The organism is Ruminococcus flavefaciens (genome assembly GCF_900119075.1).
Taxonomy (GTDB): Bacteria; Bacillota; Clostridia; order Oscillospirales; family Ruminococcaceae; genus Ruminococcus; species Ruminococcus flavefaciens_Q.
Genome location: NZ_FPIP01000008.1, coordinates 1 through 56,186, shown reverse-complemented (window position 1 = coordinate 56,186; position 56,186 = coordinate 1). Strand labels below are relative to the sequence as shown.

Annotated in this window: 62 protein-coding genes (1 of these 62 running past the window's edge); 29 read left to right on the top strand and 33 right to left on the bottom strand. The window is 45.1% G+C overall.

Features of this window, described 5'->3' with window-relative positions; all coding sequences use genetic code 11:
• Positions 1–707, bottom strand: part of the annotated coding region (locus tag BT105_RS11460) for a glycoside hydrolase family 11 protein (protein ID WP_177243971.1) (this coding region is incomplete at its 3' end). The annotated region extends 156 nt beyond the left edge of the window; 707 of its 863 annotated nt are in view.
• A gap of 597 nt (positions 708–1,304) precedes the next feature.
• Between BT105_RS11460 and BT105_RS11455 the strand changes: the two genes are divergently transcribed.
• The 4 genes from BT105_RS11455 (at position 1,305) to coaBC (ending at position 5,099) form a co-directional block, all read left to right on the top strand.
• Complete coding sequence (locus BT105_RS11455; protein ID WP_072300865.1) at positions 1,305–1,586, top strand: hypothetical protein; 282 nt, start codon at positions 1,305–1,307, stop codon at positions 1,584–1,586.
• A gap of 759 nt (positions 1,587–2,345) precedes the next feature.
• The gene (locus BT105_RS11450) at positions 2,346–2,864 is read left to right on the top strand and encodes a cysteine hydrolase family protein (protein WP_072300864.1); all 519 of its coding nucleotides are present in this window, start codon (positions 2,346–2,348) and stop codon (positions 2,862–2,864) included.
• A gap of 50 nt (positions 2,865–2,914) precedes the next feature.
• Positions 2,915–3,895: a 2-hydroxyacid dehydrogenase gene (locus BT105_RS11445; protein ID WP_177243970.1), complete on the top strand. Its 981-nt coding sequence runs from the start codon at positions 2,915–2,917 to the stop codon at positions 3,893–3,895.
• A 10-nt stretch (positions 3,896–3,905) separates the two neighbouring features.
• Complete coding sequence (gene coaBC / locus BT105_RS11440) at positions 3,906–5,099, top strand: bifunctional phosphopantothenoylcysteine decarboxylase/phosphopantothenate--cysteine ligase CoaBC (RefSeq protein ID WP_072300862.1); 1,194 nt, start codon at positions 3,906–3,908, stop codon at positions 5,097–5,099.
• A gap of 90 nt (positions 5,100–5,189) precedes the next feature.
• Here the strand turns inward: coaBC and BT105_RS11435 are convergent, their stop codons facing one another.
• Entirely contained in the window at positions 5,190–7,226 is a 2,037-nt protein-coding gene (locus BT105_RS11435) for a DUF6583 family protein (protein ID WP_072300861.1), read from the bottom strand.
• Between the two features lie 202 nt (positions 7,227–7,428).
• Between BT105_RS11435 and BT105_RS11430 the strand changes: the two genes are divergently transcribed.
• Positions 7,429–7,611 carry a DUF1540 domain-containing protein gene (locus BT105_RS11430; protein ID WP_028515346.1) on the top strand — a complete coding sequence of 61 codons (183 nt, stop codon included), beginning with the start codon at positions 7,429–7,431 and terminating at the stop codon, positions 7,609–7,611.
• A gap of 57 nt (positions 7,612–7,668) precedes the next feature.
• Here the strand turns inward: BT105_RS11430 and BT105_RS11425 are convergent, their stop codons facing one another.
• The 10 genes from BT105_RS11425 to BT105_RS11380 form a co-directional block, all read right to left on the bottom strand.
• Positions 7,669–7,839, bottom strand: coding sequence for a DUF362 domain-containing protein (locus BT105_RS11425; RefSeq protein WP_028515345.1), 171 nt, complete (start codon positions 7,837–7,839; stop codon positions 7,669–7,671).
• Between the two features lie 169 nt (positions 7,840–8,008).
• Complete coding sequence (locus tag BT105_RS11420) at positions 8,009–9,469, bottom strand: O-antigen ligase family protein (protein WP_072300860.1); 1,461 nt, start codon at positions 9,467–9,469, stop codon at positions 8,009–8,011.
• Between the two features lie 32 nt (positions 9,470–9,501).
• On the bottom strand, positions 9,502–11,226 hold the full coding sequence (locus BT105_RS11415; protein WP_072300859.1) for a dockerin type I domain-containing protein: 1,725 nt from the start codon (positions 11,224–11,226) through the stop codon (positions 9,502–9,504).
• 173 nt (positions 11,227–11,399) lie between these two features.
• Complete coding sequence (rny, locus tag BT105_RS11410; protein WP_028515342.1) at positions 11,400–12,977, bottom strand: ribonuclease Y; 1,578 nt, start codon at positions 12,975–12,977, stop codon at positions 11,400–11,402.
• A gap of 448 nt (positions 12,978–13,425) precedes the next feature.
• Positions 13,426–13,812, bottom strand: a complete 387-nt coding sequence (locus BT105_RS11405) for a YegP family protein (protein WP_028515341.1) — start codon at positions 13,810–13,812, stop codon at positions 13,426–13,428.
• A gap of 309 nt (positions 13,813–14,121) precedes the next feature.
• Entirely contained in the window at positions 14,122–14,982 is an 861-nt protein-coding gene (ispE, locus tag BT105_RS11400) for a 4-(cytidine 5'-diphospho)-2-C-methyl-D-erythritol kinase (protein ID WP_072300858.1), read from the bottom strand.
• Positions 14,960–16,159, bottom strand: coding sequence for an aminotransferase class I/II-fold pyridoxal phosphate-dependent enzyme (locus BT105_RS11395; RefSeq protein WP_177243969.1), 1,200 nt, complete (start codon positions 16,157–16,159; stop codon positions 14,960–14,962). The genes ispE and BT105_RS11395 overlap by 23 nt, the downstream gene beginning before the upstream one ends.
• A gap of 2 nt (positions 16,160–16,161) precedes the next feature.
• Positions 16,162–16,638, bottom strand: coding sequence for an Lrp/AsnC family transcriptional regulator (locus BT105_RS11390; RefSeq protein ID WP_072300857.1), 477 nt, complete (start codon positions 16,636–16,638; stop codon positions 16,162–16,164).
• 24 nt (positions 16,639–16,662) lie between these two features.
• On the bottom strand, positions 16,663–17,661 hold the full coding sequence (locus BT105_RS11385) for a hypothetical protein (RefSeq protein ID WP_072300856.1): 999 nt from the start codon (positions 17,659–17,661) through the stop codon (positions 16,663–16,665).
• A gap of 14 nt (positions 17,662–17,675) precedes the next feature.
• Positions 17,676–18,530: a histidinol-phosphatase HisJ family protein gene (locus BT105_RS11380; RefSeq protein ID WP_072300855.1), complete on the bottom strand. Its 855-nt coding sequence runs from the start codon at positions 18,528–18,530 to the stop codon at positions 17,676–17,678.
• Positions 18,531–18,856: 326 nt separating this feature from the next.
• On the opposite strand from BT105_RS11380, the gene BT105_RS11375 reads away from it, so the two are divergent.
• From BT105_RS11375 to BT105_RS11345, 7 genes are all read left to right on the top strand, one after another.
• Positions 18,857–19,126, top strand: a complete 270-nt coding sequence (locus BT105_RS11375; protein ID WP_028515335.1) for an ACT domain-containing protein — start codon at positions 18,857–18,859, stop codon at positions 19,124–19,126.
• An 18-nt stretch (positions 19,127–19,144) separates the two neighbouring features.
• On the top strand, positions 19,145–20,503 hold the full coding sequence (locus BT105_RS11370) for a PFL family protein (protein WP_072300854.1): 1,359 nt from the start codon (positions 19,145–19,147) through the stop codon (positions 20,501–20,503).
• Positions 20,504–20,556: 53 nt separating this feature from the next.
• Positions 20,557–21,036, top strand: a complete 480-nt coding sequence (locus BT105_RS11365) for a hypothetical protein (protein WP_072300853.1) — start codon at positions 20,557–20,559, stop codon at positions 21,034–21,036.
• Positions 21,037–21,109: 73 nt separating this feature from the next.
• Positions 21,110–22,066, top strand: coding sequence for a phosphotransferase enzyme family protein (locus BT105_RS11360; RefSeq protein ID WP_072300852.1), 957 nt, complete (start codon positions 21,110–21,112; stop codon positions 22,064–22,066).
• A gap of 77 nt (positions 22,067–22,143) precedes the next feature.
• A complete protein-coding gene (locus tag BT105_RS11355; RefSeq protein ID WP_072300851.1) occupies positions 22,144–22,575 on the top strand; it encodes a hypothetical protein in 432 nt (143 codons plus the stop codon).
• 10 nt (positions 22,576–22,585) lie between these two features.
• The gene (locus BT105_RS11350) at positions 22,586–22,936 is read left to right on the top strand and encodes an ArsR/SmtB family transcription factor (RefSeq protein ID WP_028515330.1); all 351 of its coding nucleotides are present in this window, start codon (positions 22,586–22,588) and stop codon (positions 22,934–22,936) included.
• A gap of 6 nt (positions 22,937–22,942) precedes the next feature.
• Entirely contained in the window at positions 22,943–23,740 is a 798-nt protein-coding gene (locus BT105_RS11345; RefSeq protein WP_072300850.1) for an amidohydrolase family protein, read from the top strand.
• 410 nt (positions 23,741–24,150) lie between these two features.
• Here the strand turns inward: BT105_RS11345 and BT105_RS11340 are convergent, their stop codons facing one another.
• The 3 genes from BT105_RS11340 to BT105_RS11330 are packed head-to-tail and all read right to left on the bottom strand — an operon-like array spanning position 24,151 to position 25,895.
• Positions 24,151–25,047 (bottom strand): prohibitin family protein, encoded by an 897-nt coding sequence (locus tag BT105_RS11340; RefSeq protein ID WP_081367876.1) that lies wholly within the window; start codon positions 25,045–25,047, stop codon positions 24,151–24,153.
• A gap of 34 nt (positions 25,048–25,081) precedes the next feature.
• Complete coding sequence (locus BT105_RS11335) at positions 25,082–25,279, bottom strand: hypothetical protein (RefSeq protein WP_072300849.1); 198 nt, start codon at positions 25,277–25,279, stop codon at positions 25,082–25,084.
• Positions 25,280–25,328: 49 nt separating this feature from the next.
• Positions 25,329–25,895 (bottom strand): DUF1836 domain-containing protein, encoded by a 567-nt coding sequence (locus BT105_RS11330; protein WP_028515326.1) that lies wholly within the window; start codon positions 25,893–25,895, stop codon positions 25,329–25,331.
• A 454-nt stretch (positions 25,896–26,349) separates the two neighbouring features.
• On the opposite strand from BT105_RS11330, the gene BT105_RS11325 reads away from it, so the two are divergent.
• From BT105_RS11325 to ruvX, 3 genes are all read left to right on the top strand, one after another.
• Positions 26,350–27,120, top strand: coding sequence for a dihydroorotate dehydrogenase electron transfer subunit (locus BT105_RS11325; RefSeq protein ID WP_072300848.1), 771 nt, complete (start codon positions 26,350–26,352; stop codon positions 27,118–27,120).
• On the top strand, positions 27,120–28,034 hold the full coding sequence (locus tag BT105_RS11320; RefSeq protein ID WP_072300847.1) for a dihydroorotate dehydrogenase: 915 nt from the start codon (positions 27,120–27,122) through the stop codon (positions 28,032–28,034). The genes BT105_RS11325 and BT105_RS11320 overlap by 1 nt, the downstream gene beginning before the upstream one ends.
• 130 nt (positions 28,035–28,164) lie before the next feature.
• A complete protein-coding gene (gene ruvX / locus BT105_RS11315) occupies positions 28,165–28,593 on the top strand; it encodes a Holliday junction resolvase RuvX (protein WP_028515323.1) in 429 nt (142 codons plus the stop codon).
• On the opposite strand, the gene BT105_RS15070 is transcribed toward ruvX, so the two are convergent.
• On the bottom strand, positions 28,586–28,759 hold the full coding sequence (locus BT105_RS15070; RefSeq protein ID WP_177243968.1) for a hypothetical protein: 174 nt from the start codon (positions 28,757–28,759) through the stop codon (positions 28,586–28,588). The genes ruvX and BT105_RS15070 overlap by 8 nt on opposite strands.
• A gap of 97 nt (positions 28,760–28,856) precedes the next feature.
• On the opposite strand from BT105_RS15070, the gene BT105_RS11310 reads away from it, so the two are divergent.
• From BT105_RS11310 to BT105_RS11300, 3 genes are read left to right on the top strand one after another with little or no spacing between them, the layout of a single operon-like run.
• The gene (locus BT105_RS11310; RefSeq protein ID WP_072300846.1) at positions 28,857–30,125 is read left to right on the top strand and encodes a lectin like domain-containing protein; all 1,269 of its coding nucleotides are present in this window, start codon (positions 28,857–28,859) and stop codon (positions 30,123–30,125) included.
• A gap of 56 nt (positions 30,126–30,181) precedes the next feature.
• Positions 30,182–30,679: a tRNA (uridine(34)/cytosine(34)/5-carboxymethylaminomethyluridine(34)-2'-O)-methyltransferase TrmL gene (gene trmL, locus BT105_RS11305; RefSeq protein WP_072300845.1), complete on the top strand. Its 498-nt coding sequence runs from the start codon at positions 30,182–30,184 to the stop codon at positions 30,677–30,679.
• 13 nt (positions 30,680–30,692) lie between these two features.
• Positions 30,693–31,565 carry a DegV family protein gene (locus BT105_RS11300; RefSeq protein ID WP_072300844.1) on the top strand — a complete coding sequence of 291 codons (873 nt, stop codon included), beginning with the start codon at positions 30,693–30,695 and terminating at the stop codon, positions 31,563–31,565.
• A 153-nt stretch (positions 31,566–31,718) separates the two neighbouring features.
• On the opposite strand, the gene BT105_RS11295 is transcribed toward BT105_RS11300, so the two are convergent.
• The 3 genes from BT105_RS11295 to BT105_RS11285 all read right to left on the bottom strand — a co-directional run bounded on the left by BT105_RS11295 (position 31,719) and on the right by BT105_RS11285 (position 36,730).
• Positions 31,719–33,410 carry a recombinase family protein gene (locus BT105_RS11295; RefSeq protein WP_072300843.1) on the bottom strand — a complete coding sequence of 564 codons (1,692 nt, stop codon included), beginning with the start codon at positions 33,408–33,410 and terminating at the stop codon, positions 31,719–31,721.
• 117 nt (positions 33,411–33,527) lie between these two features.
• The gene (locus BT105_RS15065; RefSeq protein WP_177243967.1) at positions 33,528–33,686 is read right to left on the bottom strand and encodes a hypothetical protein; all 159 of its coding nucleotides are present in this window, start codon (positions 33,684–33,686) and stop codon (positions 33,528–33,530) included.
• A 140-nt stretch (positions 33,687–33,826) separates the two neighbouring features.
• Positions 33,827–36,730, bottom strand: a complete 2,904-nt coding sequence (locus BT105_RS11285; RefSeq protein ID WP_072300841.1) for an ATP-binding protein — start codon at positions 36,728–36,730, stop codon at positions 33,827–33,829.
• Positions 36,731–36,808: 78 nt separating this feature from the next.
• Here BT105_RS11285 and BT105_RS11280 point away from each other — a divergent pair, with 78 nt between their 5' ends.
• The 4 genes from BT105_RS11280 to BT105_RS11260 all read left to right on the top strand — a co-directional run bounded on the left by BT105_RS11280 (position 36,809) and on the right by BT105_RS11260 (position 39,544).
• Positions 36,809–37,648 carry a hypothetical protein gene (locus BT105_RS11280; protein WP_072300840.1) on the top strand — a complete coding sequence of 280 codons (840 nt, stop codon included), beginning with the start codon at positions 36,809–36,811 and terminating at the stop codon, positions 37,646–37,648.
• Entirely contained in the window at positions 37,645–38,493 is an 849-nt protein-coding gene (locus BT105_RS11275) for a hypothetical protein (RefSeq protein WP_072300839.1), read from the top strand. Before BT105_RS11280 ends, BT105_RS11275 begins: the two co-directional genes overlap by 4 nt.
• A gap of 461 nt (positions 38,494–38,954) precedes the next feature.
• Positions 38,955–39,218, top strand: a complete 264-nt coding sequence (locus BT105_RS11265) for a type II toxin-antitoxin system prevent-host-death family antitoxin (protein ID WP_072300837.1) — start codon at positions 38,955–38,957, stop codon at positions 39,216–39,218.
• Positions 39,215–39,544 (top strand): type II toxin-antitoxin system RelE/ParE family toxin, encoded by a 330-nt coding sequence (locus BT105_RS11260; RefSeq protein ID WP_072300836.1) that lies wholly within the window; start codon positions 39,215–39,217, stop codon positions 39,542–39,544. The genes BT105_RS11265 and BT105_RS11260 overlap by 4 nt, the downstream gene beginning before the upstream one ends.
• Positions 39,545–39,582: 38 nt before the next feature.
• Here BT105_RS11260 and BT105_RS11255 read toward each other — a convergent pair whose 3' ends face one another.
• From BT105_RS11255 to BT105_RS11245, 3 genes are all read right to left on the bottom strand, one after another.
• Positions 39,583–40,203 carry a recombinase family protein gene (locus BT105_RS11255; RefSeq protein ID WP_242940127.1) on the bottom strand — a complete coding sequence of 207 codons (621 nt, stop codon included), beginning with the start codon at positions 40,201–40,203 and terminating at the stop codon, positions 39,583–39,585.
• A 6-nt stretch (positions 40,204–40,209) separates the two neighbouring features.
• Positions 40,210–41,298, bottom strand: a complete 1,089-nt coding sequence (locus BT105_RS11250) for a tyrosine-type recombinase/integrase (RefSeq protein WP_072300835.1) — start codon at positions 41,296–41,298, stop codon at positions 40,210–40,212.
• Positions 41,299–41,514: 216 nt separating this feature from the next.
• Positions 41,515–41,991 carry an SLOG family protein gene (locus tag BT105_RS11245; protein ID WP_072300834.1) on the bottom strand — a complete coding sequence of 159 codons (477 nt, stop codon included), beginning with the start codon at positions 41,989–41,991 and terminating at the stop codon, positions 41,515–41,517.
• A gap of 91 nt (positions 41,992–42,082) precedes the next feature.
• Between BT105_RS11245 and BT105_RS11240 the strand changes: the two genes are divergently transcribed.
• The gene (locus tag BT105_RS11240) at positions 42,083–42,292 is read left to right on the top strand and encodes a helix-turn-helix domain-containing protein (protein WP_072300833.1); all 210 of its coding nucleotides are present in this window, start codon (positions 42,083–42,085) and stop codon (positions 42,290–42,292) included.
• Between the two features lie 151 nt (positions 42,293–42,443).
• Here BT105_RS11240 and BT105_RS11235 read toward each other — a convergent pair whose 3' ends face one another.
• The 7 genes from BT105_RS11235 to BT105_RS11205 all read right to left on the bottom strand — a co-directional run bounded on the left by BT105_RS11235 (position 42,444) and on the right by BT105_RS11205 (position 47,192).
• Positions 42,444–43,481: a hypothetical protein gene (locus tag BT105_RS11235; RefSeq protein ID WP_072300832.1), complete on the bottom strand. Its 1,038-nt coding sequence runs from the start codon at positions 43,479–43,481 to the stop codon at positions 42,444–42,446.
• Between the two features lie 714 nt (positions 43,482–44,195).
• Positions 44,196–44,546, bottom strand: coding sequence for a thioredoxin family protein (locus BT105_RS11230; protein ID WP_072300831.1), 351 nt, complete (start codon positions 44,544–44,546; stop codon positions 44,196–44,198).
• 12 nt (positions 44,547–44,558) lie between these two features.
• On the bottom strand, positions 44,559–45,521 hold the full coding sequence (locus BT105_RS11225) for a permease (protein ID WP_072300940.1): 963 nt from the start codon (positions 45,519–45,521) through the stop codon (positions 44,559–44,561).
• Positions 45,522–45,553: 32 nt separating this feature from the next.
• Positions 45,554–46,000 (bottom strand): C-GCAxxG-C-C family protein, encoded by a 447-nt coding sequence (locus BT105_RS11220; protein ID WP_072300830.1) that lies wholly within the window; start codon positions 45,998–46,000, stop codon positions 45,554–45,556.
• 74 nt (positions 46,001–46,074) lie between these two features.
• The gene (locus tag BT105_RS11215; RefSeq protein WP_072300829.1) at positions 46,075–46,383 is read right to left on the bottom strand and encodes an ArsR/SmtB family transcription factor; all 309 of its coding nucleotides are present in this window, start codon (positions 46,381–46,383) and stop codon (positions 46,075–46,077) included.
• A gap of 143 nt (positions 46,384–46,526) precedes the next feature.
• Complete coding sequence (locus BT105_RS11210; RefSeq protein WP_081367875.1) at positions 46,527–46,664, bottom strand: DUF4298 domain-containing protein; 138 nt, start codon at positions 46,662–46,664, stop codon at positions 46,527–46,529.
• Between the two features lie 27 nt (positions 46,665–46,691).
• The gene (locus tag BT105_RS11205) at positions 46,692–47,192 is read right to left on the bottom strand and encodes a GNAT family N-acetyltransferase (protein ID WP_072300828.1); all 501 of its coding nucleotides are present in this window, start codon (positions 47,190–47,192) and stop codon (positions 46,692–46,694) included.
• A 439-nt stretch (positions 47,193–47,631) separates the two neighbouring features.
• Between BT105_RS11205 and BT105_RS11195 the strand changes: the two genes are divergently transcribed.
• The 5 genes from BT105_RS11195 (at position 47,632) to BT105_RS11175 (ending at position 51,240) form a co-directional block, all read left to right on the top strand.
• Positions 47,632–48,657 (top strand): GGDEF domain-containing protein, encoded by a 1,026-nt coding sequence (locus BT105_RS11195; protein ID WP_072300826.1) that lies wholly within the window; start codon positions 47,632–47,634, stop codon positions 48,655–48,657.
• 637 nt (positions 48,658–49,294) lie between these two features.
• On the top strand, positions 49,295–49,543 hold the full coding sequence (locus BT105_RS11190; RefSeq protein WP_028516912.1) for a hypothetical protein: 249 nt from the start codon (positions 49,295–49,297) through the stop codon (positions 49,541–49,543).
• Positions 49,544–49,606: 63 nt separating this feature from the next.
• Positions 49,607–49,843 carry a hypothetical protein gene (locus tag BT105_RS11185; protein ID WP_028516913.1) on the top strand — a complete coding sequence of 79 codons (237 nt, stop codon included), beginning with the start codon at positions 49,607–49,609 and terminating at the stop codon, positions 49,841–49,843.
• Between the two features lie 160 nt (positions 49,844–50,003).
• Positions 50,004–50,447: an SOS response-associated peptidase family protein gene (locus BT105_RS11180; protein WP_242940126.1), complete on the top strand. Its 444-nt coding sequence runs from the start codon at positions 50,004–50,006 to the stop codon at positions 50,445–50,447.
• A gap of 109 nt (positions 50,448–50,556) precedes the next feature.
• Complete coding sequence (locus tag BT105_RS11175) at positions 50,557–51,240, top strand: PH domain-containing protein (RefSeq protein WP_072300823.1); 684 nt, start codon at positions 50,557–50,559, stop codon at positions 51,238–51,240.
• An 835-nt stretch (positions 51,241–52,075) separates the two neighbouring features.
• Here BT105_RS11175 and BT105_RS11165 read toward each other — a convergent pair.
• The 4 genes from BT105_RS11165 to BT105_RS15370 all read right to left on the bottom strand — a co-directional run bounded on the left by BT105_RS11165 (position 52,076) and on the right by BT105_RS15370 (position 55,560).
• Positions 52,076–54,727 carry a DUF6055 domain-containing protein gene (locus BT105_RS11165; protein WP_072300821.1) on the bottom strand — a complete coding sequence of 884 codons (2,652 nt, stop codon included), beginning with the start codon at positions 54,725–54,727 and terminating at the stop codon, positions 52,076–52,078.
• 179 nt (positions 54,728–54,906) lie between these two features.
• Positions 54,907–55,092, bottom strand: a complete 186-nt coding sequence (locus tag BT105_RS11160; protein ID WP_177243966.1) for a hypothetical protein — start codon at positions 55,090–55,092, stop codon at positions 54,907–54,909.
• A gap of 98 nt (positions 55,093–55,190) precedes the next feature.
• Positions 55,191–55,379, bottom strand: coding sequence for a hypothetical protein (locus tag BT105_RS11155; protein WP_072300820.1), 189 nt, complete (start codon positions 55,377–55,379; stop codon positions 55,191–55,193).
• Positions 55,380–55,437: 58 nt separating this feature from the next.
• Positions 55,438–55,560, bottom strand: coding sequence for a hypothetical protein (locus tag BT105_RS15370; protein WP_278289653.1), 123 nt, complete (start codon positions 55,558–55,560; stop codon positions 55,438–55,440).
• A gap of 294 nt (positions 55,561–55,854) precedes the next feature.
• Between BT105_RS15370 and BT105_RS11150 the strand changes: the two genes are divergently transcribed.
• Positions 55,855–56,186: sigma factor (locus tag BT105_RS11150; protein ID WP_278289651.1), on the top strand; the 332-nt coding region annotated here is incomplete at its 3' end.

Below are 56,186 nucleotides of genomic sequence, written 5' to 3'. Positions count from 1 at the left end.
ACGCTCTTAACGTTAGCCGAACCGTTTGAACGGTAGCCTTCTATGTTAAGGGATACCTCATAAAGAGTACCTGACATATCAAGACCTGCCTTTGACCATGCGTCAAAGTGACCGCTTACGTCGATAGTGCCCTTCATGTAGTTTGTGGTGTTGTTCTTTGAACCGCTGGTCTGGCGAACGCTCCAGTACTGTGGGAATGTAGCAGTACCGTCAAGAGAAGGCTGATTGTAACGCATTGACTTACGGATATCATATGTGTTTCCGTTAAGTGTTACAGTGCCCTTGTTCTCTCCGTCATTTCCGGGTGGTCTCCAGTCGCCCCAGCCTTCCACGATGTAGTATTCCATCAGTGGATTTCTTGTCCAGCCATATACACACATATAGGAATTGCCCTTAGGTGTGTACTCAACATCATAAGTAAGTGTGATGCCGTTGAGCTTTGAGTAGTTGATCTTCTGGCTGTCGTAGTTTTTGCCCATACGTGCAAGGAAGTTCTCAATGTTGCTCCATGAGCAGGTGAAAGAGCCTGCTGACGGATTCATCGAAGCCTGTCCCTGACCGTTCTGGTTCCACATCTCGTAGTCGTAACCGCCGATGTTGCCTCTTGTCTGCTGGTCGGCAGCAGATGCGACTGTCGGGATGCTGGTTGCGATCATCAGCGCTGAAACTGTGCCGCTGAGGATCTTCTTCATTCTTGAAAGTTTCACTTCAATCACTCCTTTGTTTTTTTGAAAAGCAAATTTATGATTTCAGTAATCCCCATGAGTTTTTAGAAACTCTGTTTTTTTCTATCTCCAAGTATATCTCTTAACTTTTTCAAAAACAAGTCATTTGTTGCTGACATTATTCATTATGACCAAAATTTGCTCACAAACGCCGTAATGTTTGTCTAATGAATTGAGCTTATATGGCTATATTACTTAAATCGACCAAGTTTTGCGAATATTTGGGGCTATAAATGAATTTATTTGTATTAATTCATATTTCGTTCAATACAAGCTTAAAATAGTCTTAAACGCGATAGGCGTTTTGCACAGCAATACAATCGGTATTATATATAATATCTACAAATTGTTTCCACATCAACTGTTGAAACCTGCGTTTTTTACACTTTTTTATGTAAATTGTGGGTTGTTTTGTGGCCAAAATATGGATATAATAAAGATGGAATATAAATATCTGTTTTCGGACGCGCCTCGATGATATATGTGCATATCGGAAAGGACTCTGCCGCGTCCGGCTCAGTAAATATTCCAAGATAAATATAAAAAAGGGGAATTAATAAAGGTCAAGGAGGGATCACTATGTTGAACGCCAGAATGAGTACGATGAATATGCTCAGGTACTGCGACGAAGCGCTTGCCTGGGACGAATTCTCGGACATCGACAAGTTGTTTTTTGAGTCTGTAAGAAAAATCCTTCTCGGACAGTGTGCTCCCATTGATATTTCCGAGGGCGCAAGAAGAGACCTTATGGGCATCGAAAGACCTGTCGACGAAAACGAGCTCGAATTGGAATACGAAAAGTATGACGACATCTTCTGCGATATGTCAGACGATGAAATCCCCGATTTCAGCTGCTATTGATGTTGTTCATTCCATAGGATAAGGCGGAGTCGTCGGCGCAATGCCGGCGGCTCCGCCATTTTTGCGGCTGTATGACAGCACGAAACCTGCCCTTGCAAGAAATAGCGCAATTGTCATCATAGTGCATGATTTTCTGCGCTTTTCTCTTGTAAAGGCAGGTTTCGCGTCTCTGATAAAGGGGTGAAGCTCTCAATAACTTCTTTTGAACACTTACAATCATGGCTCCGAATCCGCCGCTTCTGTTACTGTAAGTCTTCACTCGGTATTAAAAATACCATATTAGGGGGCTTTTATCTTTCTGTTTTCTATAATCATATTTTACTACAAAACGTATTAAAAGTCAATAGTTAAATTTGCTATAATTATTATACCCGCTTTATGCACTTTAACAAGTTTCTCTATTTTGCGTTATTTCAAGCTTGTAAGCCTACAAAATTCGGCAAAGCTCTATATTTACAGGCAGTATATTTTCTGTATATTAGACCGCTTGTTACACTCCCCTGTTTTACGCCTTTTCCGAACTGCTCCCCGACAGCATTATCGCATAAATTTGCCATAAGGCTTTGCAGACCATTTCTCTCACATTTTTTGTGCTCAAATGGCGTGATATTTCGTTATAATGACCATAGCACGGACAATTGACACAGCCGCCCCAATATGTTATACTATCTTTAAAGTTATTTTACGGGTTTTGTCAAAAAATATAGCCCGTAAGCGCCATTTCATCGGCATTTACCACAGCATTAGGGAGATATGAATATGAAAGAAGCTTTACTCATCATCGACGTCCAGAACGACTATTTCGAGGGCGGAGCCTGCCAGCTCCACGAGCCGCAGAAGGCAGAGGCGAAAATAATCAAGCTCATCGAAGAGAGCCGCTCCATAGGCCGTCCCGTAATATACGTCAAGCACATCAACCCCGACAGCGAGGACTTCTTCAACGAGGGCACCTACGGCTGCGAGATATCCGAGCGCATCAAGCCGCTCCCAAGCGATATCGTCATCAACAAGTACTGCCCAAACAGCTTTCTCGGAACAGAGCTCAATGACTGTCTCCGCAGTCTCGGCGTTGAGAAGCTCATCGTCTGCGGCATGATGACTCATATGTGCGTTGACACTACCGTCCGCGCAGCTATGGACCACGGCTATGAGGTCACTTTAGTTGCCGACGCCTGCGCTACCAAGGATATCGAGATAAACGGCGAGGTCATTCCTGCCGAGACAGTCCAGAAGACTTATATCGCTTCACTGGCAGGCGTTTTCGCAGAAATAGTATAAATCAGGTATAAATATCATATACTACATCTTATTATGAAGGGTGGATCGCCATGAAAGTTGCATTTTTCGATACCAAGCAGTACGATATGCCGTCCTTTGAGAAGCTGGGCAAGGAGAACAATATCAAGTTCAAGTTCTATGAGACCAAGCTCAACGAGGACACAGCCGCTCTTGCAAAGGGCTGTGAAGCAGTCTGCGTTTTCGTAAACGACACCGTCAATGCGGCAGTCATCGACAGGCTCTGCGAGCTGGGCGTAAAAGTTCTTGCGCTCCGATGCGCAGGCTACAACAACGTCGATATCAAGTACGCCAAGGATAAGCTAAAGGTAGTCAGCGTTCCCGCTTACTCCCCTTACGCAGTCGCCGAACACGCAATGGCGCTCCTGCTCACATCTATCCGCCGCGTCCACAAGGCGTTTATCCGTACAAGAGACCACAACTTCTCACTGAACGGTCTCACAGGCTTCGACCTCCACGGCAAGACCGTGGGCGTTGTGGGTACAGGTAAGATAGGACGTATCTTCATCAATATCTGCCACGGCTTTGGCATGAACGTCATCGCCTATGACAAGTTCCCTGCAAAGGACAGCGATATAGACTATGTGGAGCTTGACGAGCTTTTCAGCCGCAGCGACATAATCTCGTTCCACTGCCCTCTCACTGAGGAGACCTACCATATGATAGACAGCAAGTCCATTGACAAGCTGAAAAAAGGCGTGGTCATCGTCAATACTTCAAGAGGAGCTCTCATCGACGCAGAGGCTCTCCTTGAGGGCATAAAGGCACGTAAGATAGGAGCTGCCTGCCTTGACGTATACGAGGAGGAGGCTGACGTGTTCTTCCAGGATTTCTCGGGACACATCATCGCCGACGATACCCTTGCAAGACTCATTTCCATGCCTAATGTCATCGTTACTTCACATCAGGCTTTCCTTACCGAGGAGGCTCTCCACAACATCGCAGAGACCACGGTCAGCAACATTCTCGCCTGCGTAAAAGGCGAAGAGTGCCCCAACGAGCTCCATATATGAGGTGAAAAGAATGCTTACAGGAAAAACAGTTTTACTGGGAGTCACAGGCTCTATCGCAGTATACAAGATATGCAACTTAGCACGTATGCTCACAAAGCTGGGCGCTGACGTACACGTTGCAATGACTCCGAATTCGCTGAACTTCGTTCACCCTCTCACCTTTGAGACCTTAACTCAGCACAAGTGCCTTATCGACACCTTTGACCGCAATTTCGAGTACAGTGTGGAGCACGTTTCCATTGCGAAAAAGGCTGATGTAGTTATGATAGCTCCTGCCTCCGCAAACGTTATCGGCAAGATAGCAAACGGAATAGCAGACGATATGCTGACAACTACCGTCATGGCTTGTACCTGCAAGAAGATAATCGCACCTGCCATGAACCACAATATGTTCCATAATCCTATAGTTCAGGACAATATAGAAAAACTGAAAAAGTTCGGCTACGAAATAGTCGAGCCCGTCCGCGGAATGCTCGCAAACCGCGATATCGGCGACGGAAAGCTCCCCGACGAGGAAACTCTGCTGGAGTACATAGTCCGCGAGGCTGCATTTGAGAAAGACCTTGCAGGCAAAAAGGTACTCGTTACCGCAGGCGCTACCCGTGAGAGCATTGATCCTGTACGTTTCATCTCCAACCATTCCAGCGGCAAAATGGGCTTTGCCATTGCAAGAGCAGCAATGCTCCGCGGAGCCGATGTTACCGTTGTTGCGGCGCATACAGACGTTGAGCCGCCTATGTTCGTCAATGTAGTTCCTGTAAAGTCCGCCGAGGATATGTTCAATGCCGTAAAGGAGCGCCTTGACAGCACAGATATCGTAATAAAGGCGGCTGCCGTTGCGGATTATACTCCCGTTACCACCGCCGACAGCAAGATAAAGAAGTCCGACGGCGATATGAGCATACCGCTGAAGCGCACAACCGATATCCTCAAATATATCGGTGAGCACCGCCGCGAGGGACAGGTCGTCTGCGGCTTCTCCATGGAGACTGACAACGTTATCGAGAACTCCCGTGCAAAGCTCACCAAGAAAAACTGCGACATGATATGTGCAAACTCACTGAGAACAGCAGGCTCGGGCTTCGGTACGGATACCAATATCATCACCATGATAACCAAGGACGACACCGAGGAAATGGAGCTTATGAGCAAATTTGACGCCGCAAACGTCATACTCACAAAGCTGAAAGTACTCTCAAAATAAACACGTAAGGGCGGATTTATCCGCCCTTATATAGTATACAAAAAGACCTCCGATAAACGGAGGTCTTAATTTTGGCATTTACAGACTCAATTATGAAGCCTTCTTTGTAGTTGTGGCACTGCTGCCCGCTGTTGAAGAATACTCGTCGTAGTACTTCTTCATTTCTTCAACGAACTCGTTGAACTCCTCTTCTGTCATGAAGTCCTTGTAGTCCTCGTACTTGAACTGGCTTGGATCAAACTCGAAGTTGAAGCTGTAATCATCGTCATCGTCATCGAAAGCAGATGATGTTGTCTTCTTCTCCTCTCTATCCTCGTCATCAAAGTCGAAATCATCATCGTCCCAGTCGAAATCGTCATCATTGATATCGAGACCGCTGTCTGCTGCGTCAAAGATCTCCTCTGTAGCATACTTAGCAAGCTCATCGGCTGTCTTGTCGTCGATGCCTACCTGAGTCATAATGCCCTTTGCGAACTTGTTGAACTCGTCCTGTGTAGCATATTCCTCAAGCTTGAAGTTGTCAGCGTCCTTAACGTCTACCATGAAAGCGCTGTCCTTGCTTGGAACGTCAACGCTTGTGCCGTAGTCCACAGAATAAGCGAACTTGAGCTTGCCGTAGTCTGTGCCGTCAAAACGAATCTCATAGCTTACTTCCTGCTGCTTGCCGTCAGAGCTGAACGAAAGATCGATAGGATCAACATCAGGGATATTTATAACGAAATCGCCGTTGAAGTAGCCTTTTTCCTTGTCAACTACCTCAAACTCGTCGAACTTGATAACAGCCTTCTGTGTTTCAGTATTTGAACGCATTTTTCCTTCGTCCTCATCGTAGTCATATGAGGTTTTAGGATATTCGATAGTAAGATCGCCCGAATACTTGTCCTTGCCCTCTTCCTCAGCTGAGAGCTTTACAGAGAACTCCTCTTCGCCGTCAGAAACGAACTTCATCTCACCTCTTACGTCCTTGCCGTCCTTGCCAAGTACCATTGTGAGCTTTTCCTCCTCAGCCTCAAAGCCGAAACCGCGGATAGTACCTGTAGGATCAATATATGTATTGACAGTGAATACAGTATCCTCATCGAAATCGTCCTCTTCGAGCTGTTCCTTAAGCTCGTCGAGAGCGTCGTTGATAGAGTCCTTGTACTCGCTCTTATCGTCAACAGCCTTTATCTTGTCAACAACGATATCCCTGATGATATCGTCGTCCTTGAGCTCCTTAAGGAACTCAACGCCAAGCTTTACGGTGTCCTTTTCTGTGAGCTTGACAGAAGCTACCGTATAGTTGACTGTGATATCGCAGATATCAACGGACTCTTTCTTTTCAAGCTTAACCTCTTCTGCGAAATTACCCCATACGCCTGCGTATCTGTTGACCTCTGTCTCCAGCTCCTCAGGTGAGAGGAATGAAGCAGGATCGTTCATGATATCCTTATATGTCTGAAGAACAGCGTTAGCCTCCTCGTCGCTCATGAGCTCGTCCATAGTCTCGCCCAGAGAAACGCCTATCCACTGCTCCTTGAGCTCGGGGATACGAACGAAATAGTCCATAGTGTCAGCGTCTATAGCAGCGTCAATGCCGACTACGCGCTTGTCACTGAGCTCAAGGCCAAAGCTGCCCTCAGTCTTGCCCTTCTTTGAGGAACAGTCAACTGCGATACCGATAGAGTCATTATTCTTGATGATATCCTCAAACTGCTTTGTCTCTTCGTTTGATTTGCCGCCGAATACCTCATCAATGAGCATATCCTTGGCATTCTGAGTCGGCTCGAAGGAGAGCTTGAACTTAGCGTCCGTGCCCTTTTCCATATTATCAATGCTCTTCTTGTAATTCTCGCTGAGTATCTGACCGAGATTCTTTGAGTTGTTCTCGGTAACCCATGCATAGTACTCCTCAGGGCTGCTCAGTCTGAGCTTTACCTGATTCTTGACAGTATCAGAAGCAGCATATGCAGTTGCTGAACCGCCTACGACAACAGCTGCTGATATTCCCCCTATCAGAGCAGCCTTTCTGCCTCTGCCCTTTTTGGTAACGTTTTCAACGCCTGAGACGCTGAGCTCGTCATTAACGGGCTGGCTGTCAAACTGTGTGTTTTCCATACCGTTTTCATTGTGATCGTTTTCAAACATACTGATCCCCTCCTGTGAAATCATGTCATTAAGAAGCCTTATAGCCTCATATGATAATCTTATCACAAACTTACGCAAAAGTCAATATATCAGCCATTTTGTTTTCATGCTGTAATAATTCTGATATGAATATTACAGAAGAAACTGTTAATAATAGATATGCTCCCGATCGGAGTTAAAAATGTGAAATGGAGATGTAACCATGGACGAACAGAAAAAGAACAAGAGTATCAAGTGCGACGTATCCCAGTGCCGTCACAACCTCGTATCAGAGAACTACTGCTCTCTCGACTGCATTTCAGTAGGCACACACGAGGACAATCCTACTGTCCCCGAGTGTACAGACTGCAATTCCTTCGTAGTCCGCTCAGGCTGCTGCGAATAAGCAGGCAAAAAAATAAGCAGTTCCGTCAATGGAACTGCTTATCATTTCTTATCGTGATTACTGAGCGTTAGGAGCGCCTACAGGACATACACCTGCACAAGCACCGCACTCTACGCAAGCGTCTGCGTCGATAACGTATTTTCCGTCGCCTTCAGAGATAGCGCCTACAGGACACTCACCTGCACAAGCACCACACATTACGCAATCGTCAGAAATAATATATGCCATTTACATACACCTCCGTGTTATTCGCGGAGCTTCTGCTCCCCGTGTTTTTATTGTACCATATCTGCGTGAAAAATCAATAGTTTTTTGTTAGCAGATACTTACCAAATTGACACAAATCGCCGTATATCTGCAAAAAAGCTCTGAGAGTCAGACTCTCAGAGCTTTATCATCATGCCTTTTTGTTTGCCTTTGCGTTTTTCTTTGCAAGCTTATCGGCAGCCTTCTTCTCCCTTGCCGTTTCAACAGAAACGCAGGCAGTTCCTGCTGCCGCCCAGAATACAGGCGCATAAGCGATACTGCTGCAGCTGATGAAGAACATCAGTACGCCGCCCAGAGTAAGAACGAAAGCCGTGAACGCCTCGGCATTCTTTCTTCTGCGGAAAGCCTTATATCCCATGATAAGGGCAGGGATAAGAACCAGAGCCATTGCAATAAGCGACGGTACACCTCTTGTAGCCGCAGTATAGAGGTACTCGTTATAGGTCTTATCGAAGGTACCATCATTTGACGTCATGATATCCTCGATCTCTGTAAGCTCGCCTACTGAACGCACCTGCGGAAAAGCAAGCTGCTCGGGACCTGTACCAGTCACAGGATCCTTTCCGATGATATCAATGGTTTTTTCGTTCATATAGGTATAAACGTCCACAGGATCGTCGATATTGATAACATTTGAATTAAAGTTGCCTGAAGACGAAGCTCTCATATATGCGTCAGCCCACCATGCGATTCTGCCGTCGTAGGTCCTGTACTCCGTGATATTGCCTATAGCCCCCATAAATACAAGTATCACCGCAAGCGCTGCACCCGAAGCCGAAGCAATAACAGATACAAGGCGCACCTTAGGAGCTTTAAAGGCAAATACAGCGATAACAGCTGTGATGACCGAGAATACAAGTCCGCAGATACCAACAACAGTATATGTGAACATGATAACGAATGAGAAAAGCATTGCGGCACAGATGAAGATTATCCTGCGCACTTTGTTTTCAGATGTAACAAAGCCTGTCAAGGCAGCCGAAAGTGCCAGCGTCAGCACCATTGCAAGGAATATGGGAGACATCGAAAGTCCCGAAGCCGCCATAACTTCATTACCCATAGAAATAAACTGATAATGCTTGTTTATGCCGAATATCTGTATCAGCGATACCGTGCTGTTGAGTATTCCCACTCCGACGATACCGTTTATAAGAGTTTCTATAGCCTTTTCACGTTTTATTGCCGCAGCAGTTGTAAAGAATCCGAAATAGAACAGTACTGCGAGAAGTCCTTCACCTCTGTTTGGATATCCGTAGAGGGAAATGTTCAGATCATAGCCGTTTATAAGGGATACAACTCCCCAGCCCACAAGTGCGCCCATAGCACAGACAGGAAATACCGCACCCTTGCCTATATATTTCTTGATAAGAGCGATAAGGGCGAGTATCATGCATATTACGCCGCCTACAGCAAGTCCGCCTGCCGAAAAGGCATATGTTGCCTTATCAGTTACCTCAGGGATAATGGTAAACAGCGGCACCGCAAGCATTGCTGCTATGAGTCCCCGTGAAGCAAGCTTTGAATACTGCTCCTCTGTCATGTTGAGTATAAAGTTTGATTTTTCGGTGGTTTTAAAAATAGTTTTTGCCATGCTAAAAAATTCCTTCCTGCTGCTGTGCAGAATTATTTGCGAGAAACGGTAACTGTATAGCTGTCGCCGTTTTTCTCACCTACAGTGATGATAACGCCGGGATTGATGCTCTCACGTCCGCCGCTGTCATACCAGCCAAAGCCGCTTATGCCGCCTTTGATCACATCTCCCGTTCTGAACAGATTATCCTTGTCGCCGTCATCGACCAGTCTTACGAAGCGTCTTCCCTTGTTGTTATTCGTGAACTCGTCCTTTCCGCTCTCGTACTTGAAAACATTATACCAGCCGTCGTTGTACGCGGTAGCCTCTACATGGAGCACCCTTATACCGCTGCCCGTAGGCCGCCACGAGAAGTTCCTCTTGACGTCGCTGTTGTTCTGTTCGAGAGTGGTGTATTCGAGAATGAAGTACTCCGATTTGTATTCGCTGTTCAGTGTACCTCTCGGTATTATGAGGCAGTTGCCCTCGTCGCTCTGACCGTTTGTAAGAGTAAAGGTCTGTGTGCCCTTTGAGCTGTCATAGACCTGTATCTGATCCTCTCTGTACCAGCCCAGCATAAGCTTTGATATGGAGCTGAAATCCGAATGAGCCTCGTCCATAAGATCATAGCCTGCGGAGCCGTGAAGTCCCTCGAAGTCCTCGCCGTCATCTACATACAGGTAATAGTCGGGAAGTCCCATACAATGTCCCATTTCATGGAGATAAGTAGAGGTAAAGTTTGAATAGTCCGTATCCGAGACAATATCAGCATTTCCCGTTATAACGTGTCCTATAGTCATGCCGTCAAGCTTTAGCCAGTAGTCGCCGCCGTATTCTCCTGCGCAGGGCCACCATTCCTGCTGGTCTGACGAACTGGGAACGCAGAAGAGCATAGCGTCCACTATGCCGTCATGATCGGCGTCAAACTGCGAATAATCCACGGTGCCGTCCATATTCTTTATTACCTCGGTAGTAAAGTCTTTCTTGAAGATATCATTCTGATAGGACGCAATATTTTTCTTGCAGGTATATCTGTAAGCCTTTCCCTGAAGCTTCATTTTGCCCTTTGAAGCTCTCGAATAGAAAGCTGAACAGCTCTCATACGGAAACAGCGGCGAGCTTGGATCCTCGGGACCAAAGGCTATCTCCTCAACTCTTTCCATAGACGGCTCATATTTGAATTTGCAGTCAGGGAAATCCACGTAGAAGATTATAAGATTAGCCTTGCCCTGTGAAGGCAGGGTTCCGTACATATCATATATAGGCGCGGAGATAAAGTCCCTCTTAGGCGGAGCAGTGGTCGTTGTGGTCGTTGTAGTGGTTTTTACAGTAGTTGTTGTAGTAGTTGTTGTCAGCTTGGTAGTAGTCGTGGTAGTTTCGTCATGCCACCTGAATATCTCACCGTACTTGTCAGACGAGATAAGAAGCTTCCTCATTTCAACAAGGTCGAATATATCGACTGCCCCGTCTCTGTTGAAGTCAGCCTTCTGCACCGAAGCTCCTCCGCTGACAGTCACCACCTTTTCGGGGTTAGTCTTTATGGCATACTTTCCGCTGCCGAGCGTACAGACGCTGCTGTCTCCCAGCGGCTTTGCACCGTGCAGATGATTGCACAGTGTTACCAGATCAGCCACGTTGACCTGTTTATCACCGTTCAGGTCTCCCATGTAGTCTATCTGCTCCCACGCAGCGGAAGCCGACCACGGAGCAGCCGCCAGCGCAAGCACTGCCGCAGCCGCAGCAGATGTAAGTAATCCCCATATTTTTGTTTTTTTCATACCATTACCTCCCTCTGTACTTATTCTTTTCTCTTTTAAACCTCATTTCATTCTGAAGGCACGGGAAATAAGCGTATTTCTCATGTCTCCACAGTGAAATAAAAAGCGGCTGTCGAGCATAATATGCCCGACAGCCAACGTTCTGCGGTAAAAGCGTACCGCAGCAGAGTGCGTTATTTTGCGTAGTCAGTAACTCTGCTCTCACGAATGAGATTGACCTTGATCTGTCCCGGATAGTCCATCTCAGACTCGATCTGCTGAGCGATCTGTCTTGCGACGAGAACCATTTTCTCATCGTTGATGACCTCAGGTGTGACCATGATCCTGACTTCACGTCCTGCCTGTACAGCAAAGCATTTTTCAACACCGTCATAGGAGGTGCAGATCTCTTCAAGCTTCTGGAGACGCTTGATATAGCTTTCGTAGTTTTCGCTTCTTGCGGCAGGTCTTGCAGCGGAGATAGCGTCGGCTGCCTGAACTATGCAGGCAATGACTGTTTTCGGCTCAACGTCGTTGTGGTGAGCTTCGACAGCGTGTATAATAACAGGATTTTCGTTGTATTTTTTACAAACATCAACACCGATCTGAACGTGTGAGCCTTCGATCTCGGAGGTAAGAGCCTTACCGATATCGTGAAGAAGACCTGCACGTCTTGCCATATTGGCGTCAACGCCCAGCTCTGAAGCGAGAACTCCGCAGAGCTTGGCAACCTCAATGGAGTGATCCAGCACGTTCTGTCTGTAGCTTGTACGGAATTTAAGACGTCCGATAAGCTTGATAAGCTCGTGGTTAAGACCGTGAACGTTAGTCTCGATGACAGCGCGTTCACCCTCCTGCTTGATCTTGTACTCTACCTCACGGCGAGCCTTCTCGACCATTTCCTCGATACGTGTCGGGTGGATACGTCCGTCGGAAATAAGCTTTTCGAGGGCGATCCTTGCGACCTCACGTCTGATCTGGTCAAAGCAGGAAATAGTAATAGCCTCGGGAGTATCGTCGATGATAAGATCGACGCCTGTAAGAGTTTCGAGAGTTCTGATGTTTCGTCCCTCACGACCGATGATACGTCCCTTCATTTCGTCATTGGGGAGAGGAACGACTGAAACAGCCGCCTCTGAGACCTGATCCGCAGCCACCTTGGCGATAGCGAGGGAGATATAGCTTCTTGCCTTCTCCTGACATTCGTCCTTGATGATCTGCTCGTAGGCTGCGACTTTGACAGCCTTTTCGTGAACGAGGTCGTCCTCCAGCTTGGAAATGATGTACTCCTTAGCCTGATCCTTGGTAAATTCAGAGATCCTCTCCAGAATATCCATCTGGCTCTTCTTGATAGAATCAGCTTCCTTGAGTTTTTCGTCAGCCGACTTTATCTTCTGATTGAGAGTCTCCTCCTTCTTTTCGAGATTATCAGTTTTCTTGTCTAAATTCTCTTCTTTCTGCTGCATACGTCTTTCCTGACGTGACAGCTCTGCTCTGCGATCCTTGATCTCCTTATCCGCCTCGGTGCGGAGCTTATGTATTTCGTCCTTAGCCTCGATGAGGGCGCTTTTCTTCTTATTGTCAGCGTCCTTTTCGGCATCCTCGACGATACGCTCTGCCTGCTGTTCAGCAGAACCTACGATTGCTTCTGCGTCGCGCTTGCGCTTTTCAACGCCTGCCTCAACGCCCTTTTTGTAGAACAGAGCATAACCCACTCCAACGCCTGCTGCCAGTGCAGCGATGATAAGAACAATAGCGATGATTGGATCCATACAGTGCATTACCTCCTTTTCGTAAAAATAATCAAAAGTTTGTATCATAGTTTTAATTATTACTTAAAGGCGGTAAATGCCGCATTATTTTATTCATTTATAAATATATAGATGAAGAGCTGTTTTTCAAGCTCGCAAAAGATAGACGGACGTTATGATCCCCGTCCAAAATTTTGTTCCGTTATCATATTTAGACCGTGCGGACATCTTTATGTATATATATCGCCGCATCGGATAATGATTTAAAACAAAGCTGCATATACTGCCATAGTAATATTATGCAAATAAATACAACATAATTATTATATAATATTTTGGGCGTTCTGTCAATAGATTTTTGTGAAGAAAAATACTTTTTAGTGTCCCGAACCATAATTCATATTGCATTATGCATAATTTTGGCATGACAGCAAAAAAGACTGCCGCCGAAGCGACAGTCCGTTATTTATCATTTCTTTTCAGGCTCAGGCTCTATAACAGGAGCGTCAACAGCGTTCTTGCGGACGCTTGCTATACCCTTCTTGCAGCTGTCTTTCTTGACATAGCCCTCGCTGGCAGCGATAATTTCGCCGTTCTTTGCTTTAAGGCGGAATCTGAATTCGCCGGACTTGTCCTTGTAGATCTCGAACTTAGGGTTATTTACTGTCTGAAAGCCCTCGACGGTCTGGTCCTCAAGATTAGCCTCGGGAGCGTTCTTGGCAACGCTTGCGATACCGTTCTTAACGCTTGCGAGAGTATTGTATACCTCTCCGCCCGTAGCGATGACCTCTCCATTGCCCGCCTTCAAGCTGAATGTAAAGCCTGTTTTAGTAGCCTTGATGATAAATTTGCCCATGATTTTTTCAACACCTTTCAGCAAAAGTATAATTAAACCGTAACGTATTCGATTTATATCATAATTATAACTGAATACTGCTGACTTGTCAATAGTTTTTGTGAATTTTCATCAAAACGTCAAATAATTTTCTGTTGTGAAGTCTCAGAGTTTATAGTGCAGAGCAGATATTTCCACCCGTGATATAACGATACAAAGGGAAAATAAGCCAAACGGACGGGCAATACCCGTCCGTTTTTATAGTTTAAACATATAGCTTATTAAGCTTGACAATTTTAATGTTTACTGCCAAAACTCAATCGTCTCAGCTTAATCAATAGCAATAAAGCTATCCGCCACAGTCTCGCAAACACAGGCGAAATAGTCCTTTTCCCTGAGCTTTTCAGCGCACACGGCAGCCTGTGCAGCGTCCTCAAAAAGTCCGAAAACCGCCGAGCCGCTGCCTGTCATGACAGCGCTGCTTGCACGGTATTTCAGCATATCGCTTTTGATGTCCTCCACCTCGGGAAGCTCCACAGCCTGCTCAAACAAATTGCCGAAGTACTTGTAAGCCGTATCGGGAGCCGAATTTATGGCTTTCACCAGCTTGTGAGTCTCAGGGTGAGCAGGAGCGGTCAGGCTGTCGATATTCCGGTAAGCCTCCGCAGTGGAAACACCCTCTTTTCCCTTGGCGACGACCAGTATGCGTCCCGAATAATCGGCAATGGGAGTTATCTTCTCGCCGATGCCCTCCACATAGGCAGTTCCGCCCGTAAGGAAGAAAGGTACGTCAGCTCCCAGCTTTTCGGAATTGCTGACAGTCTTACCTGTCATTCTGCCGAGACAGTACAGCACAGCCGCAGCGTCGGTGCTGCCGCCGCCCATGCCTGCCTGCGAGGGGATACCCTTTTTTATATGTATACGGCAGCCGCAGTCCATGCCATTCTGCTCAAAGAAGAACTTTGCGGCTTTATAGGCGATATTCCGTTCATCACAGGGTATCGGATCGGAGCTTGCAAACTCATCGGGAACATCACAGCTAAGCTCAATGCCGCTGTTTATCAGTTCCACCTCAACCTCGTCGTAAAGTCCCACGGTCTGAAAAACGCTTTCAAGGTCATGGTAGCCGTTTGGCAGCTTCCCCGTGACGTCCAGTGCAAGGTTTATCTTAGCCGCAGTTTTTACCCTCATTCTTCTCAGCCTCCAGTTTTTTCAGGAACTTCTCGATACGGGAGATAGCCTCCATAAGGTGTTTAAGGGAATAAGCGTAGGATATACGCATATAGCCCTCGCCGCTGTCTCCGAATGCACTTCCCGGAACAGCCGCTACCTTGCCCTCAAAGAGCAGTCTCTCGCAGAATTCCTCGCTGGTAAGTCCCGTATTCTTAATACAGGGGAACACATAGAACGCGCCCTCAGGATTGAAGCAGGTCAGTCCCAAACGGTTGAACTCGCCTACCAGATAGCGTCGGCGGATATTGTACTCGTCCACCATTTTGGCAACCTCTGCGTCGCAGGAGGTAAGAGCCTCAACAGCGGCATTCTGGCTGATAAAGGGACTGCACATGATACCGTACTGATGTATCTTGGATATCTGACTGATTATGGGCTCGGGAGCGGTAACGTAACCCAGTCTCCAGCCTGTCATGGCGTAAGCCTTTGAGAAGCCGTTTACGTAGATAGTACGCTCTCTCATGCCCTCCAGCTCGATAATGGAGAAATGCTTTCTGCCGTAGGTGAGCTCCGAGTATATCTCGTCGGAAAGCACCATTATATTGGTATCGCGGAGGAAATCAGCGATAGGCTCCAGATCCTCCTTAGTCATGACAGCTCCCGTCGGATTGTTCGGGAAAGGCAGTATCAGGAGCTTTGTACGCTCTGTGACCTTGTCCTTGAAGTCATCGAGAGTGAGCTTGAAGTTGTTCTCTATCTTGGTCTGCACAGATATGGGCACGCCCCCTGCCAGCTCCACAAGGGGCGCATAACAGACGAAGCAGGGCTCGACAACGAGGACTTCGTCGCCGTTGTCAAGAAGTCCTCTGAGGGCAAGGTCTATAGCCTCAGAGCCGCCTACTGTAACGATTATCTCCTTGTCTGGAGAATACTTTACGCCGTGCTTTTTCTCGATAGTCTGTGAGATAGCTTCTCTCAGGGGAGCAAGTCCCTTGTTTGGTCCGTAGATGATGTGCTTGCGCTCCAGTACCTGTATAGCAGCCTTTCTTATAGCCCACGGAGTATTGAAGTCGGGCTCGCCTACGCCCAGAGAGATAACATCGTCCATGGTGCCTGCGATATCGAAGAATTTACGTATGCCCGAGGGCTTTATGCCTTTGATCTTGTCCGAAAGGACTTTATCATAATCTATCACGTTCAGCAGAGTCCCCTTTCATCAGGCTCTTCACCGTCGATGAAAATGCCTTTTTCCTTGTATTTCTTGAGAATAAAGTGAGTTGATGTAGAAAGAATACCGTCAATTGTAGCAAGTCTCTCGGATACAAAGAACGCAACGTCCTTGAGGTCGTTTCCCTTTACCTCAACTGCAAGGTCATAGGCGCCCGAGGACATTAGGCTTACGCTCTCTACTTCATCGTACATCATGATAGTTTTTGCGATATCGTCAAAGCCGCAGTCGCGCTGTGGAGTTACCTTCAGCTCGATAGTAGCGTAAACTGTGGACTTGTCGTAAAGGTCGTCGTCAACGATAACGCTGTAGCCCTTGATAACGCCGTCCTTTTCCAGCTTTTCTATCTTTGCGGCGGCTTCTTCCGCTGAAATGCCAAGCATTTCGCCCAGTGCCGCATTTGAGATACGGGCATTCTGCTGTAATATTTTGATTATGTCTTTCATAGTATCAGTTCCTTTCATTATATATTAGTATTCAACGTATTCGCCCTGAGTATAGCCGAAATATTCAAGTATCTCATCCCAGCTGCTGTCTGACAGGTAATAACGCCCGCCGTGGAGGTTATAGCTGCCCACAAGGGACTTGTCGGTGCCTGTCTCCCAGCACATTACCCTTCCTATCTGGACTCCTTCCATTTCAATGACGAACTCCACATCGCCATGCTCGGGCATTTCCCAGGGCACATCAGCGGTAAATGGCTCGTCCTTGCCGAAAACACCGTACAGATAAAAGGGCTTCTGCGATGTGCCGAAGTCGTACTCCATGCCGATAGACAGTGCCATAAGGTCGAGGTCGTCAAGCTCCTGATAGTTTATGGTCCTGCCGTCGCCGAAGCTTATGCTCTTTTTGGCAGGCTGAGTGTTATAGGCAGCTTCGTCCTTTTCAAGCCTGATATCGGAGTACTTTCCCTGTTCATAGCCGTATATTTTAAGGACATCTGCCCAGTTCATCTCCCTGAGCTCGTCGGCTCGGCTGTTACCGCCGAAAACTCCCACATAATCGTCCTTTTTGGTGTTTTTGCTGCACAAGAGCCACAGCGGATAACCGTCATCGTCCGCAGACATGATATACTCTATATCCTCCTCGGGAGAATAATAGGTATCGTGCATATATTTGTTAAGCTCGTCGGTGCCGTCGGTATGAGAGTATATAACATTATCCGCAAACTTCTGCCCCTTATCAACAAGAACAGTGTTTATCGCCTTGTAAAGCGTAGAAGCAGTGGCGTTTGCCGAGGACTTCTTGCTTTTTTTGACATAGCTCAGCATACCCAGAGTAAGGTCTATGCCCTTGCCGTCCTTATCGGACTTTTTCTCCCCTGCCGCCGTAGTTGTGGGCTCGGTAGTCTCCTCCGCCGTTGTGACCTCGGGTTGATGTTCAGCCGCAGGCTCTTTTTTTCCGCAGCCTGCCGCCGACGCTGTCATCAGAAGCGCCGCCATAAAGGCAAAAGCTTTCTTTTTCAGCATATTATCCCCTCCTGTTACTCAATATCTATGAAATAAGGTTTTCTTTTCTTAAAATAAGCTCCGCGGGTGAAGCCCGCCGCTCGGGCTATCCTCATGCCGTCAGCTATATTGGCTCCGATGTCCTCGACTATGTGGGAATCCGAGCCGAAACTTATTATCTCGCCGCCCATATCGCGGAAAAGCTTTGCATATTTCAGATTCGGGAAGCAGTCCCCGAAGCCCTGTCTCAGTCCCGAGGTATTTATCTCTATGCCCTTGCCGTTCTGAGCAAGATTGCGGAAGGTCTCCGCGATAATGTCGTCATATCGGCTTATATCGGCGTTTATGCCGTGTCTCTGCTTCATGTAGCGCAGGCAGTAGGTGATATGTCCAACAACGTCGAAGAGCTCTGTCTTGCTGAGGGCGTATACCTCCTTGAAATAGCGCTCCAGCAGACCGTATATCTCGTCCATGGTCATTTTATCGTATTCGATGAAGTAGAAATCCTTCTCGCCCATGACCTGATGTACCGAGCCTATGATGAAATCCACTCTGCTGTCGGCGTTCGCTGTCTTAGCCGCGTCGGTATCGTGGAGTATCTGTCCCAGCTCCACGCCGCAGATAAGGTTCAGCTTTCCTGCCCATTTCTCTTTCAGCGCAGTTACCGCCGATACGGAACTCTCAAAATCAGCCCTGTAATTGTAGTAATCAAGAAGCTCCCATGTCTCCTCGGGATAGTGCTCCTTTTCGTACCAGCCGTTGCATTCGCAGTGGTCGGAAATGGCGTATGCCGCAAGTCCAAGCTCCGCGGCTCGCTTGACGCAGAGGTCGATATCTGCCTCTGAATCCATGGAAAACTGCGTGTGAGTGTGACAGTCCATAAGTCTCATAGTCTCAGCCCCTTTTGTTATATTCTTATATTATAGCATACAATCCTCTGAATATCAAGATTCGCGGAGAAAAATTCCCGTATTATCATTTTTATGCCGCGAAAACAAACGGGCTGTCGGGGACGCCAGCCCCTACAATGCCTTGAATAAAACCGCTTCGTTAGGCACGGGCGGCGAAACGCCGCCCCTACACTAAGCATTATTCACTAATCACTAACAGCTCCCCACTATTCACTAATTGACACTTGCTTTTTCCATATATCTATGATATAATTATATCAATCATTCGGCAATGACCGAATAACAATAAAACGGAGGTTTTGACTATGAGAGCAGTTGTAACTGTAATTGGTAAGGATACTGTGGGAATTCTCCACAAGGTAAGCGGTATCTGCGCTGAATACAACGTAAACGTTATAGAGGTAACACAGAGCGTTCTTCAGGATATGTTCGCTATGATAATGCTGGTGGATATTTCAGCAATAAAGGGAGATTTCTCGGAGCTCGTTGACAGAATGACAGCCCTCGGCACTGAGCTCGGACTCTCTATCCACACAATGCACGAGGATATCTTCAACTCAATGCACAGCGTCTGATGAAAGGAAGTCCGTTCAATGCTTAACGTATATAATATACTTGAAACTATCCGCATGATACAGGACGAGTGCCTTGATATCCGTACTATCACTATGGGTATCTCGCTTCTTGACTGTATCGACACGGATATAGACAAAGCCTGCGAAAAGGTCTACAACAAGATAGTCACAAAGGCAGGAAACCTTGTTCCCGTAGGTCAGCAGATAGAAAAGGAGTACGGCATACCGATAGTAAACAAGCGTATATCGGTAACTCCAATTGCTATGCTTGCAGCAGCCTGCCCCGACGGTGATCCCGTCAAGTTCGCAAAGGCGCTCCAGAGAGCAGCCGATACCTGCGGTGTAAACTTCATCGGCGGATATTCTGCACTGGTACATAAAGGCTTCAGCGCAGGAGATATGGCTCTCATCAAGTCAATCCCCGAGGCTCTTGACGTTACTCAGAACATCTGCTCATCAGTAAATATCGGCTCTACAAAGTCAGGTATCAACATGGACGCTGTAAAGCTCATGGGACAGATAGTCAAGGAGGCTGCCATAAAGACAGCAGACCGCGACTGTATTGGACCTGCAAAGCTGGTGGTATTCTGCAACGCCGTTGAGGATAACCCGTTTATGGCAGGCGCTTTCCACGGCGTAGGCGAGCCTGACTGCGAGATACACGTAGGCGTATCAGGCCCCGGAGTTGTACGCGCAGCTCTTACAAAATACCCTGACGCTTCAATAAATGAAATTGCAGACATAATCAAGAAGACCGCATTCAAGATAACCCGTATGGGACAGCTCGTCGGCGCAAGAGCTTCGGAGCTCCTCGGCGTGCCTTTCGGTATCGTTGACCTTTCACTTGCTCCTACTCCTGCCGTTGGCGACAGCGTTGCCCATATCCTTGAGGAAATGGGACTTGAGATGTGCGGAACTCACGGAACTACCGCTTGTCTGGCAATGCTCAATGACGCTGTCAAGAAGGGCGGCGTAATGGCTTCGTCAACAGTCGGCGGACTTTCGGGCGCGTTTATCCCCGTATCCGAAGACGCAGGCATGATAGACGCCGCAGTTGCAGGCGTTCTCAGCCTTGAAAAGCTTGAAGCCATGACTGCTGTATGCTCAGTTGGTCTTGATATGATAGTAGTTCCCGGCGAGATAGCTCCCGAGACCATATCAGCTATCATAGCAGACGAAGCTGCTATCGGTATGGTCAACTCCAAGACTACAGCTGTACGTCTTATCCCTGCTATCGGCAAGAAGGAGGGCGACACCCTCGAATTCGGCGGACTTCTGGGCAGCGGTCCTGTTATGCCTATCAGAGAAAAGTCCCCTGCAAAGTTCATCAACCGCGGCGGACGTATCCCCGCACCTATGCAGAGCCTTAAAAACTAAACTGTATAACGCCGCAGATAATGCGGAAAAATATAAAACTGAGGTGAGAGTTTATGACGGATATCAATTCAAACGGCGGAAAATGTCCCAGCTGCGGAAAACCAATAAGCAATTATAATGCTTCGTCAACAGATTACGGTTCTCCCATACGCACCTGCAAGTGCTGCGGTCAGCCCTATCTTGACAGCCGCTACAGAGAGCTTGCCATAGAAGAACCGTGGGCAGGCGACCTTAAAGCTTCAACAGGCATAAAAATAGCGCTAATGGGCTTGTTTATCCTTGTTGTTTCGGGCGGTATCACATTCCTTACCTATCATTTCAAAGGCTATTACTACAAAAAGCTGGCATTCGTGGCAGTTTTGAGCCTGCTGGTGATAGGCTACGGTATATTTGACGCTATCCGCGTAAAATCAGGCGCAAAGCAGAAAAGCCTTGACAGGAAAAAGGCAGAATCCGAGCAGAGGCTTATGGACAGAGCCTATGCACAGCAGCTCGCTGACCTCGGATATAATGTCCCAAACAAATATCTTTGACTTTAAGGGCGGGAAAACCGCCCTTTTTATTAATGCATAATTCTTAATTACGCAGCGAAAGAGCGGTGATACTATGGATATCTGCAAAATTCCTCAGCTTTTCGGACTTCCCGAAGCTGAAAAGCTCTCTGAGCTAAACGCAGGACACATAAACCGAACCTTTCTCGCGGTCTGCGGCGACCAAAAATATGTGCTCCAATCTCTGAACAGCTCCGTTTTTCATGCTCCCGAAGCAGTTATGGACAACATCAGCCGCATTGAAGCGGCTTTTGCAGGAGTTTCGGATATTACCGTCCCGCATTTTATCGCCGCAGGCGATAAAAACTATGCGGTCGCCGACGGTGAATTATGGCGTATCTACAGCTACATCACGGCGACCGCAGACGCCGCGGCTGATGCCGCGGCAGCGGGACGGCACTTCGGAGAATTCATTCGTATCATGGACGGAACTGAGCTGAATGAAACGCCTGCAATTGCAGGCTTTCACGATTTCGGCAGGTACTTCTCGGAGCTTTCCGCACTGGGCGGCGCAGAGCCCGAAATAATGCGGAAACTGGACAGTCTCCGCGGCAAGCTTGGACAGGTGTTCACAGACTCGCTGAAAAAGCGCGTCATTCACGGCGACGCAAAGCCTGACAACATCATAATCGGCGAAGCTCCCACTATCATCGACCTTGATACCGTCATGTACGGCTATGCCGCCATAGACTACGGCGACCTCGTTCGCTCGGTATGCCGCAGCAAAGGCTTCGATATCAGCTCAGTCCGTGGCATGACAAAGGGATTTTCACAGGAACTTGGCGGCATTCTGAGCCCACAGGAGATAAGCTCCCTGTATTACGGCGTTTTATGGCTCACAGGCGAGCTTGCAGTGCGTTATCTCGCCGACTCGAAGCGCGAGAACAAATACTTCCGCGGTAAAAGCTCCGCCGACTGCCTTGCCCGTGCAGAGGAGCTTCTTGCGCAGCTTGATTTGTTCAGCTCCCACGAAAATGAGATAAAAGGAATAATATATGAGTATTTTGAATAGGCATATCTCCCCTTATTGCTATTTTTTTTGAAATATGGTATAATGTTTATATAAACAGCGGAAAAGGGGGACGTTTTATGGAGTTTATTCTCGTTATCGCGATAATAGTGGTTCTTTGCCTTATTCTCGGCATAAAAACTATATATCTCCTTGCGGCGGGAGCGGCGCTCCTCGGACTAATCTACGTCGTCTCGCTGGCGCTGCTGTGCTTCTTTTTTGTGCGGCTGTTCTTCACAAAAAAGCACAAAGCTGTGTTCTCGCGCATTGACAAAAGCCCCCGAAGCAGCTTCAAAGTAGCCTACTACACTATCGACGGCACCGAATACCCCAACGTTTTCCCCGAAGAGGGCTTCTTTCGCAGCAAGCTATACCGCAGTGATAAGGACTCCACGGTTTTTCTGGCAAAAAACAAGAAATTCGTTTACGATAAATTCGCCTGCGCTACCTGCACTATCGGCTTTCTGCTGACTATTGCCACGGCTGCCGCAGTATTCATGATTCTGAGATAAGGAGACTCCCATGGACGAACACATTTGCGGCACTCACGGAGTGCATAAGGATATTGTTGAAAAGGTCGCAAAGGTCATGCCCGACGAAGCCCTGCTCTTTGAGGCTGCGGAGCTTCTCAAGGTATTAGGCGACGCCACAAGGGTAAGGATAATTTTCGTGCTCTGCCAGAGCGAGATGTGCGTCTGTGATATAGCGCGTCTGTTAAACATGACTCAGTCCGCCATATCACATCAGCTGAGAGTGCTGAAGCAGGCTCGTCTTGTGAGCTCCCGACGGGACGGCAAGACCATATTCTACTCTATCTGCGACGACCACGTAAAGACCATTTTTTATCACGCAATGGAGCACGTAATGGAGTGATGAACAATGAGGTACTTTGATTTCCATACCCATGCTTTTACTGATACCCTTGCAAATCGGGCTGTTGAGGGGCTTTCCCTTACCAGCGGTATACAGCCTGCCACAGACGGCACCGTAAGCGGACTTCGCCGCAAGCTTGAAAAAAACGGCATTGACCGCGCACTTCTGCTCCCCGTTGCCACAAAGCCCTCACAGCAGGAAACTATCAACAACTGGGCGGCCTCTGTAATGGGCGGCGGACTTTACTGCTGCGGAACAGTCCACCCTGCCGCCGAGAACGCCTTAGAGGAACTGGAAAGGATACGCTCCCTCGGGCTCTGCGGAGTCAAATTCCACTCGGAATATCAGGATTTCTGCCCCGACGAGGAGAGAATGTTCCCTATTTACGAAAAAATAGCCGAGCTCGAACTTATCGCCGTATTCCACGGCGGCTGGGATCCGTACTCGGCAGACGAGATAAAAGCCACGCCTCAGAGCTTTGCGGCTGTGGCAAAGACTTTCCCTAAGCTTAAAATAGTCGCCGCACATCTCGGCGGAATGAAGCTCTGGGACGATATTGAGAAATACACCGCAGGCAAATTTGAGAACCTGTGGTTCGACGTAAGCGTTATCGCACGATATATCGACGACGGCCAGCTCCTGCGCATATTAAAGAAGCAGGGCGCTGAGCGCGTGCTTTTCGGCAGCGACTGTCCGTGGGACGAACCTGCCAACGAGATAGCCATGATAGAGCGTATGCCCCTCACAAACGAGGAAAAAGAGCTTATCTTCTACAAAAACGCAGAAAAACTGCTTGGTATCTGATCTCGCAATAATTTAATGGACGCCCTCTCTTGCAGGGCGCCTTTGTAACTTCGGGGCTCTGCCCCCCTGCCATAGGCACTGCCTTTGGAATCCCGTTTATGAGTTCAGGAAATAATAACTATCCCTTTCCTGCACTCTCAACTTTTTCTTTTTGTGCAATGCACAAAAAGAAAAAGCTTATGTACCCCTACATAAGCTTTCGGAAATTTCTCCGCAATATGAAATAATGTTTACCCCAACGTGCGGCAGTCCCCCGACTCCGCACTTTTTTGTTTGGAGCTCCTTTATTGACCGAGCTCCTATCCCTATCTTGGTCAGATGAGTTCCTTTCTCCACCCCTTGTGAGAGAAAGAAGCTATTTATTGCCGCTCCGAGAGCAGCTTATTTGTCCCCCCGTAAGATAATTTCGATCAGTTATTCTGTCCGCTTGGTGCGGCTTTGTCGTCAATATTAACATCTATGAGCAGTCCGCCGTCCTTACCTGTTACCTTAGGCATTACGCCGTCCCACTTCTGGATCTGCTCGTAAGCGATGACCTTGTTGGAAAGCGACTCCTCAAGGAGCTTGTTAGCGTCTGCCTGAGCCTGTGCCTGCTTGAGTATAGCCTCTGCCTCAGCCTTTGCGGCAATTACCTTCTTTTCAGCCTCGGTGTTAGCGATTACCTTAGCCTGCTCCTGCTCTGTCTTGGTCTTGAGCAGATTCTGCTCTGCTACCTGCTTAGCTTCGATAGCTGTGTTGAACTCAGCGGAGAAGTCAAAATTCACGATATTGAACTTTTCTATATAGATACCATAGGCATTCAGCTTGCTGTCAAGAGCTGTCTTGACCTCATTGCTTACAGACTCACGGTCTGTGATGAGCTGTTCTGCGTTGTATTTGGCAGTTGCAGACTTCATGCACTCCTGAACTACAGGGGTGATGAGTATGGTCTGATAATCAACGCCAACATTCTTGTACATATCAGGCGACTTGTCCGAAACCAGTCTGTAGTTTACAGCGATACTGCTGCTTACGGTCTGGAGGTCCTTGGATACTGCCGAAGCAGGTGTCTCATAGACCTGTATCTTGTTTGACATATTCTCGACTGTCTGAACAAAGGGAGCCTTCATGTGGAAGCCCTCCGACAGCGGATTTGCCGATACCTCGCCAAGTGTGAGAACAACGCCCGTGTTACCTGCGGGAACTATAGTGAAGGAGTTTACTGCAACGAATATGGCAGCAGCTCCGATAACTATCCATTTTACGCCCTTGAAGCTTGGCTTCTTTGGCATATTGTTTCCATTGATCTCTCTAACATTAACACCCATAATGATTCTCCTTTTTCAGTCGTTTGCCTGTAATTTAATTCCTGTTGAGATAATATTTTCCGTCCTCTGTTGCCGAGATTACATTGTCATAAAGCATCTCAAAGGTCGCTTCGGGATTGTAGATACCCATTTCATGCAGAGTTTTGGCACTGTCTGCCGAAAACGCCTTTGAAATCTCGAAAAGCTTGATTATCTTCTTCTTGCTCATAAATAATGCAGTTACAACATTCATTTCCAAAACCTCCCGTATATCGTATATCCGTAATGTTTACCCCTAAACCTTACATTTCGTCAAGAATGACTTCCAATCCCTTTTCCATTTCTGTCCTGAGACAGCCGCTCCTGTAGCCCATTACCATGACGTACATAGCCTTTTTGAGCTTTTCATCGTCCGCTATCTCCTTTGTGTTATCCGCTACCTCACGGGCTACAAGGGACTTGATATGGTCTGTATCAAAGGCTCCCTCGTCCTCGGCGGTAAAGATTATCCTGCAAAGGATATCGTAAAGGAGAATATCCTCAATGATATCGTCTGAGGTGTCCTCAACATCGCCGTTTATGTAGCGCATAAGATTTGCAATATCCTCCAGCTTCATAGCCTTGCGGAGCATATTGATAAGCAGTATGCGGAGTATCTGTTTTTCGGAGTATTTCTTGCCCTTTGTAGCCGATACCCAGCCGCGCTTTATCCAGTTCTGAATGGTAGTACCCTCCAGACCTGTCAGCTTAGAGAGCTGTGAAAGCGTAAGACCGCCTGTAGCTTCAAGAACGGGTGATATAAGTGAAAAAGCAGATTCTCTTGCCTGCTCTGAAAACTTCATTGTAGTACCCGGGATAAGCCTGTTCATAGTCGTTATCTCCTTTCCTGTGATGATATGATTATATCACAGGTTCATTTGAACTGCAAGTATAATCTGCGGACGTTTTTACGGGATTTCTGATATTTTTTTGAAATTATCATAGTATTTCATTGATTTTCAAACTTTTTCACAGTTTTTCTCGCATTTTTAATTTTGCAGGCAACAGCTTGATAATTTGCAGACAATGTGGTATAATGATATAAATCATAGTTAGCGTAAAACTCGCTGAAACTATGAAAGGGATTCCAAAGGGACTGTGTTCCTTTGGCGGAGTGACTCCCCATAAAATGGGGAGATGTCAGCAAAGCTGACAGAGGGTGCCGGACACGATTAGTGTCGCCCTGCAAGAGAGGGCGTTCCCTTAACGGGCGGATAATATCCGCCCCTACAGCGGGACGCCGAGGGCGGCGCCCCCTACAAAACCACTAAAAAGGAGAAGAATATGAAGTACACGCAGGGACAATACATTATAAAAGAAAAATCCGCTATTGCCCGTGAGATATACAGCTTCACCATTGCCTGTCCCGAGGTGGCGGCAGCTGCAGCTCCCGGACAGTTCGTACATATCAGGGCAAAGGGCTATACTCTCCGCAGACCTATCTCTATCTGCGGCATCGACAAGGAAAAGGGCATTCTCCGTATCGTTTTCGAGATACGCGGCGAGGGCACTGCCGAGATAGCCAAGCTCAATCAGGGAGACCTCATTGATATGCTGGCTCCTCTGGGACACGGCTTCACAGTGGATAACAGCTTCAAAAAGGTAGTTCTCATCGGCGGCGGTATCGGAACTCCGCCAATGCTGCCCCTTGCCAAAGCTTACGGCGAAAAGGCTGTGGCTATAAGCGGATTCAGGAACGCTTCCGCAGTTATTCTTCAGGAGGATTTCCGCAAAACAGGCGCTGAGACTATTCTCTGCACCGACGACGGCTCCGCTGGTATTCACGGCTTCGTAACACAGCCATTCAAGGAGCTTGCCGAAAAAGGCGGTATCGACGCGGTATACGCCTGCGGACCTATGCCAATGCTGAAAGGCATTTCCGCTATATGTAAGGAAAACGGTATATTCTGCGAGATATCTCTCGAAGAGCGCATGGCTTGCGGTATCGGAGCCTGTCTGGGCTGTGCCTGCAAGACAAAGCGCAATGACAAGGAATATTTCGCTCACGTCTGCAAGGATGGTCCTGTATTCAATGCTGAGGAGGTGCTCTGGTAATGGCTGATCTTTCTGTAAAAGTCTGCGGCGTGGACTTCAAAAACCCTATTATCCCTGCTTCGGGAGTATTCGGCTACGGACGCGAATACGAGGAGCTCTTCCCTCTTGACAAGCTGGGCGGAATCGCTACAAAGGGCACAACACTGCATCTTCGCACGGGAAATCTGGCTCCGAGAATAGCTGAAACTCCCTCGGGTATGCTCAATTCCGTAGGTCTCCAGAACCCCGGTATCGACCATTTCATCAACACCGAGCTGCCCTATCTGCTCACAAAGGATCTTGTAGTCCTTGCAAATATCGCAGGCTCGACTCCCGACGAGTGCGCAGAGGTAGCCGCAAAGCTGGAAGATACTGACGTGCACATGATAGAGCTGAATATCTCCTGCCCTAACGTTAAGCAGGGCGGTGCGGCATTCGGTACGAGCTGCGAAATGGCGGCTGAGGTCACAAGAAAGGTCCGCGCAGCTACAAAGAAGCCCCTTGTGGTAAAGCTCTCGCCAAATGTTACAAGCATTGCTGACATCGCTAAATCTGTTGAAGCCGCAGGTGCTGACGCAGTATCGCTGATAAATACTCTCCTCGGCATGAGGATAGACATAAATACAGGCAGACCTATTCTCCGCAACAACGTCGGCGGAATGAGCGGTCCTGCGGTATTCCCTATTGCTGTACGCATGGTATGGCAGGTGGCAAACGCAGTAAATATCCCTGTTATCGGCATGGGCGGCGTGTCCTCGGGACGTGACGCTATCGAGCTTATGATGGCAGGAGCCTCCGCAGTACAGGTGGGCGCGGCTATATTCACCGATCCCTATGCGCCTGTACGCATAGTCGAGGAAATGAACGACTGGCTTGACAGCAAGGGCATTGCTTCGGTCAATGATATCATCGGCACGGTAAAGCCGTGGGCTTGAGCCGTTAGCCCTTAGCTTGTAGGGGCTGATGCCCACATCAGCCCGCTCAAATATCAAAAAAAGGCACGGGGCGATGTAGGCATCGCCCCCTACAAACGGCTATTTGCTTCATAATTTACCGGAGGTAAAAATGATTATAATGTCAGTTGACTTCGGCGACGCAAGAACGGGTATCGCAGTATGCGGAAAAAGCGAGATGATAGCTTCTCCCGTGACGGTCATCGCCGAAAAGGACTTCACAAAATGTATAGAAAAGACCGCTGCTCTTGCAAAAGAACAGCGTGCCGAGCAGATAGTGGTGGGCTATCCCATGAATATGAACGGAACTGTCGGTGAAAGAGCCGAAAAATGCAAGCTCTTCGCCGAGGAGCTGGAAAAGCTCACAGGCGTTGCCGTTAAGCTCTGGGACGAGCGCTGCACCACAGTTTCAGCCCATAATGCGCTGAACGTCACCAACACACGCGGAAAAAAACGCAAGGCTGTAGTCGACGCAGTGGCGGCAGTGCTTATCCTCGAGAGCTATTTAGGCTACAGACGCAACTCGGGCGAGCCTACATAAGCACAGACTTTATATCGTCAAGCAGATTTCCTGCGGCTTTGAGAGTTTTCCCTGCGTCGCGCTTTATGCTCATTTTCTTCATGGGACGGGCGTTGGACAGCGCATAGCAGGCAAAGCCTACTACAGCTCCCGCAGCCGCACCCTTTGCAAGTGATATCAAGTTCATAACACAATACTCCGTAGTTTATTATCCGCGAAGGCGGACAGTAATATTATCTGAAAAAAGCGCTGAAGTATTCCGATATCACGAAAGGAAAATAACGATGAAAAAACTTCTTATAATATCACTTTTACTGGCAAATATACTTTCAGTTTGCAGCTGTTCGGATAATAACACATCTTCCGATAAGTTCACCGAAACAACAACTGCTGCTGAAACCACCGCTGAAACAACCACAAAGGAGAAGAAGGTCTACGACTACGTTCACGGTGAGGACGGATACTATAATATTGCGGACGAAATATCCGATTTTAAAATGGAAACGCAGAAGGGAGGCACCTGCTGGATTTATGCAGGTGTGGCAGGAATGGGAACAGCCTATGCTAAAAAGTACGGCAGCTATCCCTCGATAGACCAGCTCGAACTGCTCGACATCACCTATATAAATGAAAAGAATGAAGGTTTTTTCCCGAAAGAAAGCTTTGATCCTAAAGAGCTCGGTGGCTGGCAGTGGATGTTGACAGAAACTCTGACTAACGGATTCGGCGACTATGTTATCGACAGCTCGGTAATATTAGATGTGAAAGACCGTGAAGCAATAAAAAAAGCTGTGAAAAATCGTGGCGGAGTCGCTATCGGAGTAAACGATACCGATGAAAAATATAAAGGCTGGTTCGGACAGTATTATACCCTTAATTATTCAAAAAAAGAATTCGACCATGATATTACCATAATCGGCTATGACGACCACTTCCCGAAGGATTACTTCAAAGAGCCTGCTTCCGAGGACGGTGCGTGGATTTGCTATAACAGCTCTCTGGGCTCGGCAGGATTTTTTTATGTATCCTATTGTGCGCCTTTAGAGTACGGCATAAGCCACTCCGTAACCGATAAATACGGCGATATCCTCAGCTATGACGCAGGCAACGAAGAGGATAAGTACATAAAAACAGGCGAATGGACAAATACCGCAAATGTTTTCCATAAGTCGGGCAAGCTTGCCGCTGTGGGAACATATAATGACTTTGACGAGCAGAATATCAAGATACAGGTATACAGCGCCGACTTCAAGGATATCCTGTATACACAGGACGCTGTCCTCGATTATCACGGCTTTCATACCATAGAACTTGATGAGCCCGTTGATGTTACGGACTTTGCCGTTGTCATCTCATATGAAAAGGGAGCTCCCGTTGAAGGCGAGGATATCGACTACGATTGGGTAGATTACAAAACCGTTTCCGAAAGCGGACAGTCCTTCGTTTCGATCGACGGCAACTGGAAGGATACGACCGACAGCGATATCAAAAAGGCTCTTAATATCACCTTTGAACCCAATAACTGCTGTATAAAGGCGCTTTTTGCCAAATAAACAGGCTTTTTTCTCCGCACGACGGAGTTGAAATAAAACTATATAGAAGGATAATTATGCAAAATCTCAATATCGTCCTTGTAGAACCTCAGATACCGCAGAATACGGGAAATATCTCCCGAACCTGCGCCGTTACGGGAGCAAGGCTCCACCTCATCCGTCCGCTGGGCTTCGAGGTCAGCGACAAGCACCTGAAACGTGCAGGTCTGGACTACTGGGACAAGCTGGACATCACCTATTACGACAGCCTCGCGGACTTCTTCGAGAAAAACAAGGGCGGTCACTTCTTCTACTTCACTACAAAGGGACTTCACGTCCACAGTGAAGCGGAATACCCCGACAATTCATACCTTGTTTTCGGACGGGAGGACAAGGGACTTCCCGAGGAGCTTCTCCACGACAATCCAGAGAGCTGTGTAAGGATACCTATGCGCAATGAGCTGCGCAGTCTCAATCTCTCAAATTCCGTGGCAATAGCGGTATACGAGGTGCTGAGACAGTGGGACTACCCCGACCTTTCCCGTGAGGGAAAGCTTACAAAATACGAATGGTAAAGGAGACAAAATTATGAGAAAGATAGCTATACTTACCGATTCATGCTGCGATCTTCCCAAAGAAACTATAAAGGAGCTTGGAATAAAGGTTCTGCCCTTTACTCTCACCGTTGGCGGCGAGAGCTTCAGGGAGATGTACGACAAGTCAACAAAGGAGTTCTATGAGCTTCTCGAAACTACCGACGAGATACCAAAACACTCGCAGATTTCTCCCATAACCTTTGAGGAGGCCTACAAGGAGCTCTTTGAAAAGGGCTACACCGATATTATCAGCGTGTCTATAAACTCAAAGGGCTCGGGCACGTTCAATAACTCAGTTCTCGCAAAGAACGATTTCTACGACAACAATCCCGAGGCTGAGGGAAAAATGCGCATATACAATATCGACTCAAAGTGCTACACCCTTTTCTACGGCTATCCCGTTATGGAAGCCGCAAAAAAGATACGCCGCGGCGCTGAGCCCGAGGAAATAGTTGCCTATCTTAAGGACTGGTTCGACGTCTGCGCTATCTATGCAGTTCCCTTTACTCTCAAATATGCCAAGAAATCTGGTCGTATCTCCGCAGCAAAGGCTTTTGCGGGAGAGCTTCTGGGACTCAAGCCCGTTATCATGTTCGCTGACGGAAATACCGAGACTGTTGACAAGATAAGAGGCGAAAAGAATATCGTTTCCAAGCTTGTTGAGATAGTCGAGAAGAATATGACTCCCCAGACTCCGTATATCATGCTCCACGGCAAGGACGACACCGTAGCCAAGGAAGTCGAGAAGGAGCTTGCCAAAAAAACAGGCAGAAAAGCTGAGATGTTCGGCAGCATAGGCGCTGTCGTAACAGCGAATATCGGTCCTGACCTTGTGGCAGTTGTCGTAAGACGTAAGAATAAGTAAAAATAAAGGGAACGCTTATAACCATAGTGCTTATACAGAAGTTTTATGCTTATTATTGGGGGGAAGCCTTTCTTCAGAAAGGTTTCCCCCATAATTAACTATAAGCTTCTATATGAGTATTACGGTTATAGCGTTCCCTTTTATGATGCGGTGTTACTGCATCTTATAAGAATCGATCATCTTCTTGCTGATATGTCCAGAACGCCGAACACAACGTCCATCATTTCTGATATATGATATTTCCGCAGCTATATTGATTTTCAGCTTAACTTCAAGCTTCATTGATTCCCTGTTAATAGGGACAACGTCTATTCTGTCGATAATAGCCTTTGTCATTTCATCAACTTCATCATGTGACATCTGATGCCCGGGTGTGTACATATTGCGGAAGTAATTCTCTATCTTTTCCATTTCCTTTGCGTAATCATCTTTTGCCTGTGCCTTGAGTTCCAACGCATGGATATCCTCTTCAAGCTGTGAGATAAGAACATTGACACTGTCATTACGCTCACGGAATTCATCTCTTGAAATAATATTGTCAGTATAAAGGTCAAGCAGCTTTTCGCGCTTGGCTTTTTCTTTTGTTAGTCGTGTCGTTAGATCATTTATCTGGTGTTGTAAACCTGTATCGCGTCCGCTTTCACGGTATATCCGCATGAAATCAGTAACATACTCATCAATATTACCAGCAATGGCCTGAAAATGCTCTGACAGCATTTTATAGAGGTCTTCCTCCATAATAGAAAATGAAGCACAGCTCTTAGCTCCAAAACGCTTTTTTTCACTGCAAACCCACTGATATATGGGATTGCCTTGCGATACACTGTTGGAATAGCTGGTGCGCCAATACGGCTTATCATGAGCTTTGCACCATAATACCCCAGTAAATACGCTCCTGTCCTTGAATGAGCGTCCTCTTGACTTTATTGCAGTACTGCGCTCACGGAATATGGCATTGCTTTTTTCCCATATTTCCTCGCTGACAATAGCAGGAACTATCTTCCCTGTCTCGTCCTTATACAGCACCCATTCTTCTTCAGGCAAAAATCTCTGCTCACGGGTACGGTAGTCCACTATTTTTACCTTGTTGCCGCAGTAGTAGCCCTTATATTTAGGATTCTGAATAATTCCGTTGATCGTATTATGGTGGATACTTGCACCATTCCGGTTACGGTAACCTTTTTCCCATAGTATTTTTTCGATTTTACGCGAACTATAGTCACCTGTTGAATATAAATCGAAAATCAGCCTTACCATTTCAGCTTCCGCTTCATTTATAACCAGTCTGCAATCCTGTTTATCGTATCCGAAGATACGGCTGTTTCCCATAACATTACCGCTTTCAATAGCGCGTTTGTGTCCCCAGCGCACACGCTCGGAGAGCTTTCGCACTTCATCTGCTGCTATACTGGACATAATGGTCAGGCGAAGTTCACTATCTGTATCTATTGTGCAAATGTTATCATTCTGAAAGAAAACGCCAACCCCTGCCCTTAGCAGGTCACGGGTATATGTCAGACTGTCGATGGTATTTCTGGCGAAACGGCTTACTTCCTTCGTTAGGATCAAATCAAACTTCCCTGCCTTGCCGTCCTCAACCATACGCATGAAATTAGTACGGTTCTCTGCTGCTTCGCCGCGTATTCGGTCGACGTATCCCTCCACGTACTCCCAGTTTGAGTTATGATTAATCATATCCGTAAAAAACGCAATCTGATTCTCCACAGAATTTTCCTGCTCCTCTTTTGTCGTCGATACACGTGCATAAAAGGTCACACGCATTGGAACATCAAAAATAGTCTTGCGTTCAGCCTTCATCTGATTAGCGATATTATATATATCCATCGATACTCCTCCTTTTTAGGTATGGTATCATTATAATTATTATATCATACCAAAATTAATTGTCAAGTGAAAAAAATGCCTGCCGCTAAAAACTGCGACAGGCAAATAATTTAAATCCTACTGCATATTTCCCTTGCCACGATCAATTTGCTCAATCAGCTCAACCATTTTCACAAGACGAGTATGGTCTATCCAGCCATTCCGATAAAGTATGTGTGCCCAAGCAGTTAGTGTTTGTTTTTTCAGTGCCAACTCTGGCAATTCTGATTTTTTCATGGTTTCCCCTCCTTTTTCATAATTATGCTTCTTATTAACGGTAAATATACCATATTTCTTTCTATTGACACATCCGTGCCTATCAGATATAATTATTTTATGAAGCGACGCGCCCACGAAGGGCGCATCCATAACTATTCTTATTCTTCCTGTGTATAGGTTCTGCCTATGAGAACGACATACTTATTTTTTCCCTCGAAAGAATCACAGAAATTACCAACTGCCACGCATTCGCCCTGTTCAAGACCAGCGAGAGTTGAACTATCAATTCCGGTGATTTTTGAGACATCTTTGAGGGTATCAGATTTTGGGCGAAAGAAAATGAGCGTTCCGGCATTGCCTATAAGCCTGCCGAGGCTGTCCTTCTCCAGTGAAAACTCTTGAGAAGCCAGAAGAAGCGTAAAACCGAACTTTCCGCCTTTTCTGAGCATTATGTCAATTGGTGAACCTGCAGCAATAAAGTGATCCGAAACCTCGTCGATGACCAGAGTAAGCTTCTCGTCTGGGTAGCGCTGCTTGAACGAATACAAGCTTGAAAGGAGCATATCCATAACGTGCGTCGACTTATGCACGCTGTCATCAGAAGCCGAGATAACGACGATCTGCTTGGTGTTTCCGAAAAACTTATCCCAACTAGCTTTAACCTGCTCATTACCGTCGAGGTTATCGAAAACATCGTAAAGCTTTTCATAAAGCTTTTTCTGAATGGGATCACCAATATCGAGATAGCCAAGAATATCTCTGAGTTCGGCATCCGGCTTGTTGCCACTTTCCTTAAGAAAAGCGGATAAGCGGCGTCTCAGAACCTTTTCTTGTACGTCCCCGGTGACTCTTAATGCTGCTGATAATATTCCAATGAGTTGATTTTTGGCATCAGGAAGACTCTCGCAACCGTCAAGGTTCATAAGATCAACAGGCAAACCTTGCTTGTTGATATCCAAGAATGAGAAGTATTTTGAGATCACCGATTCGGGGAGGTGCTTAGAAAGCTCACGCATTGAGAAGCCGCCGGTATGGTCAAAGATCAATACCTTCTCACCAGCCTTTGCCTTCAGCACAGCCTGCTGACACAGGTAAAATGTCTTGCCCGCACGGGTTGCGCCGCACACGTATTGGTGACGGTTAGTGTCAGATTCTTGAATGATAGCTACACCCGCCACACCAGTTCCGGATTGATTACGCAATACAGGCATGAAGTCGCGGTGCATTTGCTCAGAACGCATAAAGAATGCAGCAAGCTCCTGCTCCTTTATCTTATCAACCGCATCAGAGTTCAAAATCTCATTTGTTACGGTATACGCACTTATCGTCCGCTTCTTATACGGGGCTACTTCGACCTCTATAAGACGTTTGTAGTTGTTGTTTGAGTAGAGCAGCCCCGCTTCGTTTAACGCTGACAACAAGATGTTGCGGCGCTTTGTCGTTCTCATCAGCGGAAGTATGCTGCTGTCGAGTACGACCGACTCAAAGCTGAGGCGTTCATGTTCAGAGACCACATACCCAGACTTGTAGTAAGGAGGATCCTTCTGCCCGACAACTCTTACAGTTCCCGAGACTATCAGTCTGTTAAACACATCACGGAAGTCGTTGACAACATCCACGGCTGCGCTGTCCGACTGAACCTGATCAAGATTGACAAAGGTTGTGAATGCGTTGAACTCATCAAAGCCAATCAGACCAAGCTCTTTGAGAAACCATGCCGTCGAACCCAGACCTTTTACGGTTCTTGCGCGTTCTGATTCAAATACATCGCTTGGATATTGAGCTATATGTTCAACAGCTGCATTCAGCTTTGCGAGAGCATTGGCGGGATCATTTACAAACCACTTTATCAGAGCTGCATTAAATTTGCCCGAGAGCTTCTGAAGCTTCTTGATATCAACCTCTCCAGTAGTATTCGAGAGTGTCAAATGCAATGCCGGAAAATTAGGTGGAACGTTGCTTGGTCTGTCCTCAATTATAGCAATGACATGCCATCCACGTGTTTCTTTACCGTCTGCACCAATCAGGTCATTATGAAGAACATCAAAGCTCGCAAGTCGTGCTTTACGCGATTCAATGAGCGAAGTGTCGCGAAACAGCGCAACTCCGTCGTTAGTGTTGTCGAGTTCCGCTATTACATCTGTTCTGCTTGCCGTCAGAGGACATATGGCGGTCGTCTTATTGTTCTTCGTCTTCAGGCAGGCAACCGCCGCCTTAGCACTCTTCTCTCCGTCAGGCTTGATTATGTAGGCTTCATCAGACGGCGAGTCCTTACATGAGAAGCGGCTAACAATCGCATGAGTTGAGATAATAACAAGTGGGATAAGGTCAGGACCTGTTTTCAAGAAGTCCCTGTACTCGACCGTAATATCAGCGAGCGCCCTGTCGGTCCTCATAATCTGACGTTCCTTTATCTCCTCTGGGTAATATTCCTCAAGCCCAGGGAACACAGAATCAGCTGAGGCGAAGTCAATCTTCCCCTCTTCGTATTGCTGCCAGCCTGAACGCTTGGGAATGTAAAGAAACTTCGAATCCGAGAAATCCTGAAGCGCAAGACAAACTGCAGCTGTCAAGTACTCGTCTTTGCAGTCGGGATTCCTGCGAAAGAATGACAGATGCGGTAGGAACTGTCGACGGCAGTACTCTTTGAACGAGAGAACGATCGCATATATATTGCCCTCATACTCGATCTCAAAGTAGACTGCCTCGAACTCAGTCGAGCTCTTGGGGTTCACGACCAGCATCTTTATGATCTTGAACTTGCCCACGATAACCACTCTGCCGTCTCGCTCCTTAACCTTGAATTCGCCTGTATATTTATCATATATAAGCTTTCTGGCGGAGAACTCGGGTTCGTTGATACGTGAGATCACTTGACGTGGACTGTACCACGCATTATGCCAACTGAAGGAACTGTTGCACCAGTAACTATAATTACTGATCGGATAGCTTGCTGGGGGACCAAATACAGGCGAATAGCCGCCCATATTCCCATTGAATGGACCAAAATACATAACGTATTTCTCCTTTTTGTTTATTTCACAGCGCTGTGCTATATTCATAATAACACATTTTTGCGTAAAAAATCTATTCCGACAGTTTACCTGTTTTTTACTATGTTTTTTCGGAGGTATGACAGTATGCCGCAATTAAATATTTCAGTATTTTTAAAAAAGCTATCTGATTGCTTAAATGAGTATAGCACACAGTCAGCTACATTTAATTTACTATTTAATTTTATCACCTATAATACGGACAAATATGGATTTGACTTTTCTAATAAGAAAATAAGTAATATTATGAACGGTATAGAAGATATTCCTGAAAATGTACGAAATGCAGCTAACGATCCTAATGTAATTAAAGCAATAAAAGAAGGTGTGAAAAATATAGTTGTCCCATCCTTGCGTTATCCTTTAATAGACGACCTTATGTATACTTACGGAGAATTAATCCAAGCAGACAGCTCTATATCACCAAAGACAAAGGAACGGTTGCTGACGTTAATAAATGGCGATGATATATGTGAGGCTCTGTCTGAGTTATTTTTATACGTATTAAATATACCTTTTAAAAAACACGATGAATTCAGAGAGCTTTATTATTGTAGCTCCGCTTTTACTCATGATAACAACTCCAACCTTCTTTCTGTGTTCAAGCAGCAATATGGTAACTTCATTGATTTAGATAAGGGCTCAGATAAAAAGCTGGCAGTAGATAAAACATATAAGCTTACTATGAATTGTTCCTTGGAGTCTGTTTTTGTTCTAGGCTCTTATATGACCAATATAGCTTTTAAGTATTCTGATAAAGAATGCACTGCTTCCACTTCCTGTGCTAATTGGATATCGCAAAGCGAACTGGATAACTTTTTAAGCGCAGGAAATAAAACGTTTACGATGGTATTCAAGGTTTTGAATGTATGTGATGATAACAAATGCCAGATACACATTTACCTTATAGGAGAACTATATAAATGAATATGTATGCTATTGGAGATTTTGCAGCTGAGACAATGTTAAATGGAAAAATACAACCAGATTTCAAGATTGATAATCTTGGAGTAGACGGCTCAAGTATTGTGTTTGTTGATAGTCCTGAAGTATTTTCGTGTTGTATTCCTGATGAACTTGATAATGATCTGTTGCGTAAGATAACCGAGTCCATTTTTTCTCTTCTGCGTTCCTTGCATGGCTATAAAGACATCAGCAGCTTCAGAGCAGGATTTATTGCACGCGGAGGATTATTAGCAGATATAGTATGGAACAATCTTACCAACAAAGGTTTCTCTTCATTATCATATACAGGGATATATGGCAACAGACTGTTATATGATACTTCTAATATGCCTTTTACCAAAACATTGAAAGAATGTATATCCGAATGGAAGACAATTCCATTTGATATCATTAATATAGGTAATATTCCATCTTTAGAAGCATATCTCAGGTCAGAAATAAGAACTGCAAAAGCACCGCTTTCCACATATTATCTCGATTTTCTATATTATATGAGAAGCTATATTATTCTACAACAATGCTGTCCCGAACAAATTCCTATACTTATATTAAATATGGGACTTTTGGCATATCAATTTGGAAAGACCTGCAGTGCATTCGGTTTACTCAGTAAATGCGTCGAAATAAGCAGGCTTGATCATGATATAAGTAAAGTGTGTGCCGATAAATTACACACTCTCAAACAAATAGAAAGCATTGCCCCAGAATTAGAAAATATAATACTTGATAATACAGATAAAGATCTTTTTGAGCTTTTATGGCTATTAAATGATCTTGACACATTTGAAGAACAACTATCGTTTTGATAATTCAATCAATTAGAATAATCCTTTTTGTATAACATCGATGTGCACAAACAATTATCATTATTGAAACGCCACATTTTGCATAGTATTTTTTGCTTTTAAAAAATCAGAAATTTTTTCTGATTTACGTTTTTTGAAATTAACACTCGCTGAAAAAGTGTAAAAAGCCACCTTTTTTCAATATTTTGAGGCAAGGCTTTTTCTGAAAACGTAAATTCAAAATTTTTTTCAGTTTTTTTATGATGATAAAAATGCAGCCTCCTTCACGGAGGCTGCTTCTATTGTTACGTTCTTTTGTACAATCTGTAATAGCACGACCGAGAGATTCCAAGCTTCCTCCTGCTCCATGACAAGCCAGCCAAACAATTTCAGATATTTTATCGTAATATTTATCGTAAAACTTGACATCATATTCTTTATAGTGTATAATATAAGTAGTAAAATTGAAGGGAGATGTTTTTATGCCGAATATAGTTCCTATTTCAGATCTCAGAAACTATTCCTCTGTGTTACAGGACGTTGCGGTTGGTTCTCCTGTTTACCTCACTAAAAACGGCAGAGGTTGCTATGCTATTGTCGATATAGCTGAACAGGAAGAATATGAGCGTACCAAAGCAGCGCTCAAATTAATGTGCAAGCTTGATGAGGGGAGAAAATCTGGCGAACAGGAAGGCTGGATATCTTCTGACGATGTAAGAAAATATTTTGGAGCTAAGAGCACATGAATCAGGTAGTTTATTCACCGAAGGCTTTGGCTGACCTCGATGATATCTTTGCTTATATCTCAGAAAAGCTCGCTAATCCAATAGCTGCGGAAAGCACTGTTAACGGCATACTTGATACTGCTGATATGCTTAAAGAGCACTCCGAGATAGGCAAGCCACTCTATTTCTCTGATGACATTTTCAGTGGTTACCGCTATCTTGTCTATAAGAATTATCTTGTATTCTACCGTAGCAGCAATGATACTGCATATATTGATCGCGTTCTTTATGGAAAGCGCGATTATATCAGCTTGTTCATCAAGGACTTGACCGATGATAATGAATAGTAAGAGAGAAGAGCCTCTGTTAAGAGGCTCTTTCTTATTTATATATGTTTCCACAATCGGTAGTAGCATGAACGAGATATACCAAGTTCCCTCATCGCTTCGACAGGCTTCTTGTTTCCGCAGCGGACTTCCGACAGTACCTCACGCCAGTTATCAGGCAGAGGCTTGGACGGACGTCCGAAATGGACGTTTTTCTTTTTGGCTGCTTCTATCCCTTCACGCTGACGAGCTCGTATCTTATTGCGCTCGTTCTCGGCTATAGCCCCGAGCACCTCGATTAGAATTGCATTTATCATTTCAAGTACCCACGCCTGATCCGGCGGAAAGTCTGTGAGGGTGGTGGGTATATCCAGTATCTTTACACGGATACCCATATCCTTGAACTCTTCCAATTCTCGCTTTATATCGGCTTTGCTACGGCTGAGCCTGTCCAGCTCCTTGATAACTAGAGTATCCCCCTTCCGGAGTATCTGCCTCTTCAGGTACTGATAACCTTCGCGCTCCGTGTCTTTACCAGATGCTTTATCGATGATTATGTTCTGCTCAGGCACTCCGAACTTGGTCAGAGCTTCAATCTGTCTGTCCTCATTCTGTCCTGTAGAAGATACTCGTGCGTACCCATAGTTACGATAATTATAGACGGCAATAATGACGGTCAAAGATATTTATGCAGTTATTTTTATAAGCTCCATACAAGCTCTTTTACGCTCCATAGAACTGTGTACATAACGATTTAACGTTGTTTCTACACTTGAATGTCCTAATATCTCTGACAGAGTTTTGACATCAAAGCCTGCTTGTAGACTGTTGGTAGCAAACATATGCCGTAGGCAGTGATAGTTCACTGACGGCAATCCTGCTTTTTTCAGTATGGTCTGGAATCGGCGCTGCAATGTACGAGGTTCTATAATTCTATCAGAATTCGATAAAATATAATGACTATTATTGCTGCGGGATTCCCGCAGCAACTTCATTAAAAATGTTGGTATTGGAATTGACCGCTGCGATGAGCGACTTTTGGGAGTGTCAATAATAAGCTGCGTACCATGGGATCCGTTGTTTATGCGCTGGACTGTTCTTCTGACAGTAAGAACATCTTTTTCAAAATCAATATCGTCCCACATCAGACCGCAAACCTCACCAACACGAAGTCCAGTGTAATAGCTCAATAATAGGCACAATGTCGTTGGGTTCAAGTTAGAAAAAAGATACTTGCACAGCTTCCGTTGCTGTATAAGTGTAAGCAGAGGCTTCTCTTCTTTGATATATTTAGGCATAATGACATCTGCGAGGATATTGCGATATCCGTGTATTTTTGAGGTGTATTTCGCCATTACTTTGAAAACAATAATAACATCGGAAACATACTTCGGTGAGAGTCCTTCATTCAGCTTATCATCGATAAATGAGTGAATCATTTGAACCGTGAGTATGTCATATCGAAGTCCACCGAATGCAGGTAGGATATGCTTCTTGACCTTCATAGTATAATTAGCAAATGTAGAGGACTTAACGCGCAGCTTTACTGCTGACATCCATTCTTCAAAAAGCTCTTTTACCGTCATATTACATGAAGCTGTTGCAATAGCAGCAGGCGCAGTTTTCATAGTCAGCAGCTTCTCTTTGACTTCTGTATAGCTGTGACCGTACAGGGAATGATACTTCGCCTTGCCATGCTCGTTATATCCTGTTTTATATCTTCCTTCCCAGCGCCCATCGCGGCGCTTATATATATTCTCACCTTTTCTTGGCATATTCTCCCTCCAGTATAATTGACCATCAAAATGACGGATAATAAACTCTTTTCATACTGCAAAATCTACAATGAGTATGTATTCTGATTGTATAAAACTACAAAAAACTCATTTTAATGTATATTGTTCATAAAATGTTCTCAATATCATTAAATATTTATGTTATAATTACATCATAGAATAGAAGTCGCAAATTCGAGAAATTTGCGGCGTTTTTTAAATTTCATAGAATTCTACATTTACGCCCAAATCAGCTGCATATTTCAAGTAATGCATTCCGATATGATTTTTGCCAACTACTAAGAGTAGGGCAGAATTATTAATCATGTACTCATTGGCACGATCATAGCAGTCATCGGTATAATAATTTGAAATAATATCAACGCGGTCAGAAGCAGTGTGAAGTGCGAAGAAGCGTTCACGATGTTCTTCTACCCAGTTTGTAGACTGTTCTTCATAGGGCATTGCTATGTTTAGCTCAATGTCATTGTACATCTGCAACGCTACAATTATCTCCGCACACCACAGCGGTACGCCGTACTCGCAGTTCACCCAGAAACGATCATAACCTTTGCAGTACAGTTCCCATATCTTTTCACGGAGTTTAGCCTTTATTTCTGGATATGGCGATTCAAATTCATTCTTGCAGACTAAGTTCAGTTCTTCACCTGTTGATATGATAGAACAAGTCATAATAATCACCTCTAAAGATATTTTAGCGGAATTTCCGCTAAAAGTCAATAGTGGATATTCCGCTATTGTATAATGTGTTTGGGTGATGTTTATGTATAGAAGAATTCGCGATCTTCGTGAAGATAAAGATATGACACAAACGCAAATTGCTGAAATACTCCATTGCAGTCAGCGCGTTTATAGTGACTATGAACGTGGAAAACTCGATATTCCAACTGAAATATTGATTAAACTTGCCGACTTTCATAAAGTATCCGTTGACTATATACTTGAACGCACTGACGAAAAATCATTCAAATAACGCCCCTGCAATATGGTGATTAACGCCGTATTGCAGGGATTTTTTATGTATAAACGAAGCACCGCCCGTAGGCGGTGCAATATATATAGTGTCATTATTAAAGATTATCTAAACCTGAGCTTATCAGAAAATTCTCCTTTTTGAGAAGCCGTCAATGCAGCATTTTTTTCAATTTCTCAATACTCAGGGTAACAGTTTTGCGGTAGTCGATTTTTAGTGATAATCCGTTGTCCCAGCTTTCAAAATCAATGTCGTCGATCTCTTCTTCTCCATCGGGATCAAGCATATCGCACAGTCTTAAGAGGTGCGGATCGTATGAAAGCGGAGATGAAAGGTCTCCGACCATGACCTCGGAGGGACCAGCCCAGTAGCAGCCGCCGTATGCGACAAGATCTGTGGAAGGATCGTAATGTATATCGGTTATTATGAAGGATTCTCCGTTTGGAGCTCCGTAATCGTTGTCATAGCCTCTCGGGATATAGTTATACACATCAAGGGTATCCACATCGATGTAGCTTATGCCGTAAAGATCAATATGGAAAGGATAATACTTGTGACCGTTACTGTGAAGGATAAAGTCAGTGTACATTTTCGTGTGATGCTTGTCAGTGGAGATATATTCGTATACACATCTGCCGTTTTTGCGGAGCTGACATCTTTTCAAGAACGCATAGCTTACATCATCGGAATGGTGCTCGTATGCCTTTTCGTATAACGAAAAACCGTCAGGCAGCTCTGTTTCACTATCGCCTATATAGTATTCACCAGCTTCAACATAACTGCTGCGCTCGCACCATGTCTTGTACTCCTCTGTCCCGTAGATATTTGTATAATCAAAGCCCAGATAATGTAACCCACTCACGGACAGGTGCTCAGCTCTTACTGAGATTGAGATATCTTCTGTTTCAGAACTGAAGCTGATATCTGCAATGTACACGCCGCCTTCTTTGACAACGGATATTATTTTGATTTTCGGTTTCTTTAGGGCGTTCAGCTGTTCCATGGGAAGTTCCGTAAAAATACGTGAGATAAAGAAATGATAGTAAGAGTATTCATTATCAGTACCATTGTAATCGCCTCTGATCTGAAGCGTTTTATAAACAGTTCCCTTATCTTCAAACTCTGTGCATATCATAGAGATGACGGTATCATCTATTTTATGAGCTTTGAGAAATTCAAGTGCGTCCATAGCTTTTACCTCCGTTTCTGATATTGTCGTTACTGTAAGCTTTCGCCTTATTATAACATATAAAACATATGATGACAAGCTATGCGGAGAAAAGCTGCTATCGACAGTTATTACCTGCTTCAATTTTTCCTACACTTTTCCTACAGTAAGACACATTTTTCTGCAAAGGAATTACACGGCAAATCTGCTCAAATTCTCGAAAAATAGGTGCAAAACAGGATTATATCAAAACATAGAAAACTGCCGAAAATCCGTCAACATAGGCTTGCGGTCCCGAAGATCGTGGAGCATACAAAATTAAAGTTATAATGTGATGGCCACCCAATGGCGGCCATTCGTTTTTAAGAGCGTACAAAAAAGCTCTCACAAACGAAAACTGTGAGAGCCTTATTGTTTTATTCAGATAAACACATTAACGTGTATATCACGCCAGCTTAGTATCCTACGCTTTGTGGACTTCGCGTAAAGGTATTCTTTAGCATCGTCCAAATTCAACGTAAAATAGCCAATCTGAGTATATTTCCGAATTACTTCTTTTCGCTTATTGCAGCCTGTACTGCGGATAGGGTGGCAATCACAATTTAATCGATAAACGGCTATATTTAGCCGTAAATATGATGCTGTAAAAGTCCTCCATTGTCAGCTGTTATAATTGCATAGAACAAAATCAGGAACGTAAAAGAGAGGCAGCCATTACGGCTGCCTTAAATATTGTCATTTGCCTATTATCTTTAATATCTCCGCAGACTTAAGAGTTTTACCGGATGAAACGAGTTTCTCATTGACAACGAGCGCAGGCATTGACATAGCACCGTACTCCATTATCTTCTGCAAGTCAGTGACATACTCGACCTCGATGCCCATACCCTCAACTGCTTTGACAGTGTTATCGTAGAGCTGATGACAGGCTTTACAGCCCGAACCGAGCACCTTAATACAGCAGATACCATCAACAGACTCACCGCAGCAAGTCGAGGTTATTTCGCTTGCAGTCTGCTCTCCGCCGCAACAGCAGCAAGAAGTTTCCGCTTTCTTTTCTTCCTTTTTCTTACCAAACAATGCCATGACAAATCCCTCCTAAATAATATAATTTTGAATGATATTGAAGAAGTATCCCACAAGGATAATTCCGACCGTACATATAGCGATGAAAATGCCTAACAGCTTGGGCTTTATCGCTTTTTTCAACATTATCATTGACGGGAGCGAAAGCGTAATTACGCCCATCATAAATGCGAGAACTACGCCGAGCTTTGCCCCCTTAGCGACCAGCGCTTCAGCAATGGGGATACAGCCGAATATATCGGCGTACATCGGTATGCCGCAAATTGCAGCTATGATAACTCCGAAGGGATTTCCGGTTCCAAGAACGTTTACTACCCATTCCTCCGGTATCCAGTTGTGAATAATGGCTCCAATTCCAACTCCGACTATGATATAGGGCAAAACTTTCTTTGTCGTTTCAGCTACTTGCTTCCAGGCGTATCTCATTCTATCACGCTTTGTGAGTTCATTCTGCGGAGTGTCAATGCTCCTGCCGTTTCGGATGAATTCCTCCACCTGATCTTCAAGGTGCAGCTTTTCGATAAGCGTACCGCCTGTGACTGCAATAACAAGTCCCACTATCACATATATTACAGCGACCTTCCAGCCGAATATACTCATCAGCAGAACGAGCGAGCCTAAGTCAACCATTGGCGATGAAATAAGGAATGAAAATGTCACTCCCAAAGGAAGTCCTGCACTTGTAAAGCCCATAAACAGTGGTATGGACGAGCATGAGCAGAAAGGCGTGACAGTGCCGAGCAAAGCCGCGATACAATTTGCGCCGATACCGTGGAACCTGCCAAGTATCTTTTTCGTTCTTTCTGGTGGAAAATAGCTCTGTATATAGGTTATCACAAATATCAGCACGCCCAGCAGAACCATTATTTTTATCATGTCATAGATGAAGAATTGCAGACTGCCGCCCAGCTTGCCGCTCGTATCAAGACCGCAGGCGTTCAGCAAAGAGCCGATAAGCCTGTTCAGCCATTTCATGCCGAATATCTCATCCTGGATAAAGTCCCACACTATTCTTCATCGCCTCCGAGGATTTTGGTCAGTATCTCTGCTGCCGTCCTGACCATTTTCGGACAGAGCGTTCTGAATAGTCCGTTTGACCTTGCTTTGTTCCTGTCTTCCTCATTCCTGAGGTCGCAGCCAAGAAGGTCACGACAGATATACGAGCCCTTACGCTTCTCGAATTCGTCAAGGAACTTAACTGCCATAGCACGGCCTTTGGCGCGGCTCGCTGTATCATTGAGGTCGAACTGTCCGTACTTCATTCCAAGAACCATGAGTGCTCCTGTACAAGCGCCGCAGACTTCTCCCTTGCACATTCCTCCGCCGAAACAGGCACCTATCTGGAATGCCTGTTTTTCGGTAATGCCGAACTCCTCCGCAAACGCAGCAAATACCGCCTGCGAACACATATAGCCATTTTCATAATACTGTACTGCTTTTGAAACATTATCCATTTTCTTTTTCTCCGATAGTTATATTTAGATATATCAATTTGATGATACTATTTTAAGCCGTATGGTCATACGGCTTATTTATCACAACAATTACACTCGTTTTCAGTTACTGCCGTGATCTCTTTCAGGCAGTCCATAGCGATCTTAGCACCTTCCTGCGAGATAGAGTAGTGCATCCACTTGCCCTCTTTTCTGCCGACCACAAGTCCGCTGTCGCAGAGCACCTTCATATGGTGAGAGAGTGTCGGTTGACTCAGGTGAAGCTCCTCAAGGAGATGACAGGCGCATAGTTCGCCGTTTTGCAGGATTCTGAATATCTGAACTCTGTTTTCATCACACAGGGCTTTGAATATCACTGTGATCTGCTTGTTGGAAAGCTCCACGTTCTCACCTCACATTGAAGATTTTCTATATTATAGCATACACATTGAGATTTGTCAATGTGTAACTGAAAATTTTTCTAATACTTTCTAAGCAAAAGAGAAGTCTTGTTGTTGAGAGTTTCTCCTTAATAATAATGATAAGACTATTCTTCCAACAGATTATAGATACCGTCCTCTGAGAGAACGCCGTATTTCATGTCTTTCGGGAGCAGTCCGGCTTCATCGGCTGCATAGTCTCGTTTCCACGCAGAGCTGCTATAATAGTCGGATAAAGCTTTCAAAAGTTCAGGAGAACCGTTTTCTGTCTCCTACATTATTTTTTCATAATGGGCTATACGTTTTATCTGCTCTTGTACAGATTCCGGTGTGGAAGGCAGTATTTTCTCAAATCGGAACATTTCAAATAATTCGCCGTCTTTATCATCCGGCGCACAATGATGCTCATTGAAATACTCGACGATATGGAATCCGCAGCGGTTCACATAGAAATGGATATTGCGCTTTTCAAAATAAGGCGTAACAGTTCCCCAGACTGTGACCTCCGGATGCATAGCTTCGATCTCACACCACGTTGCGTATCCTATGCCTTTGCTGTGAACGGCAGGCGAAACAAACAGCAATTCCAGCTCGCCCTGATCGAATTCGGTCTTTATAATAACGCCACCGACGGGTTTGTTATCCTGCATGATACGGTAGGCAGCACCTTCATCAATTACATGAGAAATAGTATCATGTGAGATTATCTCGCCGTCTTTTGTTAAAGCTCCGCTGAACAGCACACCGAGACTGACATACTGAACGTTGTCCATGATTTTTACGGGGGCGGCTTATAATTTACCTTTGCACAGGTCGGGACAATTAGTTCCGGCCTGTGCTTTTTACTATCGCTGGGATATATTGGTTGGCGATTACTTTGAATTGTTTCTTTTTATGCATGGTTTGTTATTTGTTTTATTTTTCGATGAAGTTTGCAATAAGCGTGGGATGAGTTTGTGGTATGACAAAATATCTGAGTTTATATTGAAAAACATTGTGGAATATGGTATAATATAGGTGATAAAACATAAAGAGTGTTATGCTATTTGTATTTATTTAAGAAAGCAATATGGAAGAATTTGATTTGTATACCGGAAAATTTACATATAAAGGAAGAGAGTTTTCTCATGTCTTTGACAGGGAAGAAATGCGACTAATTCTGTTTATGTTACGGATTACCGAAGCAGCGAAACACTGCAAAGGAGGTATAATATGGAATTATCCCATCTGAAGAAAATAGCATGGATCGTCAATATAGCCATTTTTTTAATGGTATTCGGACACATGATATTCTTCTGGTATATTGATGTCCCTTTTCTTGTAGCATTCAGTATTCCTGATGCCTGTGTCTATATTATCGGTTTTGTCCTGATACATTATGACAAGCTGAATATATATGTCTGGCTTGTATACTGCTGGATCACCCTATATACTTGTGTGACGACCATATGTATCGGCATCGGATATGGCTTTCACCTGTACTGTTTTTCAATAGTGCCTATTATTTTTGTAACTGAATACATAGCATACAAACAAAAACGACGGAGTATGAAGGCGCTTCCCGTAAGTCTTATCATTACTGCCTTTTATATCATTTATACGAGCTATGGATCCGGTCACGGTCCTGTCTTTGAACGCAGCGGCAAGCAAACAGCATTTTTCTGGAGCCTAAATGCACTGGTCGTTTTTAGCTTTCTGATTGCCTTTATCAGTTATCTTATCAGGCTTATTATACACTCGGAAGATGAACTGAAGCGGGCTGCCCAGATCGATCAGCTCACTAAACTATACAATCGTCATTATATGTTCGACAGGCTCACAGAGATAACCAATGCTGACAAGCAATGTATTCTTGCAATAGCGGATATAGATGACTTCAAGGGTGTCAATGATGTTCATGGGCATAATGCAGGCGACGAGGTCTTAAAATGTTTATCAGAACGGCTTGTCAGAGAATGTCCCAATTGTGACATATCACGCTGGGGCGGGGAGGAGTTCCTTATCATCTCCTATGCCCCCTATAACGAGGCCATCGCAATGCTTGAGGAGCTGAGGAAAAATATTGAAGCATCCACCGTCAGATTTGCCGGAAAAGAGATCAGAGTGACGATCACTGTGGGGATAGTCTCCCGAAATCCGGGGCAGGATACGAATGAATTGATAGAGAAAGCCGACAACAGATTGTATTATGGTAAAAACAATGGAAAAAACTGCATTGTCTGCGATCCCGAACCGTGAAGAACAGCAGCCACAGGTGCCCGATAGAGCAATCAGATAAATTTACGCTTTACAACAGTTGACGCTTTTTATATGTCCGGAGAAAAGGCGTCAGTTCCGAGCATTTTCAATAAGTTTATAAGCTGATACAAAAGGCTTCCGGTCACAACACCAAACGCTGTGAGGCCGAGAAATTGGTATTCCTTCCTCACTCCGACTTTGAAAGACTGAAAGTAAACTCATACCGGGAGCATGAGGCGATAACTGCTGCCGTGGACCTTATGTACGAGGACAAATATTCCTAATAGAGAAGAACGAAGTATTCTTGCTAAATACGAATCCGATACTGATATAGTCTGTATCACCTTGTTTTCCGAATTCTTTCATAAAGTCTGCGTTCCACAAGGCTCCTACTTTCGGAGGAGCTTACTTCTTATGTATTTACATTATACTGGTAATATGATATAATAGGCTACAAGAAACGAAAAGGGGCTTACAACGTTCATTTTCCAGTACAGGGATGAGCTTCCCGGAGAACAGGGTAAAACCATTGATCTTCCAGCTCTTGAAGCAGAGCTGAGAAAAATCAAGGGTATTGGTGGTAAGCGCCTTGAGGAGATAATGACTGTTGTCGAGAAATTTTTGGATGTGTAAGATTATGAAAAGACGAAAAAGAGAATTACTCCCTCAAACCGAACAGTTAAAGCACGATCCTATTGAAGATAATGAATATTTCCGTACTATTATAGACCGAGTAAGAATAGAAGCTGAATCTTTAGTAGAACCAGATATCAGGCTTGGTAGATCTTTGATTGTTGATATGGAGATAAAACGAATATTAAAGGAAAAACATAATATTGATTGGAAAACACCTGAAGAAATGAATCCTAATTGGGATTTGTTATAGTTCATAGAACATTCAGTACGGCGATGAGTTGTTCGACAATCTTGAAAGACGAAGGAGGATTTTATGAGTGATACAATCCGTAAAACTGTGTCTGAACAAACAATTCCCTGTATATGTGGGAAGGGAAAAATAATACACAGAAAAGTAGAAGTTTTTAATCCGAGCTCAACGTGGGGAACATATGACGATGAGTATATAGTTAACTGTACCGATTGTAAAGAAAATGGCTACATCATTACTTTTGACCGTGAATCTCATGAACGGTTTCTTATGAAAAAAGTCATGAAGATTGATATATAATAATTCGGATTTACATTAGTAATTAACTTTGATGTTTTCTTTTTTATGATTACAGCCCCATCACGGGCGGTTTTATTTTATCTTGACTTTTCAAATCTTATATGATATACTAATAGCAGAACATATATTCTGTTTACGCTTTGAGGTGAGTTGCATGTGTATGTCTCTGAGAATAGAACCAAAGGAAATGGCTGAGGTTCTCATAAAAGTGAGAAAAATGTCCTTAGCACAGGAGATGTCAATTAAGCTTGGAAAGAGTCTTATCATGGCTGGTGACTTATATCCAGCAGACATTGCACCTGTCCTTGCACCGAACAAATACGGGAACATGGCTATATTTCCAATGACATGGGGATTTACGCATAAGGCTGCACCTAAGCCTCTTGCCAACTGCCGCGTGGAGACCGCAAATAGTAAGCCTCTGTGGAAAGATTCATGGTACAGGAGAAGGTGTGTTATTCCTGCATCATGGTATTATGAATGGGGATATCCAGTATATGAGGACGATAGCCGTAGCATGATCGAGCATCGCAATACTAAGAAGATTAAGTTTGCCATACAGACCGAAGGCTCAGACATAGATCTCCTACGTTCAGATGTTTGAGAAATACGGGAATAAAATTAGCGGCATTTGCAGTTGACTGCTTCCTTGACAAATATGCAAAGTCATGTTATACTAACAGTAAGTTTTTTAACATGAAAGGATGATTATTATGTCTCTGGAATCACAGGTAGGACCGAACGAGCACATTCTCTGGTCTGGAACAAAAAACAAAAAAGTTTCTGTTATGGAAGCAATTTTTAATCCGCTGCTGCCGTTTGCATTGATTTGGGGATTAATTGATTTGGGATTTATCTTCATGGCGACAGGTGCTTCACATTCTCATTCATCAGCCAGTGCAGAAAAAAGCTTCTTGGGATTCCTTATTCCATTTTTTCTGCTTCATCTGATGCCTGTCTGGCTGTATCTTGGAGGTGTGCTGACTTCTGCTGCGAGAGCGAAAAATACATACTACTGCGTTACCGATCAGGCAGTTTATATTCAGCACGGTATTTTCAATACCACCACCGAGCGCATTACCTATCAGCAAGTTATCTCAATTGGTACACACCAATCTTTTTTTGACAAACGCTTATTAACGGGCGATGTTGTTCTGAAACTTGACGAGATCGTATATGCCGGCAAGCAGCGTACACCGCATCAGCGCGATATCAAGATCGAAAATATTTCGGATTACGAAAATCTTTATCAGACAATCATGCAGTATCAGCCGTCTTTTGCTACTGGCATGCCCGGAAATGCCCCGAGGGATATGCGTTCGTATATGCAGCAGTATAGTAATTCGCCTTATGATAATTCACCTTATGACAATGAGAACAATGACAGGCGATGGTGATTTGAAAGATCCAATCACATCCTGTAATATGTTAATTATAAATCAAAAGCGCCCTTTTGCATAGGGCGCCTTTTTAATGAGAATGTCTGACGTCATGGCCTTTTTCTGCCGTCCAGATACCGAGAGCATTTGCTACAACCCCTTGGATACAGTTGCTGCTGAAGGCAGCACCTATGACAACGTCAACATCTGTGCTTTGCGCTCTTATAACAGCGAAGATTATACTGTTTTCAGCGCGGCTGAAAACTCCTTTTCGTGTTATTTTTCCTACATTTTTTAGATCTTTCTGCAAAGGAAATACCTGTAAAATCAGTTTTTATTCCTGAAAAACAGGATTCTATAAAAAAATGCCGAAAATCCGTCAGCGTCTGATCGTGTTCCCGAAGATCGTGGGTTCAAATCCCATCTTCCACCCTCATAAAACAGGCACTTCTTATAATTAAGCAGTGCTTTTTTCGTTGTTTTTCTAATATAAATGTCCCCGCGATTGCGGGGATTCTCCATATCATTTTTCATAAGTTGTTGATCTATAATGGTACTAATGAAAATCAGAATTTGTCAATCTAATTCTTTTTGGTAGTAAGCAAACTCATTATCTCGTTTCACTTCACAATAACCCAGCTTTGTGTAAAAAGCATTTGTTCTTACATTCCAAAGAGGTGTATCAAGTTTAATTTTCTTTATACCAGGATAGATGTGAGGACTCGTTATTTGTTATTCACATATACCTCGCTTTATAACGTGACTAATCCCCTGTCGACACCTGATAAAAATGCGCTCTCACTATGGAGAGCGCATCTTTATATTCATTACTTTGAAGTAATCAGTTTTTCCGTCACTGAAACAACAAAAGCTTTCTCATCATAACCATGTCAAACATGTCTGTTATGCCGTCCTCGCACAGGTCTCCTGCCTGCCAGTCTGCAAGCTGAGCTCCCGGCTTTGCCAGAAGCCAGTTCTGCATCACAACAAGGTCTGCAACGTTAAACTGCTTGTCAGCATTGACATCGCCGCGTATACCTTCCTCTTCGGGCTCTTCCCTGCCGCTGTAGCTTACAGCAGGCTCATCGGCAGCACTGCTGCTTAACTGAATATAGTCCACAGCGCCTTTGAAGCTCTTTCCGATAACTGCGCGGTCATCGGCAGAAGCACTCATAACCGACTGCATATCCATGGTAAGCGTGCTGCTTGCCGCCTCCCTGTCGTTTATCAGCAGGCTGCCTTTGCCGTTGATGATACGGACAGTGACCTTGCTCCACTCTCCCTTTGAAAGAGGAGCAGAAGCCGTTAGTTTTTCGGTGATTTTTCCGTCTGTGAGAATAAGCTCCGCAGTTCCTTTTTCATTGCACGGAGTAAGTGAAACGCATGCTTTATCATCACCAAAGTGAAGTATCTCCTGACCATTGCCTCCGCCCTTCCAGAGAACTCCTATACTCAGCTGAATATCTCTGGTCTGAAGCAGTGACGTATCAAGAAGCAGACAGTCCTCACTGCCGCTGAAGCTCATAACACCCTTGGCTGAGGTACGCTCCGAAGCCCACTCTGCACCAAGCCGACGGGCATATGTGGCGGTATATTCATCCTTTGCCCAGTACTGAGAAGCTTCTCCGAAGTCATAGCCTGCGATGTAGTTCTTAGGCGCTGAATGCTGACCGGAGTCGTCAAGCCAGCCGAAGTTCACACCGCCGCTGACCGCCTTATCGTTGCTGTAGTCGCCGTCGAGAATCGCACTTCCCGTATATGCCGAGCTGCCGTAAAGATAAGCCATTCCCTTTGCTGCTGCGTTATCGGACAGCTTTACCGCATCGGCAATATATGCCTTTTGCAGTACCTTTGCATTATCCGAAACGGAGCATGCGCCTGTAACAACGGCACTGCCGCTTACTGCAGCATTTCCGCTTATGCTGATACTTCCCTGTTTCCAGCCGTTATCGTAGTACCAGCCACCTCCGTCAACTACCGCATGACCGCTGATAACTGCGTTATCCTGTGCAGTTACGCTGTTTGCCACAACTGCATGATCCTCAACGCGGACGTTTCCGGAGAGCTTTGCATTTCCAAGCACCATAGCGTCAGATCCAACATATACCGAATCAGCCACCTTTGCACTGTCAGCTACCCAGCCGCCGCCGTTAGAATGAATATGTCCCTTGCCCTTGTAATAGCCGCCGCTTTGACGGACATCGGCGCCGCCGAGCTTCACCTCATATGGATAGCGCCTGCGCTCAGTGCCATCTCTGTACGGCGAGTCCTTTTCCTTGTGGAAGGCATTTACTCTCACCAATTTTGCGGGCATAGCAGTAACTGTAAGGTACGCAGATACAGCCCCCTTTGCAGATACGCTCGCCTTTTGTCCGCTTTCAAAAAGCTCTGAATAGCTCTCCTTTCCATTTGCGTCAACGGTAACGATACAAGCCTTCCAGCCTGCATTGCTGTCATTTGAGATACCGCGGAGTTCTGCTGAAACAGTATCACCTGTGATATTCAGCGGTATAATATTGATACCGCCCTGCATGGGAGCTTCCTCCTGAGGCACCTGAAGCCAGCCACTGCCGTAGTCCTGCAAAACGGTGTAGTACAGATTCCAGAAAAATGGAGACTCTGCCAGCTTCTTGTGAAATTCCGCATTGTAAGCCTCTTTTGCGCCGAAATCAAAGGTCGCCATTCGCTTTGCATAGTTTCCGAAGATAGTCTGAGCATCTGAACCGAAAAGCCTTGTGATAGTATCGAATGGGTATTCATCGGGCTTTGCTTCGGAGATGATACGCTTTACAGCCTTTACTCCGAGCCCATCAATATTATCGGGATTGTAGGAGAGGTAAACCAGAAACGGCCATACTTCATAGTAGTTCCTGCCGTGGGGAATGGTGAGGCTGAGATTGCGGAGATATGGCTCGAACCAGCAGGTCCTGACATCACCGCTGTAATAATCGCTCCCTATGTACATCTCACGGAACCAGTTGGCAAGAGACTCCCACCACGCTCCGGTTATCTCCTGATCAACCCATGCCTTCTGCTGCATAGTCACAACATGACCAAATTCATGGGCGATGGTAAGCTCGTCCAGCATTGCGTCGGGACTGATTATCTCAATGCCGTATCCGTCCTCTGAGCTCATAAACGCCCAGCCCTCAGGATATTTGTCCAGCCCCGTATTTGTCAGATAGACGTTGGTCTTATACTTCTGAGAGCTCTTTCCATAGATGTCAACGTTCATATTCTCCATGCCCAGATACTCGCCGTAGCACTTCCACAGCTGCTCATAGTTGGCGAGATTGCGCTTAAGAAAAGCCTCGTTGACCTGCCCGGTGATGTCATTGTTGCCGTAGAAGATGACAAAATGCTCCGACTCAGCATAATTGGCTGTCTGGCAATAGCCCCACTTGTCGCGTATCTTGTACTCCTCCGCAGCAGCAGTGTGCGGTACACAGCTCAGCATTGAGGCTTCCACAGCCACTGACACCAGTAAAGATGTGAGCTTTTTCATTGTATCCCTCCTTGATATGATTTTCCGTTCAACGTTTTCTTCATTATGCCATATAAGCGAAGCGTATATGGTTTAATCGCCCGATTGCAGAGAGCAAATCTCTGATTTGCATTCATTATATCTTATAAAGTTATTATACCATATAATCCTGAAAATATCAAACCGAAAATGAACTATGTTTAAGTTGATCCGCCATGCCCTGCGTCAAGGACGATTATCGGCTTCTCGTTGTCAAGGCCTGTCAGTGCTGTCGGCAGAGCACCATTTTCGGTTCTTTCTGCAATACGCGAAGCTCCGTACAGAGTGAACAGCGCACAGCCGCACAAAAGTGCTCCGCTGACTATCTTTCTGTGTGTTTTTCTCATATCTTGGTCTCCTTTTTTCGATATTTGGTCAGTGAATTATATGAGAAAATCACACTATATATGCCAAAACTCCGACCAACCGGTCGGAGTTTTAAATATTAAGTCAAAGAAGGAATAAGTCCTAAAAGATACTGCTGTATACGAAGAGCGTCCATTCCGGTAAGTCCATCGCCGTCAGAATCGGCATATTTGAAACCGTCTGAGGTAATATGCTTTGGATCTGTACCATCCACACCGTATTTGTTCGGATTTGCAAGTGCCTGCATTATCAATACAACGTCTGACATATCAAACTGTCCGTCATCACTTTATAGCCACCTTTGGCATTGACCTCACCTTCTTGTTTCAATAGTTTTTTCTCTTCACCTGACGGTTTACGAGTTTCTCTATCTTCTCTGTGACAGCTTTCCGCAAATGTTCAACATCTGCCGATCTGAAGCTGTTTTTCGTATGTATGGTTTCCTTCATGGTACTCCCTCCTTCCTTGAATTTTATGCAGTCAAGGAGTATCATATAACCTTTGACCTGCGCCATTATGGAGACAAGCTTCAATGAAATAAAAATTATTAGGACGGCTTTACGCCGTCCTTTCTTTGAAAAATTACATTTGTGATTATTTAAATGCTTTTTTTCTTTTCAAAACATTGAAAGTCCCCCCAAAAATGTGATAAAATATTTTTTTAGAAAAAATGTCCTACTTGATATCACAAGTACGAGTGTATATAATGAAAGCGATCGCTGAACTGAATAGGAGGAATACATATGACAGATCAGGAGTTCAAGAAATACATGGAACGATCTCCGGAAGAGTGCATGAGAGTAGTTTTTGATGAATACTGCAATTATGTATACGTAATAGCTGCAACTAAACTAAAAAACTGCGGTACTACGGAAGATATAGAGGAATGTGTGAGTGATGTTTTTACTGAGGTATTCAAAAGGATAAATTATATTGGTGAGCGCGATGGCGACCTGAAAGGATTTATCGGAGTTATCGCCAAACGCAAAGCAATAGATATGTACAGAAAACTTAGTGTAAAAGCTGATAGGACCATATCTACTGATGATGAAGGATTCATAGAAATATCGTCCGG

Bases quoted from the DNA above. Each gene is read 5' to 3' on its own strand.
- BT105_RS11455 (WP_072300865.1), top strand. From the start codon at position 1,305: ATGTTGAACGCCAGAATGAGTACGATGAATATGCTCAGGTACTGCGAC.
- BT105_RS11450 (WP_072300864.1), top strand. From the start codon at position 2,346: ATGAAAGAAGCTTTACTCATCATCGACGTCCAGAACGACTATTTCGAG.
- BT105_RS11445 (WP_177243970.1), top strand. From the start codon at position 2,915: ATGAAAGTTGCATTTTTCGATACCAAGCAGTACGATATGCCGTCCTTT.
- coaBC (WP_072300862.1), top strand. From the start codon at position 3,906: ATGCTTACAGGAAAAACAGTTTTACTGGGAGTCACAGGCTCTATCGCA.
- BT105_RS11435 (WP_072300861.1), bottom strand. From the start codon at position 7,226: ATGTTTGAAAACGATCACAATGAAAACGGTATGGAAAACACACAGTTT.
- BT105_RS11430 (WP_028515346.1), top strand. From the start codon at position 7,429: ATGGACGAACAGAAAAAGAACAAGAGTATCAAGTGCGACGTATCCCAG.
- BT105_RS11425 (WP_028515345.1), bottom strand. From the start codon at position 7,839: ATGGCATATATTATTTCTGACGATTGCGTAATGTGTGGTGCTTGTGCA.
- BT105_RS11420 (WP_072300860.1), bottom strand. From the start codon at position 9,469: ATGGCAAAAACTATTTTTAAAACCACCGAAAAATCAAACTTTATACTC.
- BT105_RS11415 (WP_072300859.1), bottom strand. From the start codon at position 11,226: ATGAAAAAAACAAAAATATGGGGATTACTTACATCTGCTGCGGCTGCG.
- rny (WP_028515342.1), bottom strand. From the start codon at position 12,977: ATGGATCCAATCATCGCTATTGTTCTTATCATCGCTGCACTGGCAGCA.
- BT105_RS11405 (WP_028515341.1), bottom strand. From the start codon at position 13,812: ATGGGCAAATTTATCATCAAGGCTACTAAAACAGGCTTTACATTCAGC.
- ispE (WP_072300858.1), bottom strand. From the start codon at position 14,982: ATGAGGGTAAAAACTGCGGCTAAGATAAACCTTGCACTGGACGTCACG.
- BT105_RS11390 (WP_072300857.1), bottom strand. From the start codon at position 16,638: ATGAAAGACATAATCAAAATATTACAGCAGAATGCCCGTATCTCAAAT.
- BT105_RS11385 (WP_072300856.1), bottom strand. From the start codon at position 17,661: ATGCTGAAAAAGAAAGCTTTTGCCTTTATGGCGGCGCTTCTGATGACA.
- BT105_RS11380 (WP_072300855.1), bottom strand. From the start codon at position 18,530: ATGAGACTTATGGACTGTCACACTCACACGCAGTTTTCCATGGATTCA.
- BT105_RS11375 (WP_028515335.1), top strand. From the start codon at position 18,857: ATGAGAGCAGTTGTAACTGTAATTGGTAAGGATACTGTGGGAATTCTC.
- BT105_RS11370 (WP_072300854.1), top strand. From the start codon at position 19,145: ATGCTTAACGTATATAATATACTTGAAACTATCCGCATGATACAGGAC.
- BT105_RS11365 (WP_072300853.1), top strand. From the start codon at position 20,557: ATGACGGATATCAATTCAAACGGCGGAAAATGTCCCAGCTGCGGAAAA.
- BT105_RS11360 (WP_072300852.1), top strand. From the start codon at position 21,110: ATGGATATCTGCAAAATTCCTCAGCTTTTCGGACTTCCCGAAGCTGAA.
- BT105_RS11355 (WP_072300851.1), top strand. From the start codon at position 22,144: ATGGAGTTTATTCTCGTTATCGCGATAATAGTGGTTCTTTGCCTTATT.
- BT105_RS11350 (WP_028515330.1), top strand. From the start codon at position 22,586: ATGGACGAACACATTTGCGGCACTCACGGAGTGCATAAGGATATTGTT.
- BT105_RS11345 (WP_072300850.1), top strand. From the start codon at position 22,943: ATGAGGTACTTTGATTTCCATACCCATGCTTTTACTGATACCCTTGCA.
- BT105_RS11340 (WP_081367876.1), bottom strand. From the start codon at position 25,047: ATGGGTGTTAATGTTAGAGAGATCAATGGAAACAATATGCCAAAGAAG.
- BT105_RS11335 (WP_072300849.1), bottom strand. From the start codon at position 25,279: ATGAATGTTGTAACTGCATTATTTATGAGCAAGAAGAAGATAATCAAG.
- BT105_RS11330 (WP_028515326.1), bottom strand. From the start codon at position 25,895: ATGAACAGGCTTATCCCGGGTACTACAATGAAGTTTTCAGAGCAGGCA.
- BT105_RS11325 (WP_072300848.1), top strand. From the start codon at position 26,350: ATGAAGTACACGCAGGGACAATACATTATAAAAGAAAAATCCGCTATT.
- BT105_RS11320 (WP_072300847.1), top strand. From the start codon at position 27,120: ATGGCTGATCTTTCTGTAAAAGTCTGCGGCGTGGACTTCAAAAACCCT.
- ruvX (WP_028515323.1), top strand. From the start codon at position 28,165: ATGATTATAATGTCAGTTGACTTCGGCGACGCAAGAACGGGTATCGCA.
- BT105_RS15070 (WP_177243968.1), bottom strand. From the start codon at position 28,759: ATGAACTTGATATCACTTGCAAAGGGTGCGGCTGCGGGAGCTGTAGTA.
- BT105_RS11310 (WP_072300846.1), top strand. From the start codon at position 28,857: ATGAAAAAACTTCTTATAATATCACTTTTACTGGCAAATATACTTTCA.
- trmL (WP_072300845.1), top strand. From the start codon at position 30,182: ATGCAAAATCTCAATATCGTCCTTGTAGAACCTCAGATACCGCAGAAT.
- BT105_RS11300 (WP_072300844.1), top strand. From the start codon at position 30,693: ATGAGAAAGATAGCTATACTTACCGATTCATGCTGCGATCTTCCCAAA.
- BT105_RS11295 (WP_072300843.1), bottom strand. From the start codon at position 33,410: ATGGATATATATAATATCGCTAATCAGATGAAGGCTGAACGCAAGACT.
- BT105_RS15065 (WP_177243967.1), bottom strand. From the start codon at position 33,686: ATGAAAAAATCAGAATTGCCAGAGTTGGCACTGAAAAAACAAACACTA.
- BT105_RS11285 (WP_072300841.1), bottom strand. From the start codon at position 36,730: ATGAATATAGCACAGCGCTGTGAAATAAACAAAAAGGAGAAATACGTT.
- BT105_RS11280 (WP_072300840.1), top strand. From the start codon at position 36,809: ATGCCGCAATTAAATATTTCAGTATTTTTAAAAAAGCTATCTGATTGC.
- BT105_RS11275 (WP_072300839.1), top strand. From the start codon at position 37,645: ATGAATATGTATGCTATTGGAGATTTTGCAGCTGAGACAATGTTAAAT.
- BT105_RS11265 (WP_072300837.1), top strand. From the start codon at position 38,955: ATGCCGAATATAGTTCCTATTTCAGATCTCAGAAACTATTCCTCTGTG.
- BT105_RS11260 (WP_072300836.1), top strand. From the start codon at position 39,215: ATGAATCAGGTAGTTTATTCACCGAAGGCTTTGGCTGACCTCGATGAT.
- BT105_RS11250 (WP_072300835.1), bottom strand. From the start codon at position 41,298: ATGCCAAGAAAAGGTGAGAATATATATAAGCGCCGCGATGGGCGCTGG.
- BT105_RS11245 (WP_072300834.1), bottom strand. From the start codon at position 41,991: ATGACTTGTTCTATCATATCAACAGGTGAAGAACTGAACTTAGTCTGC.
- BT105_RS11240 (WP_072300833.1), top strand. From the start codon at position 42,083: ATGTATAGAAGAATTCGCGATCTTCGTGAAGATAAAGATATGACACAA.
- BT105_RS11235 (WP_072300832.1), bottom strand. From the start codon at position 43,481: ATGGACGCACTTGAATTTCTCAAAGCTCATAAAATAGATGATACCGTC.
- BT105_RS11230 (WP_072300831.1), bottom strand. From the start codon at position 44,546: ATGGCATTGTTTGGTAAGAAAAAGGAAGAAAAGAAAGCGGAAACTTCT.
- BT105_RS11225 (WP_072300940.1), bottom strand. From the start codon at position 45,521: ATGAAATGGCTGAACAGGCTTATCGGCTCTTTGCTGAACGCCTGCGGT.
- BT105_RS11220 (WP_072300830.1), bottom strand. From the start codon at position 46,000: ATGGATAATGTTTCAAAAGCAGTACAGTATTATGAAAATGGCTATATG.
- BT105_RS11205 (WP_072300828.1), bottom strand. From the start codon at position 47,192: ATGGACAACGTTCAGTATGTCAGTCTCGGTGTGCTGTTCAGCGGAGCT.
- BT105_RS11195 (WP_072300826.1), top strand. From the start codon at position 47,632: ATGGAATTATCCCATCTGAAGAAAATAGCATGGATCGTCAATATAGCC.
- BT105_RS11190 (WP_028516912.1), top strand. From the start codon at position 49,295: ATGAAAAGACGAAAAAGAGAATTACTCCCTCAAACCGAACAGTTAAAG.
- BT105_RS11185 (WP_028516913.1), top strand. From the start codon at position 49,607: ATGAGTGATACAATCCGTAAAACTGTGTCTGAACAAACAATTCCCTGT.
- BT105_RS11180 (WP_242940126.1), top strand. From the start codon at position 50,004: ATGTCTCTGAGAATAGAACCAAAGGAAATGGCTGAGGTTCTCATAAAA.
- BT105_RS11175 (WP_072300823.1), top strand. From the start codon at position 50,557: ATGTCTCTGGAATCACAGGTAGGACCGAACGAGCACATTCTCTGGTCT.
- BT105_RS11165 (WP_072300821.1), bottom strand. From the start codon at position 54,727: ATGAAAAAGCTCACATCTTTACTGGTGTCAGTGGCTGTGGAAGCCTCA.
- BT105_RS11160 (WP_177243966.1), bottom strand. From the start codon at position 55,092: ATGAGAAAAACACACAGAAAGATAGTCAGCGGAGCACTTTTGTGCGGC.
- BT105_RS11155 (WP_072300820.1), bottom strand. From the start codon at position 55,379: ATGTCAGACGTTGTATTGATAATGCAGGCACTTGCAAATCCGAACAAA.
- BT105_RS15370 (WP_278289653.1), bottom strand. From the start codon at position 55,560: ATGAAGGAAACCATACATACGAAAAACAGCTTCAGATCGGCAGATGTT.